Consider the following 55,730-nt stretch of genomic DNA (forward strand, 5'->3'; position numbering starts at 1 on the left):
CGTGTGGGAGCGGCTGGCGTTCGTGCTGTCGGCTCGGCTGCAGGATCCGCAGTTCGCCGGCCAGACGAAAGAGCGGCTGTCGTCGCGCCAGACTGCCGGCATGATCGAAAACGTCGTCCACGATGCTTTCAGCCTGTGGCTCAACCAGCATGTCGACATCGGCGAGCGGATCGCGCAGCTGGCGATCGAACGCGCCAGCGCGCGCCTGAAAGCGGCCAAGCAGATCGTTCGCAAGAAGATTACCCAGGGCCCGCAGCTGCCCGGCAAGCTGGCCGACTGCACCGCGACCGACCTCACCCGGACCGAACTGTTTCTGGTCGAGGGCGACTCTGCCGGCGGCAGCGCCAAGCAGGCGCGCGACAAGGAGTTCCAGGCGATCCTGCCGCTGCGCGGCAAGATCCTCAACACGTGGGAAGTCGAGTCCGGTTCCGTGCTGGCGTCGGAAGAAGTGCACAACCTCGCCATCGCCATCGGCTGCGATCCGGGCAAGAACGATCTCTCCAGTCTGCGCTACGGCAAGGTGATCATTCTGGCCGACGCCGATTCGGACGGCCTGCATATCGCCACGCTGCTGACCGCGCTGTTCCTCAAGCACTTCCCCACCCTGGTCAGCGAAGGCCACGTCTTCGTGGCAATGCCGCCGCTGTTCCGCGTCGACGTGGGCAAGCAGGTTTTTTACTGCCTCGACGAGAGCGAAAAGGCGGCGATGCTGCAGCGGATCGAGCGCGAAAAAATGAAGGGCGCGGTCAGCACCACGCGCTTCAAAGGCCTGGGCGAGATGAACCCCCCGCAGCTACGCGAATCGACCATCCATCCCGATACGCGCCGGCTGGTGCAGCTGACCATCGGCGATGAGGACGGCACCTCAAAACTGATGGACATGCTGCTGGCGAAAAAGCGCGCCGGCGATCGCAAGGCGTGGCTGGAAGAGAAAGGCGATCTGGCTACGCTGGAGGTCTGAGGCAGCAGGACTTGCGGGCTGCGTTTTCAATGCAGTCCGCCGTGTATCGAATCACTTTGTTGTTCATACGACGCCATGCGTCCACGCCACCATCGGTCGCGCTGCACTTTTTCGTTGGATATGCGCCTGCGGCGTTTACGCACACCTCGCCACTTCCTCGGTTTCCCCAAGCAGTCTCCTGCATCCGGCCCGCCGCTCGCGCCGTATCTCCACACGCTTCCAATCCGCGAAGCGGAAAATCTGGAGTTACACATGAACAAGAATCAGCGTCTGCGTGGCATCGCCCTGGGACTCTCGCTGGCTTTTGCCACAGTCGCCGTGGCGCCGATGGCGATGGCCGACTCGATGAGCAGCATGAGCATGGGCAAGACCATCGAAGTGGGCGGTGCACCGATGTACCCGAACAAGAACATTATCGAGAACGCGGTGAATTCGAAGGACCACACCACCCTGGTTGCCGCCGTCAAGGCTGCCGGTCTGGTCGATACGCTTTCGGGTGCCGGCCCGTTCACCGTGTTTGCGCCGACCAATGAAGCGTTTGCCGCGCTGCCTGCCGGCACCGTCGACACGCTGCTGAAGCCGGAAAACAAGGCCGACCTGACCAAGATCCTGACCTACCACGTCGTGCCCGGCAATGTGACCTCGGCCGATCTGCTCAAGCTGATCAAGAAAGGCGGCGGCAAGGCTTCGGTGAAGACCGTCGAAGGCGACTCGCTGACTTTCAGCAAGGATTCCCAGGGCGTGGCCATTACCGATGACAAGGGCAATGTCGCCCACGTCACCATCGCCAACGTGAAGCAGTCCAACGGCGAGATCCACGTCATCGACAAGGTTCTGATGCCGTAATCCGCATCGCTTATTGTTTCGAAACGCGATTGTTGTACCGCCGCCCCGATTCCCTCATCGGGGCGGCTTTTTTTGTGCGCTCGACGCGGCTAAGGTGGCGGCTGGTTACTACCGAGCGACACCCATGTCATTGCTGCCACCCCTCGATCTGCAGCGCTGGATCGACGACAACCGCCATCTGCTGAAACCGCCGGTGGGCAACAAGTGCATCGTCGATGGCGACTTCATCATCATGATCGTCGGTGGCCCCAATGCGCGCAGCGACTACCACTACGACGAAGGCCCGGAGTTTTTCTATCAGCTCGAAGGCGAGATGGTGCTGAAAGTGCAGGACGACGGCCGCGCCCGCGACATTCCGATTCGCGCCGGCGAGCTTTTTTATCTGCCGCCGCGCACGCCGCATTCGCCGCAGCGCATGGCCGCATCCATCGGCCTGGTGATCGAACGCAAGCGCCTGACGCACGAGAAAGACGGGCTGCTGTGGTTCTGCGAAAACTGCAATCACAAGCTCTACGAAGAATTTTTTGTACTCGACGACATCGAGCAGGATTTTCCGCCGGTGTTCGATCGTTTCTACCGTTCGCGCGACGCGCGCACCTGCGGCCAGTGCGGCCATCTGAATCCGGCACCAGCCAAATACGGCTGAGCATCAATCGCTGCAGTCATTCGCGGCCAACCTGGCGCGGATGACTCTACTTACTGCGCGCAAGCCACTTGCCCGCCATGCGCCTCAGCGACACATCGGCCGACGCATTGTTGGCGATCTCGCGGATCGATTTCCACGCCAGCGCCAGCGACTCATCGCTGATCGCAAACTGTTCACTACCGGTCGCACGCACCACGTAGCGCACGTCGTAATGCCAGTGTTCCGGCTCATCGCCGCGCGCGGGAATGCGGTGGCGATCGAGGTCGAAAATATCCGGTTCGACCGCCAGGTCGATCAATCCGGATTCTTCTTCAGCTTCGCGCAAGGCCACGTTGGCCAGGTCGCGATCACCGTCGGCATGCCCGCCAAGCTGCAGCCAGCGACCCAGCTTGCGGTGATGGGTCAGAAGCACGCGCTCGCCGTCCGCGCTGACCAGCCAGGCCGAGCCGGTGAAGTGGCCGACCGGATGACTGCGCATGAAGACTTCGTCATCGGAATCGAGAAACTGCCCGAACAGAAACGCCGTGTCGGCTTCCTGTCCGTCGGACGCAGCGTAATGGCACAGCGCCGTCTCAAGCGTCACGGTAGTCATCGGCAAAAAATTTCCAGCGCCAAGCCCAAACCCCATTCTATGCCGCAAAGCGTCTTGTACGCTCACCGAGGCTCCGCTATGGTTGTTGGATAAGTTTATGTATTAAAACAATACGTCGCACACAACCGACTACCGGCGTCTGTCATTACGGGGAACACCACATGCTTTTCAAGCGAGTCAAGCCGCTCGACCAAATTCTTGCCACCGCTGAAAAGAAAAGCCTCAAACGACAGTTGGGCCCCATCCAGCTCACCCTGCTCGGCGTGGGCGCGATCATCGGCACGGGTATCTTCGTATTGACCGCGGAAGCAGGCCAGAAAGCCGGCCCCGGCATGATGATTGCCTTCGTCATCGCAGCCACAGTCTGCGCACTCGCGGCTTTGGCCTACGCCGAACTGGCGTCGATGATTCCGGTTTCGGGCTCTGCTTATACCTACACCTACGGCGTGCTTGGCGAAGGTCCGGCCTGGGTCGTCGGCTGGGCGCTCGTACTCGAATATGCGATCGCCGCGGCCACGGTGTCGGTTGGCTGGTCCGGCTATATGAATGGTTTGCTGGCTCGCGCGGGGTATTCGATACCCGCGTTCTTGCGCACGGGTCCAATGGACGGCGGCAGCTTCAACCTGCTGGCGTTTTTGATTGCCCTGGTGATCACCGTGCTGCTGGTCGTCGGCACGTCGAAGTCGGCCAAGGTCAATGCGGTGCTCGTCGCCATCAAGATCATCGCGCTGACCGCCTTCATCATCGTCGCCGTGCCCGCAGTGAAGTCCTCGAACTTCGTACCGTTTGTACCAAACGGCTGGGGCACACCGTTCGGCGGCGTAGGCGTGCTCGGCGCAGCGGCCTCGATCTTCTTCGCCTATGTCGGCTTCGACGCCGTTTCGACCGCGGCGGAAGAAACCAAGAACCCGAACCGGAATATACCTATCGGCCTGCTCGGCTCGCTGATCGTCTGCACCATTTTCTATCTGCTGGTGAGCTACGGCGCCGTCGGTTCGGTCGGTTCGCAGCCGATGCTTGGACCCGGCGGCGCCTCGCTGCAGCCAGGCACGCCTGCGATGGCGGCGGCCTGCGTAGGCTCCGAAGCGCTGGTCTGCAGCAAAGATGCGCTGGCGCACGTCATGGTGCTGATCGGCCACAACACGATGGGATCGCTGATCGGCCTCGCCGCTGCACTGGCGCTGCCTTCGGTGATTCTGATGATGATTTACGGCCAGTCGCGCATCTTCTTCACCATGTCGCGCGACGGCCTGCTGCCGAACTTCCTTTCCACCGTGCATCCGCGCTTCCACACCCCGCATATCCTCACGATCATCACGGGTGTATTCGTTTCGCTTTTCGCGGCGCTGTTCCCCGTGGGAATACTGGCCGACATTACCAACTCCGGAACGCTATTCGCCTTCATCATGGTCGCCATCGGCGTAATGGTCTTGCGCGTGAAACAGCCCGAGCGTCCGCGGCCGTTTCGCACGCCGCTGGTCTGGCTGATCTGTCCGCTTGCGGTGGCAGGCTGCCTGCTGCTGTTCTTCAACCTCAGCGGTTACACGTTGACCTTGTTCTTCAGCTGGGCAGCCATCGGTCTGGTCGTGTACTACCTCTACGGTTACCGCAAGAGCCATCTGGCCAACGGTACCGAAGCGAGCTGAAAATAGAACGCTGAACTCTGATGCATCGACCGGCACGGTACCCACCGTGCCGGTTTTATTTCTGGAACGCACATGCTCAAACAGCTACTCGCGCGCAAGACCGATTTTTCGCAAACCGACGACGGCCACCACGGCCCGGCGCTGAAACGCACGCTGGGACCCTGGGGGCTCACGGCGCTCGGTATCGGCGCAGTCATCGGCGGCGGCATCTTCGTGATTACCGGCCAGGCCGCGGCCGAGCATGCGGGCCCGGCCATCATCCTGGCCTTCGTTATCGCGGCGATCTGCTGCAGCTTTACCGCGCTGTGCTACGCCGAGTTCGCCACGCTGATTCCGATGTCGGGCAGCTCGTATTCCTACGCCTACGCCACATTGGGCGAGCTGGTGGCGTGGTTCATCGGCTGGAACATGGTGCTGGAATACGGCGTGTCGGCATCCGCCGTGGCGGTGAGCTGGACCGGCTATTTCGTGAGCCTGCTCGATCACGTCGGCATCCATCTGCCTGCCGTCTTGACCAATGCCCCGCTCGCCTACACCGACGGTCACCTGGTGACGACCGGCGCGCTGTTCAATCTTCCCGCCGTCGCCATCGTGATGGCGCTGACCTGGCTTTGTTACGTCGGCATCCGGGAGTCCAGCGGCGCGAATCTGGTGATGGTGATTTTCAAGGTTGCGCTGATCGTGCTGGTGATTGCTGTCGGCTGGCATTACGTGAACCCCGCCCTGTGGCATCCGTTCATTCCAGCCAGCCAGGGGCCGGAAAAATACGGCTGGGCCGGCATCATGCGCGCGGCGACGCTGGTCTTCTTTGCCTATATCGGTTTCGAGGCAACGTCCACCGCGGCGCAGGAGGCGAAGAACCCGCAGCGCGATCTGCCGATCGCTACGCTGGCCTCGCTGGCGATCTGCACGATTCTGTATATCGGCATCGCTGCCGTGATCACCGGCCTGCTGCGCTTCGATCAGCTCGATACTGCCGAGCCCGTGGTTACCGCCGTGCGTGCGCATCCGCAGTTGTTCATGCTGCGCTGGGCGGTGGAGATCGGCGCCTTGATCGGCCTGTCGTCGGTGATTCTGGTGATGATCATCGCGCAGCCGCGCATCTTCATGATCATGGCGCGCGACGGACTTCTGCCGCCGGTGTTCGCCAAGATCCATCCGAAATATCACACGCCGCACATCAACACGGTCATCACCGGCGTAGGCATCGCGGCGCTGGCCGCGGTATTCCCGCTCGACGTGCTCGGCGACCTGGTATCCATGGGCACCCTGATCGCGTTCGTCGCGGTCTGTGCCGGCGTGCTGATTCTGCGCAAGACGCGGCCTGATCTACCGCGCACCTTCCGCGTGCCGTGGGCACCGGTGACCTGCGTGCTCGGCGTGCTCAGCTGCCTGGCGCTGCTGTATTGGGAGAACTGGTACCAATGGCTTTTGCTGGGCATCTGGACGGTCGTCGGCATGGCCATCTACTTCGGCTACGGTCGCCGGCACAGCCATTTGCGCCAGGAGCAGGCGCTGAGCGCGAAATCCTGAATTTCGTCGAATGCCGGGGAAAATATCGGAATGCCGCGGATAACCGCGCTTCTGGCTGCGTATCCTTCCTCGCGCCGAGCCAACGAAAGTCTCAAGGCTGACTGAGAATTTTCGCACAAGCCATTGTTTTAAAAGGATTTAACGAGAATTTTTCGAGAGAAATTTTCATACCAGCCGCCCATTCGCGCTGCTCGGGAGTATCATCCCGAGTCCGGGGATATCACTTGGCAGTGGGCCTTCGGATCGCCGCCCGGCACATCAAGTGGGGTCAGCTCCTCAGCTTGGTGCGTCGGGCGGCACTTTATGGGAATGACCGAATTGTATCGGCGAGGTTGGCGAATCTCTGCTCTGCGCAACCCGCCATGCAAAAAGGCCGGCAAGATGCCGGCCTTTTTATTTCACGATCTACCCCGTGCGCATCGAAGACGCGTTGCGAAGATCAGCCCGCTTTCGGGTTATGCGAAACGCACCAGCCCTTCGAGTTGACCGACTTGCCCGGGAACAGCTGACACGGTCCACGACCCGTCGCGCCGCCGGAGTAGAACTGGCAGTTGGAGCAGTTGTCGCCCGCCTTGTGTTTCGGGTCGGTCGCCTTGCTGGCATCTTCCACATAGCCCAGCGCCTTGGCCGTGGGATCATCCACGCTGACCGCCGGCAGGTCGGCAGCGCGCGCGAAGCGCGGCAGGCCACCCATGATCGCCACTGCGGCCGTGGTACCGGCAGCGACCTTCAGAAAACGACGCCGTGATTCGATGTTCTTCTCATTTGACATGGGCAAGCCTCCGTCATGTATCCCACGCCCTGTGCGGTGGATTGCGGCGATAGTACGCCTGTTTCGTCAATCGTTCATGACTGGCGAGAATGGCTCTCATTCAAGCCTTGGCGCGCATTTGCGCGTGGTATGATCACACTCCATTTGGACGTCCAAACCCTATGCGCCAGCTGCTGCCCACCACGATATCCACGAGCCTGTTCGAGGCGCGCGCAGACTCGATCGCGAACACCGCGCGCGAGCTCGCAGCGCTCGGCTGGACGCCCGCGACCAGCAGCAATTTCTCGGCTCGCATCGACGCCGACCACGCGGCGATCACCATCTCCGGCCGCGACAAGGGCAAACTCGGTCGCGACGACATCATGCTGATCGACATGCAAGGCAAGGCCGTCGGCACCGACGCGAAACCCAGCGCGGAAACCGCCCTGCATACGCAGATCTATCGGCGCTGGCCCGAGATGGGTGCGGTGCTGCACACCCACTCGCGCACGCAAAGCGTCGCCTCGCGCCTGTATGCCAACGATGGCGTCATCCGCCTGCAGGGCTGGGAGCTGCAGAAGGCGATTACCGGCTACACCACGCACGAAAGTCTGCTGGAGATACCGGTCTTCCCCAACACCCAGCACATGCCCGAGCTGGTCGATCAAGTCGACGCTTGGATCGACAGCGGCAAACCGCTGCACGCCTATTTGATCGACGGCCACGGCATCTATACTTGGGGCCGCGACATGAAGGAAACGCACCGCCATCTGGAAGCACTCGAATTCCTGCTGGGCTGCGAACTGGATCTGAAAAGGTTGAGGGCATCATGAGCCAACTACGCATCTTCGACGAAAGTCATCCCGACGCCGAGCTCGCGCTGCACCGCGATTACGCCGCCATCGCCCGCGAGCTGGGCAAGGTCGGCATCCGCTTCAAACAGTGGGAGGCCAGCCAGCCGATTTCGCCCGGCGCCAGCCAGGACGAGGTCATTGCCGCCTATAAAACGGATATCGATCGGCTGATGGCGGAAACCGGCTACCAGGCCGTCGATGTGATCAGCCTCACGCCCGATCATCCCGATCGCGCCATGCTGCGGCAGAAGTTTCTCAGCGAGCACACCCACAGCGAGGACGAAGTGCGCTTCTTCGTCGCCGGCGCCGGCCAGTTCACCCTGCACATCGACGGCAAGATCTACGACGTGCTGTGCGAATCCGGCGACCTGATCGGCGTCCCCGACGGCACGCGCCACTGGTTCGATATGAGTGAAGCGCCCTACTTCGTGGCCATTCGCTTCTTCACCAACAAGGAAGGCTGGGTCGCCAACTTCACCGGCGATGGTATTGCCGAGCGTTTCCCGCGGATGCAGCCCTACTCGCCAGCAACTCGCTGAATAGAACCCGCCGTCGCTGACACGGCCAAGCCGAACGTTGACCGGCCAGATAGCCCGGTCGTTTATGCTGGGCGCCTTTTGCAGGCAACGCCAAACCATGACCGATATCCGCGCCATCGTCACCGACATCGAGGGCACCACCAGCTCGATCAGCTTCGTTCGTGATGTGCTGTTTCCCTATGCCCGCGAGCGCCTGCCCGCCTTCATCGAAACGCACGGCGACACGCCCGAGGTGCAGCACTGGCTGCACGAGGCGGCGAAAGAGGCCGGCCTGGTCGAGGCCAGCCGGCAGGAGATCATCGAACTGCTGATCCATTGGATCGACGAGGACCGCAAGTCGACCGCGCTCAAGGCGCTGCAGGGCATGATCTGGAAAGACGGCTACGAGGCCGGCGATTACCGGTCCCACATGTATCCCGAAGTTGCCGCTCGTTTGCGCGCGTGGCAGGCCAGTGGCCTCTCGCTGTACGTTTATTCGTCCGGCTCCGTGCCGGCGCAGAAGCTGCTGTTCGGTTTCAGCGAAGCGGGCGATCTGACGCCGCTCTTTTCCGGCTACTTCGACACCGAGACCGGGCACAAGCGCGAGGAGGACTCTTATACGAAGATCGCTGAGGCCATCGGCCTGCCGCCGGGCCAGATCCTTTTCCTGTCGGATATCGTGGAAGAGCTCGACGCCGCGCAGGCCGCCGGCTTCCGCACCGCGTGGCTGATCCGCGAACCGCTGGCCTGGCCAGACGCGCCGCGCCATGCGGCATACCGCGATTTCGACGCCATCCAACCCTGACGCCACCGCGTACGAGACCCGCCATGCGAACTGCCCTGATCACCGTACTCGCGTTCGCTGCCGGCGTCCTGGTGATGCTGTGGCTGCCGCGTCACTCCGCTCTTAACCTAGCCACGGGCCAGCCTGGTTCGACGACGGCTACGGCGACCGGCTCCAGCAGCGGCGAACCGGCGTCATCCTCGTCGGCCGACGACGATCCGGATGAAAACAACGACGCCGACTGGCCGAGCACCGGCCCATCGCCCGAGCAGGTGATGTATGCGCAGCCGAAGATGGTCGCCGATGCGCTGGCCAAACTCACCCCGCGCGTGGCAGGCAAAACGAATCTCTACCTGGTGACCTTTGCCGGCGACGGTGGCGAAGACGTGTTTCGCAACGAGGCCGAATACGCCGTACAGCTTTTCCCGCAGCGCTTCGGCCCCACCGCGCACACGCTGGTGCTGGAGAACAATCCCGATACCTTGTCCAGCCACCCGCTGGCCAGCTGGAGCAACCTGGAGGCGGCGCTCGACGGCGTGGCCAAGGTGATGAAGCCCGATCAGGACGTGCTGATGCTCTACATCACCAGCCACGGCGACGAGGATCACAACCTGCTGGTGGATATGGACCCGCTGGCGCTGGACCAGATCGGCGCACCGGACCTTGCCGGCATCCTGGCCAAACGCCCCTTCAAATGGAAAGTGCTGGTGGTCAGCGCCTGCTATTCGGGCGGCTTCGTGCCGCCCCTGCACGGCGCCGGCACGCTGGTGATCACTGCAGCTCGCACCGACCGCAGCTCGTTCGGCTGCGGCAGCGATTCGGACGCGACTTATTTCGGCAAGGCCTGGCTGGTGGATGCGCTGAACCAGACGCCCGATTTCATCGCTGCCTTCAAACAGGCCAGCGGTGAAATCAGCCAGTGGGAACAGCGCGACAAACTCACGCCGTCCGAGCCTCAAATCGATGTCGGCAGCGGCATCGCCGAACAGCTCGCGCTGTGGCGCAAAGGTTTCACGCCGGGTACTGCCGTGCCGTTCGAGCCGGCGCCGCCCGCGCCAGCCAGTACGACGGCGCTGGCGCAATAGCCCGAGTCCCGCTTGGCTGGCTTCACTCAGGGCGACCGCGGGGTTTTAGCGCGCGTTCGCTTTGTAGTATCCGCCGTTCGCGCCCCGTCCTTGGGTGAACCATCGCTCATCTGTTCCATCCACGACAGCGTGTCAATGTAGGACAGGAAATGCTGCAGATAGCCTGGCGAAAGCTCGTGCATGAGGGTGAGCGATCGATGCACCAGGCTGCCCGAGTTGAGCGGTCCGGCGTCGGCAGGCACCTGCTCCAGCGACTGGCGGATCTGGCTCTCGATGCGCACCTCGGACCAGATGCTTCTGAACTCGTCCAGCGCCTCCAGCGTTGGCAGTGCGGCGGTCCCTGGCGTCGCGTCAGTCGTGGCGAGATCGTCAACACGGGTCGCTGCACGGTTGGCGATGTCATCGAGCAATGTGCCTAACGCGCCGCGAGCCGGCGCCGATGACGCGGACACGCCGTTGGCATCGCCGGCACGGGATGCCGCATTATCGAGATCCGCCGCATACGCCTCGACAAGCTTGGACAGCCGCTCATCCAGCAGCTGCCGCGTCGCACCGTCATGGCCTGCCGCACGACGCTCCAGCACTTCGATGAAATGAAATCGCCACGGACTCAGGCGATCGGCGTTCTGCTGCCGCCACGCGTCGAGTAACTTGCGGATGCGTGCCCCGCTATCGCTCATCATGAGCCGCCGCCACGGCTGCCGTCGGCTGCTTCGGGATCGGCGAAATTTCCACGCGCCGGTTCTTCGCCCGTCCCTCGTCGTCGGCATTCGAGCCTACCGGCTGCTCGGCGCCGAACGCGGCCGCAAATACCGAGGAGGCCGGCAAGCCGTCGGCGATCAAAGCTCGCGTCACGGTCAGCGCGCGCTCGGCGGACAGCTCCCAGTTGTCGGCGAATTGCCGGTTGCCGTCGCGCACCTGCCGGTCGTCGGTGAAACCGCTCACCATCAGGATCTCGTCGCGCGACTTGAGGTAGTCGGCCAGCGGGGCCGCCAGGCTCTTCAACACCTCATGACCCTCTGGCTGCAGCTGATCGGAGTTCAGCGCAAACAACACGCTGCCGCGAATGCCGATGCGACCGTTGACGAGAGTCACGCGGCCAGCCGCCAGCGGAACCGCCAGCGCCTGCTCCAGGGTCATGCGGCGCTTCGCCTCGGCCTGCTGCTGTTTGACCGCTTCATCAAGCTTGCTCGACAGCTGCATCTGCACGCCGATCACGCCCACCAGGATCAGCACGAACACACCCAGCAGCACCGACATCAGGTCGCCGAAGGCAGCCCAGATCGGCGCCGTCGACTCCTCGACGCCATCCACTTCGTCGCTCATGTCGCATCGGCCCCGGCGAGCACCCGCTGGCCGGCGAGCTGCTGCATTTCCTCGATGATCTGCTTCTGCGACAGCATGCTCAGGTCGATCACTTCCCTCGCCTGCGCGACGTAATAGGCCAGTTGCTCGTCGCTGCGTGCGAGCGACTTGTCCAGCGCCGCTTCGATGCGCTGCAGGTGGTCCATCAGCAGCCCGTTCGATTCGCCGAACGCCTGCACGGCCGCGCCGAAGACTTCACCCAGGCTGGCCACCTCGATGGCGCTGCCCGTGACCTGTGCAGCCACGGCGCCGAGCTTGCCGGTTTCCGCCTCGATATGGTCGGTGAAGCGCGTGCCGACGCGATCCAGCAGATCCGCCGACGTGGCCACCAGCGCATCGACGGCCATGCGTTGCTCGGTGGACGCGTGGTTCACCGCATCGAGCAGGGTATCGAGCGTGGCCATCAGGCGGCTGCGTTCCTCCAGCATGGCGGTATCGCGAACCATGCTGTCGGAGAGTTTCTGGCGCATCTCGGCGACGACGTCGGCGGCAGCCCTGGGCGCTTCGGACGCGGCTTGCACGAGCCGGGAAATCTCGGCGATCGTGTCGCTGGCATGTGCCTGGGTTTGGGCCGAGATGTCGTGCGCGGTCTTCGCCAGCGTGTCGCAAATTGCCTGCTGCCGGGTCGCGGCCTGCTCGCCCGCCTGCTCCCACTGACTGCTCAGCGCCGCGGTTGTCGCAGCGAACGCATCCGTCCAGGTCGTCAAACGGTTCTGGTCCCGCGATTCCAGCAACGTCTGCAGGTCCGCATGCGACTGATGCACGCGGTGGACCAGCGACGTGGCGTGCTCATCGAACGTCGCCGCCGCCGCGCTCAACGCCTGCTGATGGCGGGTCGCCAGATCGGCGTTGACGGCATCCTGCCGCGACAGCGCATCGCTCCACGCACTCGCCGCGCCGCTCGCCGTGGCGTCGAGGCGTGCAGCGACGCCGTCGATCAGGCCAGCCGAGCGCTGCTCGAAGGTGTCGCTAAATTGCTGCAGCGAGCGGCGCAGCTCCTCGGCCAGCGCCTCGTTCAACCGCTGCTGCTGCACCAGAGCTTCGCTCCAGGTCGCCGCCATCGTCGTGGTGGTCGTCTCCAGGCCGGTCGACAAACCTTCCAACTGACGCCCCACAGCCTGCGTTACCGTGTCGTGCAGCGATGCCGTTTCGCGTGCGAGACCGGCCATGGTCGCTTCCACCGCCGGCTGCAGCGCCGCGCCGACCGCCGCAGCACTCGCAGCGACGCTCTCCTGCAACGACGCCTGCACGGCGCTGGCAAGGCGCGTATAGGTAGCCTCGGAACTTGCGTGGAAGGCTTCATGGCTGGCCACCTGCCGCTCGCCGGCCGCCATGCTCTGCTGTTCGATGGTCGCCATCATCGTCTGCAGACGATCGACAAGGACCGGCATCAGTTCGGTCTGCTGCTGCAGCAGCTTGAAGGACTCCTCGCGCTGATGGCTCTGCGAATGGATGCGCAGGGTCGTGGCGATTTTTGCATCCAGCAGTTGGACTGCCTGCAGTCGCTCGCGTCGGCACAGCGCCGACAGCAGCCCGAGCATCGCCGAGGTGGCCACGCCCGCGATCGACGTGCCAAACGCAAAACCCAGCCCCTTGACCGGCGCGGCGAGCGAGCCGCGGATCGCCTGCAGATCCGTCGCGCTCTCCAGCGCCATGCCGGTGCCTCGCAGCGTCGCCATCATGCCCAGCAGCGTGCCCAGCATGCCGAGCAGCACGAGCAAGCCCACCAGATACGAGGTCAGCACCGGCACCGGCAGGGCCACGCGCTCACCGTCGATACGCAGGCGCGTCGCGTTGCGCAGGCTCGGATGCAAACGGCCGAGCCAGTCGCTGAGGTTCGCCGGCGCAGTGGACAGATCCGTCACCGCGCGCGTCAGCGTGAGTGTGGCCTGCCGATAACGGTGCAGCTCCAGCGCGCCCGCCAGATAGCACGCGCCAATCACTATAGTGACAGCCGTCGCCAGCGGATTGGTTCCAACGTAGCCGGCGCCGATCCAGCACACCGCGGCCAGACCGACGAAAAACACCGCAAGATAAAGCAGATTTCTGACCATGACGCCTCAATAATTAGGTGCGAAGCGCTGCAAGCAGGCCTTCGACCGGATGAAAACGAACATCCAGTTCGGCGAGCAACACGCTCTGCACGTCCTGACGGAACACGTCCAGCCATGCGCCAGGCGTAATCGCCGTAGCGACCTCAGCCGCATGTGCATCGGCCAACGCCTTCTGCTCCGCCTGACGCAAGCGTTCAAAACGATCGCCGAGCAGCACGGGCACGCGAGCCAGCAACGCCTGCTCGCGCGGACTCAGCACACGCTCCATGACCGCATCGACGTCAGCCAGCCGCGCCATGTCGACCGACCTCTGCGCAAGCATGTCGCGCAAACGGCCGCGCAGATTACCAGTAGCCGCCTGCATCGACCGGTGAATGGCCAGATAGCGCTGACGAAACACCGAGTAATCGACCGCTTCAGTCGCGCCCTCTTCCTCGGTCGACACGTGCGCGACCGCGCGCAGGCGCGACGTGGCAAATGTGCTATCGCTGGCAATGGCGCTGACCAGCGAGCGACGCACGCGGGCGCACTCCTCTTCCTCTGCGCTGCCAAAGGTCGGCAAATCCATGTCCACCTCGGACGGCGTACCATCAAGCGTCGTCGACAGCGCCACCGCGTGCGTCCAGTCAAGCCACTGACCCAACCGATCCGACAACGATTGCCTGGACGGTCGAACGTCAACGTCCATCAGGCGGGCAAGCAAGCGAATAAACGTCGGGCCACGGACACTGGTCCGGTGAGTAGCTTGCGGCATATTTCAGGCTGAAAAACCACCATTTTACACGCTAAGCGGTTGGAGGCGGCTCGGGTCGATTGGCCGCCACCCAAAGCCGACCTCAGGTCATTCGCTCGTGATGCGAGAGCGTGGACTGCGACTAACGATCGCAGCGATGGAAGCCAGCTTATGCACATGGATGCGAACAGGCCCTACTGCGCCGATGTACCGCCGAAAGCGCACTGAAAGCCATTTCGGCAGAAGCTCGCCGCACCGTGCAAAGCTCGATCAACCTCAGCTCTAGCGAAAACAACAAGGAAGACTTATGTCCCGCTGGCTATGGCTGTGCATGCTCCTGTTCTGCTCAGGTGTTTGCGCGCAGGGGCAATTGCAATTCAGTGCACCTTGGGGTCCGCATGCCATCGGCTTCAAGGTGGTGCATCTAGTCGATAGCAGCCGCAGCTGGAACGACGGTCTCGATCCACTCACCGGCGCGCCCGTCCCCGCCATCCCCGAACGGCCATTGCAGGTACTGGTGTGGTATCCCGCCAGTTCAGGCGGCAAGCCGATGGTTTACAGCGATTACTTGGCATTGCTCGCAAGCGAAGACGGTGCGGTGAATGATCAAGCCCTGATCCAGCGTGTTGTCGATGGTCAGATTCAGGCGTGGGCCGGCGCCGATCCGCTGAGCGGCTATCAGGCCATCGCAAGTCAGTCCGTCCATGCCACCACAGCGGCAACGCCAGCCGCTGGACTCTTCCCGCTGGTCATCTATGCCCCCAGCGACAGCAACGCTTCCTTCGAGGACGACGTGCTGTGCGAATACCTCGCGAGCCACGGTTATATCGTGATCTCTACCAGCTCGCGCGGCGCGCATCTGCCGTACATGACCAATGCGCAGATGCCGGTGGATATGGCCAATACGCGTGCGCAAGCTGCCGATATCGGCGTATTGATCGGGCAGGCCGCAAAGCTGGCTGCGGTGGATACGAGCAAAATCACCGTGCTTGGCTACAGCTGGGGTGGCATGGCGAGCACCTTCGCGGCAGCCACCGATGATCGAATCAAGCTACTGGTGGATCTCGACGGCTCGGTGCGTTATTACCCAAAACTGCTGGCGATGGCGCCCGACATCACGCCAGATCGTATCCAGGTACCGCTGCTGTTTTTTGCCGACCAGGAAGATCCGCTGACCCCTAACAAAAATAATAAGCCGGGCAGTTTCATCGATCGCATCCACCATGCCGATGTCACCACCATCTGGCTGCGTGACATGCAACACGATGACCTCACCAGCGACAGCCTGCGCTTCGGCAACAATCACCCCCACGGGCCCGCGACGGCGCAGCAGCGAAGCGAAAGCTATTCCTGGATAGCGCGCTATACGCTCGCCTTTCTCGACGCGCATTTCAAAAACGACCCGTCGGCAAAAGATTTTCTTGGCACGACACCCGAAACGCAGGGCGTTCCGGCGGGCATGTTCGTCAAGATGCATCGCCCTTCGCGCGGCCCTGCTCCGTCACTGCAAGACTTCGCGCAGCATCTAGACAAAGTCGGCTTCGATCACAGCGTCACGGTATATGCCGATTACCATCACGAGCATCCGGATTTCCGCCTTACCCAAGACCAGCTTGAACCCTGGCTTTCCGCTCTGGTTCACCTGCACGATTTCCAGCGTGCCCTTGGGCTTGCGGAGCTAGGAACCTTTATGGCACCCAAGCGCAGCAATGCATGGATGGATCTTGCATATGTCGAAGATATGCTGCACCAGCCTGCTCAGGCACTGCACGCGTTTCAACAAGCGCTGCGCTTCAATCCCGGCAACGCTTATGCGCGTGCGCAGATACGACGCCTCAGTAAAACCAACTGAATCAGCAAGAACATCACAGCGCAGAAATGCCCGATGGGGGAAATCATTCGCCGACTTACGGAGACTACCGATGCACTTATACCGCCCCATCTTTGTATTCATGCTGCTTCTCAGCTCGATGCAACTTTTTGCGCAAGCTGCGACGCCGAGCGCTCCCATTGAATCGGCGGATCGGAAGGCCGTCATCAAGTCGCTCGGCGAGCAATTGAAAGCCAACTACGTTTTTCCCGATATCGCAGAAAAAGTAGAAACAACATTATCCGCTAATGCCGCGAGCGGGGCTTACGATGGAACCAAGACCACAGATGTCTTTGCCGCAGCATTGACCAAGGATCTCCAAAGCGTCAGCAAGGATCTGCATTTTCGTGTGGACTATGACGCAACGTTCAAGCCAGAGCCCGACGATAACAAGCCAGCCACAAAAGAGGAGCTGGATGACGCAAGACAGTTTGCAGAGCACATGGGCTTTGGCATCGCAAAGGTAGAGCGTCTGCCGGGCAACGTCGGCTACCTGGATATTCGTGGCTTTTTACCAACGGATTTTGTGACCGGTGCATATGGCGCCGCAATGAATCTTCTTTCGGGCACCGACGCCATGATTCTTGATCTTCGGCAAAACGATGGTGGTGATCCCTCTGCAGTCGCGGCCCTTCTTAGCTACTTTTTTGCGGCAGGTGACAGCCGGCACCTCAACGATCTCTACTGGCGTTCCGGCAATCGCACCCAGGAATTCTGGACGATGCCAGTGGCGGGTTCTCGTTACGCAAAACCGGTCTATGTACTGACATCACCCGATACCTTTTCGGGTGGCGAAGAGTGCGCTTATGATTTTCAAACCCAGAAGCGCGGCATTCTCGTGGGGCAGACCACCGGTGGTGGCGCAAACCCCGGGGCAGAATTTTCCGTTGGGCATAACTTCGTCGTATTTATTCCAACGGGACGCGCGATCAACCCCATCACCAAGACAAACTGGGAGCACGTGGGCGTAAAGCCAGATGTCGCTGTCCACGCTGCAGACGCACTGAAAACTGCTTACGCAACGATCCTGAAAACGCTGATCCCGAAGACCAAAGATCCTGATCAGCTAAGTGAACTGAAGAGCACGCTCGTCAGGCTCGAAAAGGGTGAGGATGAAAAGTCCGACTACGCACCGCAAAAATAGCTGACTTTGCGCTTTGGATGCCACGAACCCTGCACCAGGGCACGCTTCGATTCGCCGTATATAGACCGCCAAAAAGGGGCGTATGTTCGGTGCTAAGTCGACGCGGTGCGGGCTTTTCAATAGTGAGGTGGTGCCATGAAAGGTTGTTTTGGGATGTGCGTTGGTCGCTTTATCACCGCCATATTGATCAGCGTTTCTGGTTCGTCGTTGTCGGCGGTTACGCCTGTCGAGCAAATGCCGTTAGCAGCATACGAACATGCGCAAACTTTGGTGCGACTGACTGATGGTCGACGCGTAAATTTACTGTGCATCGGACAGGGTTCGCCTACCGTAGTCCTTGAAGCTGGGGGTGGCGACGACAGCCTTACCTATCGCATCCTGCAGGCGCACGTCGCTCACTTCACTCGCGTGTGTAGCTATGACCGCGCGGGCATGGGCTTCAGCGATCCTTCGTCTCATCGTAGTAGCGCGGAGTACGTGCTTCAGGATTTGCATGAACTATTGCGCCAAGCCGGCATTCCACTGCCTATCGTGCTGGTTGGCCACTCCGATGGTGGTCTTTACGCCAGCATGTACGCATCGCGCTGGCCGGATGACGTCGCCGGGATGGTGCTGATTGATCCCTTTCAAGTTGGCGCAGAAAAAAATGCCGAACGCGTTCTTACGCCCGCTCAGCTCAAAGCCTGGCTGGCCGATGATCAAAAGGACATCGCCCAAGCGAGGAGATGTCTTGCGTTAGCTCAGTCCGGAGAATTGAGCCGAAACTCCCAAAAACATCGGGACTGCTTGGACGAACCGGCCAATCCTGATCCCGCATTACATCGCTTGCTCGACGAGCAAATGGCGCGACCGGGCGAAGCGGCCGCCAATCTGACCCAGCTGCTGGATACCTATCCACCCGCTGAGGGCGGCATGTCACCGGCAGAAAAGCTGGCGATACAAACGCCACTGAAGATGGGCAACAAGCCACTGATCATTCTGGATGCTACGCATGAACAGTTTGACTACGGGCAAGATCTGCAAGATCGCCTTCTGCTTGCGATGTGGCACGCCCAAGACGCTGCTATCGCCTCCTCTACCCGCGGTCGCCGAATCATTGTTGACGGCAGTACCCATTACATCCACCAAGAAAGGCCGGAGCTGGTAGCGCAGGCCATTCATGACGTTATCGACGAGGCGCGTTGCAGTCCACATATTGACTGTGCGGCTACACACTGAGATTGGACAACCCTGTATGTCGCGTGCCAATTGGTGGAAACAGCCTGCTTCCGACCCGAAGCTGCCACTTGAGGCGCGAGACTTTTAAAGACAATAAATCGTCGCCTAAAAGCCGCCCAAAGCCACCAGCTCTGCCATCGAGTTGCTCACCGAGCTACGCCTGCCTCCTCAATGAAAGGATTCACAATGGACAGTCGATGTGGCGGCACGCCCGCTGCAACCCAGATGCCTTCGGCTACGGGCTCTTCATCGTGGCTTTGAGCAACCTCAAGGACGATCGGAGCACCCTTTCGCTCGCCTACGGCCATGGCCTCCTCGGCAACATTAGTCAAATGGACCATGCGCCGCTGCATTGGCTTCAGGCCGTCCTCAACGATCGCGTCCAGCGCAGACCAGCTAGAACCATGATAAAGAGAGGTTGGTGCGCCTACCTTGACGCCAGCGTCGATGATCACGTCTAGGGAGTGACCGTAAAGAGCTCTGATGCGACCGTCTTGAACTTCGAATCTTGGCTCGCCAGGATGCTCAGCGACAGCCAGCAAGTGGCTCGAATCTACCTTAAGCGCGAGCGCCAAGTCTTCCATGGACGCGAATCCGGCTTTATCGATAGGAATGCCGCTGTTGGGGCCGTTGTGGCGAAGCTGGTACGCCATTGCCTTGCTTAGCCGCCGATGGTCATGGCTCGGGACAGCCTCCATGGTGTCCTTCTGTTCGATGCGCGAGAGCGCCTGAAGTAGTTCTCGCGCCAATCCCTGCGTTGCAGCATCTCCGCAATCTACGAGCAGCCCGCAGAGCTCCCGCGCGTGGCGCCGCAAATGCTTCCCAGCCTCCTTTTCGGTCCCTAGGCGGAGAGCGCGGGTGAGGGCGAACCATCCGTATGCGGCGGTCAAGGCGGATTTGCCAAGTGAACTCCCCATGCGATTTAGATATCGCTCCATGATTGCTAACCGCCTGTGCCAGCCGTCTAGGTTTGCCGTTACTAGGGCATTATCTTCAATTAGTTGAGCGATGTCGTACCCAATGGGGACGAAGTCGCTGGACTCAAAGTCAATGGCTACGATTCGTCCTGCTGGGTCCACGATCCAGTTGGACGCGTGACCGTCGCGCTTCCGCACCAGCGGGAGATCACCAGGAAAAAGGATGCGCAGAGAATCGACAAAGCGCTCAGCCTGTTGCGGTTCAAAGAGGGTTCTGGACCACATCTTCAGGTAGTTCTTCAGCGGCCGCCATGCTGATTTTCCTGGCGGGGGACTACCAGCGACGCGATGGAAGATTGCTAGGAGATCCGCAATCGAGTCGAGTACATTTGATGCCTCTTCCGAAGACAGTTCGCTCACCAATCGTCCAGCGGCTCGTTGAGAGACGTGAACCCACCGCCGTTCATCGTCAGATGCGACCTCAACGATCGCAAGCGAGCGAGGCACGGTGAACAGGGTTGCATCGCCCTGATTAGTGATCTCTTTTCTCAGTGCACTCAGCATTGATGCTTCGTGTTCGGCGTTGGCTTTGGTCGTTTGCTTAAAGACAAACGTCTCAGACAGAAATCCCCTCGCGTCTGCAACAACGAACACTTCGTTACGTCCACCTAAATTAGAACGTGCGTAGTTCGGCGAACTCAGTGCAAGTGTTGCGGCCTCACGCCAATTTTCAGAAGTAGAAGAATCTTCCCCGCCAGAGCGAGTGGCAAGATAGTCCCGTACTCGTGCAATCCCGATTCGCGGAAGCGACCAGGTGGGATAGGTAACAGTAAGCGCATCGAACACATCTTGGGCAAGGCGCGCCAGATTCAGATTTCCGGTTCGCTTCGCGGTCGACAGCGCCGCCGCCCCGGCCTCCCATTGCGCGTGCCTATTATACGAGGCGTTATCAGAGAGCCAACCCGTGATCTCTACGTACCGAGAAAGGTCGCTCGGCTCAAGAAAATCAGCCGGACCGTCGACCATCACTCGTAGAAACTGCGCACTCAGCGCCGCTGCAGGCACGGAATTTCGGCTGGTTCGAAGCCGCTCAAGTCCATTGATCACGCGCCTTATCGCCGCCCAAAGTTCGGAGGATGGCCTTGTAGTCATTAAAGCAAGCAATCCCTTCGGGATGGCCATTGATCTAGCGGGCATTGCTAGCCGCCCCTCTTCGGCCTCAGCAATCAGGGTGGAGAGAACACTGCAGCGAGTCTCTTCAACACTGCCTCTGAGGTAAGAACGAGTGAGCTTCTGCTTCGCGACTTCCAGATGAAATTTAGCGCTACTGGCTTCAGACTCGGAGAGCAGTGCCAGCCGGTATCGAGCCTCCGCCTCGGCGGGTTCCGATCCCCTCAAAATTCGCGGATTCTCCGAAAGAAGATCCAGCGCATCCTGCAATAGCTGGGTGTCGCCAGTTTGATCGAATTGCAGAACAAGAAGTTCAAGTCGATAGGTAAGCGTCTCTGGCTTCAAGTTCCCGAGAGCCATCGATTCTTTGGAGTACGACAGGGCTCTTGAAACCGCCTCAGGCGATACGTTGACCCAGCGCCCGATCATTGCAACTGCTGTTGCATATTTGCCAGTGGCTATCCGCCTCGTTGAGTCCGTAAGTAGCGGACTTTCGATGGAGAACCGAAACTCCGAGAGGGCTGCTCGGAATCGCGCAATGGCTACATCGATCTCGTGACCCGCAAAACTATGCTTAGCGTCTTCGTACAACGCACCAGCTGCTCGATGCGCAATGTTCGCCAATGATTTTGAGAACCCAAGCTTGATAGCATCCAATGAAGCCTTCATGTTGGCAGGCTTTCGGCGCACGTGCTCAAGTATCAGCAGCAATACCGGCGCGGGGAGGTCTACACGCTCCTTGAGTACCTTCCACCACATCTCTGCTGCGGCCGCATGACCGTCAGCGTCAATGAGTGTGCGCAACTTCGACAGCCATGGAGAGTTGGTGAACCAACTGGTTGAGGGCGCTGAGCCGAGGTAGGCAAGTGTAGTGAAGCTTTCTCCCAGATTCGGTGCCCACGCGTTCAGCGCACTAGAGATCTCATCAGTTGGCGTCATGGCCATCTCTCTTCCCACGAACCGGGGCAATTCTATGAGCATGAATCATAGCGTAACGGGGCGGGTTTCTAGATGTAGCCGACGCTCTCACAAGGGCATCTGGCTAACAGAATTCGATCCCGTTAACGCGGACGCTTTAAAGAAGAACGTGGGTCAAATACATGTCTTCTCGAATGACTGTTCCTGGCCGATTTCGGACACTGAAAAACGTATCTTACTCAGACTAATCGAATCGCAGCCGCTACCTTGCGATGTTTCCCTCAATCCCCGACACGCACGGCGTGCCGCTCGGCCAGCAACGCCGCCACATCGGCCAGCGATAATCCGCGCGCCCGTAACACCACCGTGAGATGAAAGATCAGATCCGCCGACTCGCCCAGCAGTTCGGCATCGTCTTGCACGACAGCAGCCAGCGCTGTCTCGACGCCTTCTTCGCCGACTTTCTGAGCCATACGGCGAATGCCGCCTTCGAACAGGCTGGTCGTATAACTACCTTCGGGACGTTCGGCGTGGCGTTGTGCGACGAGCGCGTCGAGTTCGGCCAGGAAGCCGATCGGGGGGCGCACGTCGGCGCTGTCGCCGAAACAGCTGGACGTGCCTTCGTGACAGGTCGGGCCATGCGGCTCGGCCTGGATCAACAACGTGTCGGCGTCGCAGTCGATGCGTATGGATTTGAGGGTGAGCATATGGCCGGAGCTTTCGCCCTTGGTCCACAGGCGCTGCTTGCTGCGACTGAAGAACGTGACGTGGCCGCTGGCTTGCGTGTGCGCCAGCGCTTCGGCATTCATATAGCCGAGCATCAGCACTTCGCCGCTGTGCCAGTGCTGCACGATGGCGGGAAGCAGACCGTCGCCCTTGGCCCAGTCGAGGCGGCTCAGGTCGGTGTTGGGATCGTTGGTCATTGATATTCCTGTTCGAGCGTGTGGCATCGGTCGGGCCTTGGCCGTGAGTGCGGGTTGCGCCGGCGTGCACTTCGACTCCACTCGCCATGCGAGTTACGCTCAGTGAGAACGGGGTTTTGAGGACGGAGTTCGAGGTTGACGCTTCATCGCTCTTCCCAGCTCAGTACTTACAGCCGTACCGCCACGCCTTCGGCGCGCAGATACTGTTTGAGTTCGGGAATGGCGATGGCGCCGGAGTGAAACACGCTGGCGGCCAGGGCGCCGTCGACATCGGCTTCGATAAAGGCATCGCAGAAATGCTCGGGCGTACCCGCGCCGCCGGAAGCCACCAGCGGCACGTGGCATACCGCCCGCGCCACGGAAAGCTGCTCGAGGTCGTAACCCTTGCGCACGCCGTCGCTGCCCATGCAGTTGAGAACGATCTCGCCCGCGCCGCGCTGCTGCGCTTCGATCATCCAGTCCAGCGTTCGGCGCGCCAGCGCCTGGGTCTTGTTGGGGTCACCCGTATATTGCCGCACGTGCCATTCGCCGTCGGCGTCGCGCAGCGAATCGATGCCGACCACCACGCACTGCACGCCGAACGCGGCGGCCAGTTCGTCGATCAACGCCGGGCGCTCCAGCGCGGGCGAGTTCACCGAAATCTTGTCGGCACCGGCGTGCAGCACCGCGCGCGCTTCATCGACCGAGCGTATGCCGCCGGCGACGCAGAACGGGATGTCGATCACGCGCGCCACCCGCTCGACCCAGCCGCGATCGACAGTACGGCCCTCCGGGCTGGCGGTGATGTCGTAAAACACCAGCTCGTCCGCCCCCTCGTCGCGATAGCGCAGCGCCAGATCGACGATTTCGCCCATCACGACGTGGTCACGAAACTGCACGCCCTTGACCACTTGCCCATCGCGCACGTCGAGGCAGGGAATGAGGCGACGACTCAGCATGCCAACGCCTCTTCCATGGTGAAGCGCGCTTCGAGCAGCGCGCGGCCGAGTATCACACCCTTGGCGCCCGCTTCGCGCGCCGCGCGAATGTCGTCCAGCGAGCGCACGCCGCCAGACGCCTGGACGGCCAAATCCGAAACCGTTGCTGCCAGGTGGCGATACAAATCGAGATTGAAGCCGGCCAGCATGCCGTCGCGGTCGATATCCGTACACAGCAGATGCCGCGCACCCTTGCCCGCGTACCACGGCGCCAGCTCGTCCAGCGTGCGCGTTTCCATCTCGGTCCAGCCGGCGCTGGGCAGCGCCCAGCGGCCATCGACCTGACGCGTGTCGAGCGCGATAGTCAGCTGTTCGGCGCCGTAGCGGGTCAGCCAGTCGGCGACGAGTTCGGGGTCGCGAATGGCCACGCTGCCGAGCACCACGCGACTCACGCCTGCGCTGAACAAGCGCGCGAGATCGTCCTCGCTGCGCACGCCGCCGCCGGCCTGAATCCGCATGCCGTCTGCGGCGATCGATTCGATCACGGCGAGGTTATCGAGATTGCCGGAGCGCGCACCGTCCAGGTCGACCAGATGCAGCCACTGGGCACCCGCCGACGCGTAGCGCTGAGCCAGCTCGCGCGGGTCGGCTTCGTACTTGGTCTGCTGCGCGTAGTCGCCCTGCTTCAGGCGCACCACCTTGCCGCCGCGCAGGTCGATGGCGGGAATCACGTTCAAACTCACGGCATGCGTACTCACAGGCTGAGGAAATTCTTGAGCAGCTTGGCACCCACAGCGGCGGAGCGCTCGGGATGAAACTGCATGCCATGGAAATTATCGTTAGCAATGACTGACGAAAACTCGCCGCCGAAGTCGGTCGTCGCCAGAGAGTAATTGCCGGGTGGCACCGCGTAGCTGTGCACGAAATAGGCACTGTCATCGTCGCCGAGCCCTGCCAGCAGCGCGTGAGGCTGGCGACCGACCAGGCGGTTCCAGCCCATGTGCGGCACGCGCAGTCCGGGCATATCGTCGAACTGGCGCACGACGGCGGGAACGACGCCGAGGCACTCGGTATCGCCCTCTTCCGAATGGGTGCAAAGCAGCTGCATGCCCAGACAGACGCCGAGCACGGGCTGAGTCAGGTTGCGCATCACCTCGACCAGATCCAGCTCGCGCAAGCGCGCCATGCCCGGACCTGCCGCGCCAACGCCGGGAAGAATCACCTTGTCGGCCGCACGAATCGTTGCCGCGTCCGAGGTCAGCTGGGCATCCACGCCCAGGCGCTGCAGCGCGTAGCGCACTGAACCGATATTGGTACCACCGGCATCGACCAGCACCACGCTCATTACAGGGTGCCCTTGGTGCTGGGCAGTTCGCTGCCCTCGCGGCGAATGGCCTGACGCAGGGTGCGCGCAAAAACTTTGAAGCAGCCTTCGACCATGTGGTGCGCGTTGTCGCCGTGCACGCTCAAATGGAGATTCGCACCCAGCGTCTCGCAGACGGAGCGGAAAAAATGCGGCACCAGCTCGGTCGGCACATCGCCCACGCGCTCGCGCGGAAAGCTGCCGTCGAAGACGAAGTATGGACGTCCAGACAGATCCAGTGCCGCGACCGCAAGCGACTCGTCCATGGGCAGTGTGAAGCCGTAGCGACCGATACCGCGCTTGTCGCCCAGCGCCTGCTTCAGCGCCTGACCCAGCGCGAGCGCGGAATCTTCCATCGTGTGGTGCTCGTCGATATGCGTGTCGCCTTCGCAGCGAAGCTCCAGCGCAAAGCCGCCATGCTTGCCGATCTGCTCCAACATGTGATCGAAAAAGCCCAGACCGGTGTGCACCTGCGGATCGGCCACGCGATCCAGGTCGACATTGACGGTGATGCGCGTTTCCTTGGTGTTGCGCACCACGCTCGCCGTGCGCGGCGCGTCGAGCAGCTGATGCGCCACCGCATCCCAGCTAATGCCCGCAGGCCCCACGCGAAACCCGCGGACGCCCAGATTCTCGGCAAACTGCAGATCGGTTTCGCGGTCGCCCACCATCGCCGATGCCGCGCGGCTCCAGTCGTCGCTGGCGAGGTAGTGGCGCATCATGCCGACCCCGGGCTTGCGGGTGTCGAGATGCTGATACGGAAAGCTGCGGTCGATCAGGATTTCCTGAAAGCGAACGCCCTGCGAGGCAAGGATGCGCAGCAGCAGTTCCTGCGGTCCGGCAAAGGCGGCTTCGGGAAAGCTGTCCGTGCCGAGTCCGTCCTGGTTGGTCACCATCACCGGCTGATAACCGGCGGCGACGAAGCGCTGCAGCGCGGCGATCACGCCGGGCAACAGCGCAAGTTTCTCGAAGCTGTCGATCTGCTCATCGGCAGGCTCTTCGATCAGGCAACCGTCGCGATCGACAAAAAGAATCTTGCGGCTCATCGTGGTTTTCCTACAGCCAATGCGTCGGCGACATCCCGGCTATCCATCGCCGGACTCGTCAGTACAGCCAGCACATTCTCGTTCTCCTGCGGCGTGCCGATGGTGATGCGCAGCGCGTCGCCCAGATTCGGATAGCGGCGGACGTCTCGCACCACGATGCCCGCGGCCAGCAAGCGCGCGTAGACAGCGTGCGGATCATCGAAACGCACGGCCAGAAAATTCGCCTGCGACGGCAGCACCTCGCGCACGCCAGCGAGCTGAGACAGCGCCGCCTTCATGACGTCGCGCTGCTCTCTCACGGTAGTCAGATGCTCGCGCGCGCTCTGCTGACCCGACGCAGACAAGGCAGACAACGCCGCCACCACGCACGGCGACGGCAGCGGATACGGCGCCATGATCTTGCGCAGCAAGGCAATGATGCCCGGCGAGGCCAGCAGGCTGCCGATACGCGCGCCGGCCAGCGCCCAGGCTTTGGACAGCGTGCGCAGCACGGCAAGGTTTTCGTGGCGATCGAGCAGCGCGATCGCGCTGTCGGCGTCGGCAAATTCGATATAGGCCTCGTCGACGACAAGCAGTGCGCGATCGGACAAGGCCTGCGCCAAACGTTCGATGTCGGCGCGCGGCACGATCTGTCCTGTCGGATTGTTCGGCGTGCAGACAAACACCAGCTTTACGGCCGGCGTTACCGCCGCCAGCAGGGCATCGACGTCCAGGGTGAAGTCGTCTCTTAAGCCCACCTCGATCACCGCGGCATTCTGCGTGCGCGCGCAGACCGAATACATGCCGAAGGTCGGCGGCTGGATAAGGATCGCGTCCTCGCCGGCGCGGCAGAACGCGCGCACCAGCAGGTCGATCGCTTCGTCGCTGCCGCGACCGACCAGCAGCTGTTCGCGACGCACGCCATAAAGCGTCGCCAAGGCGTCGACCAAGGCGGCCGGCTGCGGTTCCGGGTAGCGGTTGCAACCGACTCCCGCATCGCCCTCGGGCAGCCACGACGATTCGTTGGCGTTGAGCCATATCCGGCCGCCGCTGGCCTCCATGCGCGCCGACGAGTAAGGCTGCATTGCGCGGATTTCCGCCCGCGCGAGATCGAGCACGCTCATGACGTTCGCCCTGCGGCATCGCCGCCCAGCACGGCCAGACGCATCGTCACCGCGCGGCGATGGGCCTCCAGCTGTTCGGCGGCGGCCAGCGTCGCGGCGCAGGGGCCGATTGCGCGCAGGCCGTCGGGCGTCACTTCCTGCACCGTGATCTGTTTCTGGAAACTCGCCACCGATACGCCGCTGTAGCTGCGCGCGTAGCCGTAGGTCGGCAGCACGTGGTTGCTGCCGCTGCAGTAGTCGCCGACCGACTCGGGCGTCCACGCGCCGAGGAAGATCGAGCCGGCGCTGTCGATGCTTTCCAGCAGATCGCGCGGCTGCTGCACCTGCAGAATCAGATGCTCCGGCGCATAACGATTGCTGACCTCGATGGCCTGCGCCAGCGAATCGACCTTGATCAGCCGGCTCTGCGCCAGCGCCTGTGCGGCGATGGCGTTGCGCGGCAGCGCCGCACACTGGCGATCCACTTCACCAGCGACCATGTCGAGCATGTCGGCGGATGGGCTGAGCAGAATCACCTGCGAATCCGGCCCATGCTCGGCCTGCGACAGCAAATCGGCGGCGACGAAGGCCGGATCGGCTTCCGCGTCGGCGATGACCAGCACTTCGGAGGGGCCGGCCGGCATGTCGATGGCCGCGCCGTCCGGATCGCCGGACACCTGCAGCTTGGCCTCGGTGACCCAGGAGTTGCCCGGGCCAAACAGCTTGTCGCACTTGGGCACACTGGCCGTGCCGTACGCCATGGCGGCAATGGCCTGCGCGCCGCCAAGCTTGAATACCTTGTGCACGCCGGTGAGGCGCGCCACGTACAGCACCGCCTCGTCGCAGCGGCCGTCCGCGCGCGCCGGCGAGCACAGAACGATCTCGCGACAAGCGGCGATGCGCGCCGGCACGCCCAGCATCAGCGCGGTCGAGGGCAGCGGCGCGCTGCCCGCCGGCACATACAGCCCGACGCGGCTGATCGGGCGCAGCACCCGCTCCACCCGCACGCCGGGGGCCGTATCCACGCTCACCGGCTGCGGCGCGGCGGCGCGATGGAACGCCTCGATGCGACCGGCCGCTTCCTGAATCGCCTGTTTCAACGCCGGATCGAGCGCGGCCTCGGCCTGATCGAATTCGGCTTCGGTGACTTGGATGGCATCCAGCGTGCAGCGGTCGTACTTCTGACTCAGCTCGAGCAGGGCCGCGTCGCCGCCGGCGCGTACGCTGGCGATGATCTGCTCGACGCCACGGCGCAGATCGTCCGCGCGGGATTGCGCAGGCCGCGCAAGGGCGTCGCGACGCCCTGCCTCGTTCAGCGCGCTCCAGTCGAGCCGCTTCATCGGCGTCGGTTCGATGGCGATGGGATTTGCGAAAGCCTTGTTCATGACAACCTTGCTCATTACGACGTGATGATGGATAGCTTACGCAGACCGCAAACGCGGGTCAGGCGAGCATTTTCTCGACCGGCAGCACATACATTTCGCGCGCGCCGGCCTTCTTGATTTCTTCCAGCTGACGCCAGCTCACTTCGCCGGCGCACAGCGCCTGCAGCATCAGCTGATCGGGCTGGCCAGCGACAGCAAGCAGCGTGGGCTGCGGGCCGCCGGGCAATAGACGGGTGATCGCCTCCAGCGAGCTGCGCGAGGTCTGCAGCAGCAGCAGGCGCGATTCGCGCACCTGGATCACGCCGTCCAGACGCTTCAGCAGCAGCTCCAGCATGTCGCCGCGCTCGTCGATCGGCAGCGTCAGCGGGCCGGCCAGCACGGCCTCGCTTTCCAGCAGCACCTCGGCCTCGCGCAGCTGGTTGGCGACCAGGGTGCCGCCGCTCTGCACCAGATCGCAGATCGCATCGGCGGTGCCGAGCTTCGGCGCAATCTCGACAGAACCCGACAGCATGATCACGCTGGCGTTGACGGCATGCGTACGCAGCCATTCGCCGAGCAGACCCGGGTATGACGTGGCGATGCGCTCGCCCTCCAGCGTCTGCGGGCCCTGGTAATCCAGCTCCTGCGGCACGGCGATCGACAGGCGGCAGCGGCCGAAGCCGAGCGGGCGCAGTTCATTCAGCGGCGCGGCGTCACGCCCAGTTGTAAGGCGGAACTCGTCCAGCACGTTGCGGCCGACGATGCCGAGGTCGCACACGCCCTGCGCGATCAGCCCGGGAATATCGTCATCGCGCACCAGCAGCAGATCCACCGGCTCGCCTTCGCCGAAGCAGAACAGCTTGTCGCGGCTCTGCCGGAAACTGAGGCCGCAGCGGTTGAGCAGCTCCAGCGCCGGCTCGGTTAGCCGTCCGGATTTCTGCATTGCTATACGAAGTCGATCACGCTGTTTCATGCCCTGGCCTTTTTTGCTGTCTGCGATTGACGCCGCGCCGCCCGCGCTGCCGCCGCCAGGTAACCGCCGTTGCCTTGATTGAGATAGCGCGCCACCCGTCCGATGGTGGTGATGCTGACGGCGGTGCGCTCGTGGATTTCACGGTACGAAAGACTTTCCAGCAGGTACGGCACCACGCGCCAGCGATCCACCAGCACCTCGAGCTCTGCCGGCGTGCACAAATCGGTGAGGAAAGCGCCCATCTCGTCGGCGTTCTTCAACGACAGCAGCGCCTCGCACAGGCTCAGCTTGGCGGATGCGTCAGGTGTCTCTGGATCAAGCGAGCGGCGCTTCATAACGTACTAATGCGTTAATACAATAGTTGGATGATACATGCCGGAATAGTCTGCCGCAAACCGCGTGATTGATTTGCGCAGGGCAGCGTCCAGGCTTTACGGACCCGCTGCTCGCCAAACAAAAACCCCCGCAAAGGCGGGGGCTTTCGTCAAAGCTGGCCGGGGAAACTCAGGCCGACTTTTTCTTCGGCGCGGCCTTCTTGGCGGCAACCGGCTTGGTCACGGTCTCTTTGGTACCGACCACAGCAGGCGCTGCACCGTGAGCACGGGAATTGCCGTAGCTGCCGCGGTAGGTCTTGCCACGACGGGTCTTGCGATCGCCCTTACCCATGGGAACTCCTTACGAATGATTGAATGGCTGGCCGAACATCATAGCAGCGCGGGCGCAAAGCGCCAAAGTCAGAGATGGCCGTGACCCACGCAGCCCGCGGCCCGATCGAAACATTCACCGTCAGGATCGACCTGCACTGTCACGTGCTGGATATTGAAACGCTGCAGCAGCAGCTGGTTGATGGCCAGCAGCGCCTGGGCGCTCTGCGCGGGCTCATGCAACTCGGCGTGCAGGGTCGCCATGCGGGAGCCCGAGGCCAGCTGCCACACGTGCAGGTGGTGGATATTGCGGATCGACGGGTGCGCGCCGCGCAGCGAGGTTTCCACTTCAGCGCAGTCCATGCCGTCGGGCACGCCTTCGAGCAGGATATGCGCCGACAGTCGCAGCAGTCGCCACGCGCTGTTGAGGATCAGCAGCGACACCAGCAGCGACAGCACCGGGTCGGCCCACAGCCAGCCCTTCCAGCGGATCGCCAGCGCCGCCAGCACCGCCGCCACCGAGCCCAGCAGATCGCCCAGCACGTGCAGGCTGGCGCCGGCCAGGTTGACGTCGTCATGCGCGTGGCCGTGCAGCATGCGCAGCACCACCACGTTGATCAGCAGGCCGAAAATCGCCACCACGAACATCACGCCGGAAAGAATCTCGCCCGGATGCATCAGCCGGGTAATCGCCTCATAGATGATCCAGCCGACCAGCACGAACTGGCTCAGCGCGTTGACGAAGCCGATGAGCACTTCCATCCGCCCGTAACCATAACTGCGCCGCGCGTCGGCGGGCTTGGTCGCCATCCACGCGCCAACGAATGCCAACAGCAGCGCCAGCGAGTCGACCATCATGTGGCCGGCATCGGCCAGCAAGGCGAGCGAACCGGACCACAGGCCGCCGAAGACCTCGGCGATCATCATCACGGTGGTCAGCGCAAAGGCGAACAGCAGCTTGCCGCGGCGACGGCTGCCCGGATCGCCAATATCGCTGACGCCATGCTCGTGGTGATCGTGCGAATGCGCGTGGCCCGAAGCGTGGGCGTGCGCGTGATCGTGGGAATGAACGTGGGTTGTACTCATGCGCACATGCTAGGAACGGCTGGCGCCGTTACACAATTACTTTGACCGCGCATGAGGCAAATCAGTGCGCGCATTGCGGGCCATGCACATGGCCCGCGTGGCTGCGCCGGCGATCGCTGCGCAGGTTGATGAAATGCGAGCTGGCCACCAGCAGACCGCCAATCGTCACCAGCACGCTGTGCACGATAATCGATATGCCTTCGGCCCAGGTCACGCCGAAAATCAAAAGCAGCAGACCGGGCACGGCCAGCATCAGCGGCAGCGCACGGTGGTGGCGGCGATAGCCGATGATCAATGCAACCAGGGCGAGTGCGCAGGCGAAGAAGACAAAACCACGTTCGAATCGATGATCGGCGAGAAACTGCAGGCCGATCAACGGCAGCAGCGCCAGCACGAAGGGCAGCGCGGCGCAGTGGATGGCACAAAGGAACGACGCCGTCGCGCCAACACGATCGGCCAGATGCCACCAGCGGGATTTAGTTGCCTGATCGGAATTCATAGGCCTGGACCAAGCGTCACCCGGGGGGCGGCTTGTGCTCGGTCACTCAATGTTACTTTATAACATTGGCGAAATCCACACCCTATGGCAACCCTGCCAACGTGCGCATCAGGCGGTGCGGCAGGCCTTGCAGGTGCCGTGGACTTCGAGCGTCTGCGCCTGCGGCTTGAAGCCCATGGCCTTGGCCTGCGCCTCGATCAGGTCCGCCACGCGATCGTCGCAGACCTCCTGCGCACTGTCACAGCTGTCGCAGATGAGAAACGGCACCTGGTGCGCCTCCGCCGGGTGATGGCAGGAAACGAAGGCATTGATCGACTCGAGCTTGTGGATGAAGCCGTTTTCGAGCAGGAAATCGAGCGCGCGATACACCGTGGGTGGCGCCGCGTTGCCGTGCCGCTCGCGCAGTTGGTCGAGCAGATCGTAGGCCTTGACCGGCTTGTTGGCCGCGGCAACCAGCTCCAGCACTTCTTTTCGCAGCGGCGTCAGGCGCAGGCCGCGCTCTTCGCTGGCGTGTTCCACCGCGCGCACGAAGTTCTCCGCATCGTGCGGATGCGGATGATGGGCGTGCGGGTTGGCGTCATGGCTCACGGGCTTACCTCGTTGGCGGATCATACATCCCCGGCGATTACGCCAACGGGATGCTTCTACAGCGGCGGCGGCTCCGCGCGCGGCTTGGATTTGGGCCGAATCAGGATCACGATCCAGCCGATCGGGCCCAGCGCCGCAGCCCATACGATGCCTTCAACCGTGCGACCGCGAAACCAGCCGAGCACGGCACCGACCACGACAAAGGCCACGCTCCACCAGAACATGGCTGCCCACGGCATCAGATTCAACAGGTTAAGAACTATCTGGAAAAACGCGTCGGGCGCATCGGGGTCGACGCCCTGAGAGGCTTTGGCGAGCAGCTCATCCATGCCGATACAAACAAGTCATCGACATGAATGTGACTTAACCCTGCGCCCGGCTGATAGCCGCATCGATGCGCTTGAGCGCCTCGGCGCGACCGGCCAGATACAGCGTGTGGTCGATCGATGGCGATACCTGCGTGCCGGTCAGCGCCACGCGCAGCGGCTGCGCGATTTTGCCCATGCCCAGTTCGAGCGTGGCGGCAATCTGCTCGATCACCTGGTGAATCGGCTCGGGCTTCCACTCGCATTCGGCCAGCAGCGTTTTCGCCTGCTGCAGCACCGATACCGCGGTGTCGTTTTTCAGATGCTTGGCGACCGCCTTGTCGTCCCACGCGACGATCGGGCCGTACCAGATCATCGCCTTGTCGACCATTTCCTTGAAGGTGTGCACACGATCGCGCAGCGCCACGATCACATCGGCCGGCGCCGGACCGTTCGACGTGTCCACGCCGGCGCGTGCCAGATGCCAGGCGAATTCCGGCGCCAGGGTCTGCGGATCGTCGGTCTTGAGGTAATGCTGGTTGAGCCAGGCCAGCTTTTCGGTATCGAAGCGCGAGGCCGCCTTGTTGACGTCGGCGATATCGAACAGCGCGATCATTTCGTCGGTGGAAAAAATCTCCTGATCGCCGTGCGACCAGCCCAGACGCACCAGATAGTTGAGCAGGGCGTGCGGCAGGAAGCCGTCGTCGCGATACTCCATCACGCTGACCGCGCTGGTGCGCTTGGAGAGCTTTTTACCCTCCTTGTCCAGAATCATCGGCAGGTGCGCGAACTCCGGCACCTTGGCGCCCAGCGCGTGATAGATGTTGATCTGGCGCGGCGTGTTGTTGACGTGGTCGTCGCCACGAATCACCTCGGTGATGCCCATGTCGATATCGTCGACCACCACGGCAAAGTTGTAGGTCGGCCAGCCGTCGGAGCGGAAGATCACCAGGTCGTCCAGCTCGGCGTTCGCCCACTCGATGCGACCTTTGACCTTGTCGTCGAACACGACCGAACCCTCGGTCGGATTCTTGAAGCGGATCACGCGGTTCGGATCGTCGCGCAGAGGTTCATTGCGCTCGCGGTAATAGCCGTTGTAGCGCGGCTTCTCGCCCTTGGCCATCGCGGCCTCGCGCATCGCTTCGATCTCGTCCTTGCTCTCGTAGGCGTAGTAGGCCTTGCCGGCCTTCACGAGGTCGTCAGCGACCTGCCGGTATCTCTCCAGCCGCTGGGTCTGGTAGAACGGGCCCTCGTCGTGATTCAGGCCCAGCCACTGCATCGCATCGAGAATGGCCTGCACGGCGGCGTCCGTTGAGCGCTCGCGATCGGTATCCTCGATGCGCAGCACAAACTCGCCGCCGCGGCGGCGAGATTCCAGCCAGCAGTAAAGTGCAGTGCGTGCCCCGCCGATATGTAAAAAGCCGGTCGGGCTGGGGGCAAAGCGGGTGCGTACGGTCATCGTATTCAAACTATGGGGAAATCAGAGCGTGGATTTTAGCCGATACCGGAGCGATAACCGGCGAAAAGAGCGTGGCATGCGTCGGTTGCGCCATCGAAGCGGCGTGGTGTCTGTGGCCTTGCTGGCAGGATGGATGTTCGTGGTCGCGCCCGCGCATGCAGACAATCCCGGCTATGACCGGCCCGGCTACGGCTTCACCCCGGTCGTGCTGGGCGCGGGCGACTTCACGCTGGAACAGGGTTTTCCGGACTGGAGTCGCGATCACCAGAGCGGCGTGAGCAGCTCGCAGTACACCACCGACACCCTGCTCAGGCTGGGCATCGGCGGCCCGTTCGAGCTACAGCTGGGCGGATCGGCTTACGACTACCTGCACGAAAGTGGCCCCGGCCTCAACGACAGCAGCCACGGCCACGGCGACACCAACCTCGCGGTGAAATTTGCGCTGCCCACCTCGAGCAAGATTTTCAGCTGGGGTCTGCTCGCCAGCGTCGAATTCACCGATGGCTCGAAAGCGTTTCGCAACGACCAGAATCAATACCTTCTGGGCGCGCAGTTCAACCTGCAGGCCGATGAAAAAAATTCGCTCGGCGCATATCTCGAAGACGTTCGCGCCGCAGGCCGCGACAGCACCACGGTGGCGTTCAGCGACAACTACAGCGTGAGCAAGACGCTGACGGTTTATGCCGAAACCGCCTTTCTGCATGCGCCTGACGAGGGCAGCGGCGCGGTGGCGGGTGCTGGTCTGGCGTGGCTGGTCACGCCGCGCGTGCAGCTCGACGCCGGCTTCGACCATCGCGTTTCCGGCAGCGCCTCCGAGTGGCAGACCAACCTCGGCGTGTCGATCTACTTCGGCCGCTGATCGAACGCGGTGCATGCGGACATAGCATGCACCGCGTCGTGATCACTTGACGTGGATGGTGATCTTTTTCGACACCAACGGCGGATCGAACGGAATATGGTTTTCATCGCCCATTTCGAGCTGCAGCGTGTGCGTGCCGGGCGTCAACTTCAACGTCGTCTCGGTCTGACCACCGCCGAAGTGCAGATGCGTTTCGTCCTTGGGAATCGGCTGGCCGGCGGTCGGCAGGTCCTTCACGTCGACCAGCAGGTGGTGATGGCCGGTTTTCTCCTTATCGACGCCGGCCGGCGCCACGCCCATGCCCTTCAGGCCGAACTCGACGGTCACGTTCTGACCCACGGTGGCGCCATTTTTCGGCGAGATGATGTAGACCTCGGCACCGCTGGGCGCCTTGGTGGTGGGCAGACCGGGCGCATCGGCGGCGATCGAGGCACCGGCAAAGCCGGCGACGGAGAGAGCGAGAGCGAGCAGTACGCGTTTCATCGGTGCACTCCACATGGGCGGGCAGCCAGTGTAGCCACGACCACCGCTTAAACGCATGCCGGCGAATTGACGCTTGCGCAGCTGCAGTCACCACAACGTCATGCGGCCGCCACGTTGACGCAACGCGACCGGGCCAAAGTGCGCCAACACCATAGGGAAACGCTCATGCGCATCGGCATCGTCAGCGAAACCTATCCGCCCGAGATCAACGGCGTGGCGCTCACCGTGCACAGCCTCGCCGCCGGACTCGCCGCGCGGGGCCACAGCGTCGACCTCATCCGCCCGCGCCAGCAGCAGCCGCATCCGGACGAGCCCGGCATCGACGTGCTGAGCGTGCGCGGCGGCGCCCTGCCCCGTTATCCAGGCCTGCGTTTCGGACTGCCGGCGGCGCGCACCTTGCGCCAGCACTGGACGCAGCAGCGGCCCGACGCCGTCTATGTCGCCACCGAAGGCCCGCTCGGCTGGTCGGCGATGCGCACAGCCAAGTCCATGGGCATTGCGCTGAGCAGCGGTTTCCACACGCGTTTCGACAGCTACGCCGATCATTACGGCGTGGGCCTGCTCACGCCACTGGTACGCAGCTACCTGCGTCGCTTTCATCAGCGCGCGGCGGCCACGCTGGTGCCCACCGAGGCGCTGGCCGGCGAACTGCACGCGATGGGCGTCGACAACGCGCGCCTGCTGCGCCGGGCAGTCGATACGCAGCTGTTCCACCCACGCTATCGCGATGAGACGCTGCGCACGTCGTGGAGCGTCGACGCCGGCACACCGGTGGTGCTTTACGTCGGGCGCATTGCGGCGGAAAAAAATCTCGCGGTCGCCGTGCAGGCGTTTCGCGCGATCCAGCAGCGCGTGCCGCAGGCGCGTTACGTGTGGGTCGGCGACGGCCCCGAGCGCGCGTCGCTGCAGGCGGCCAACCCGGACTTCATTTTCACCGGCGTGCAGCGCGGTGAGGCGCTGGCGCGGCATTACGCCAGCGCCGACCTGTTTCCGTTTTCCAGCCTTAGCGAAACCTTCGGCAACGTGATTCTTGAAGCGCTGGCCGCGGGCCTGCCGGTCGTCGCGTTTGCCGAAGGCGCCGCGCGCGAGCATCTGATCGACGGCATCAACGGCTACTGCATCGAGTCCGGCAACAGCGCCGCCTTTATCGATGCGGCCGCCAGGCTCGGCAGCAACCCGGCGCTTATCCGGCACATGGGCCGCGCCGCGCATCTGGGCATGGCCGGCCTTTCGCCGGATGCCGTCATCCGCGATTTCGAAAACCTGCTGCGTGATCTGGCCGAGGAGAACGCTGATGCGTCTGTTGCCGCTGTTTCGCACGCCTGAACTCAATTCAGCGCTGACGCCGGAACTCACCCTCGGCCCGCGCTTCCCGCTCGATGGTCGCGTCTGCGTCGCGGCCAATCGCTGGGGTGCACGACGCGCGGTCGGATTATTCTTCGGCGCCGTCAGCCGGCTTGGTGACGGCGTGTTCTGGTATGCGCTGATGGCGGTGCTTGCCGTGATCGGCGGCAGGCATGGTGCATTCGCTGCCATCCATATGGCCTTAACCGGACTCACCGCGCTGCTGCTGTACCGACTGCTGAAACGCTGGACCCGTCGACCGCGTCCCTATCGCGTGTGCCCTGGCGTGATCGCGCACGTGCCGCCGCTGGACGAATTCAGTTTCCCCTCCGGCCATACGCTGCAAGCGGTGAGCTTCAGCGTCGTGGCGATCAGCTGGTTTCCCGCGCTGGCGCCGCTGCTGATCGGCTTCACCTCGCTGATCGCCGCGTCGCGGGTGATTCTTGGCCTGCACTACCCCAGTGACGTGCTGGCGGCGATCGGCATCGGCTGCGGTTTGGGCGCGGCGTCGCTGTATCTCGCGCCGTGGCTGTTCGCTATCGCGTGAGCCGACCGACGTTGCGTCCTGGTCAATCCATCGACACGCTGTGACAAGTCTCTTTGAAGTCAGGCAGATAGCTAAGTTGTCCACAGGCTTTAAGCCGCTCGCTCCACAATCGCTGTGGAAAACTTCGTCCTCGCCGCCTGTTGGAAGCTGATCAAATGCTGAGCAGTACGTAGCAAGTGCTTGATCCATAAACGACAAAGCCTGCTTGTCCACAGGCTTTGCCGCAAGCCTTCCACATTCGCTGTGGAAAACTAAATCTTCGAAAGCATCAGGCCGCGCGCGCCTGGCTCGACAGAATGCCCAGCAGATCGGCCAGCTTGTCGCGCATCTCGCGACGGTCGACGATCAGGTCGATGGCGCCGTGGTCGACCAGAAATTCCGAGCGCTGAAAACCTTCCGGCAGTGTCTCGCGCACGGTTTGCTCGATCACACGCGGACCGGCGAAACCGATCAGCGCCTTCGGCTCGCCGATGTTGATGTCGCCGAGCATCGCCAGGCTGGCCGACACGCCGCCAGTGGTGGGATTGGTCAGCACGCTGATGTAGGGCACGCCGGCGTCGCGCAGGCGGGCCAGCGCGGCCGAGGTCTTGGCCATCTGCATCAGCGAGAACAACGCCTCCTGCATGCGCGCACCGCCGGTGGCGGAGAAGCACACCAGCGCGCTGCGGTCGGCCAGCGCACGCTCGGCGGCGCGGGTGAATTTTTCGCCGACCACCGAGCCCATCGAGCCGCCCATATAGGCGAACTCGAAGGCCACCGCCATCAGCGGCCGACCTTTCAGCAGGCCGCTCATCGCGATCATGGCGTCTTTCTCGCCGGTCTTTTTCTGCGTGGCGATGATGCGATCGCGATACTTTTTGGAATCGCGGAATTTCAGCGGATCGGTGGCCTCCATGCTGGCCCACAGCTCCTGGCCGGAACCTTCATCGAGAAACGCATTGAGGCGCGTGCGCGCCTCGATGTAACCGTGGTGACCGCACTTGGGGCAGACCATCAGGTTCTGCTCCAGCTCGGGCCGGTAAAGCACGCTGCCGCAGCCGCCGCATTTTTCCCACACGCCCTCGGGCACCGAGCCCTTGCCGGGATTCGGCTGGGGCTTGTTGCGCGTGCGCGGGTTCATGATTTTTTGCAGCCAGTTCATCGCATCACCGCTTGTTCAGGGATCGGTTCATTATCGCCTAGTCGTCAAGCCAGGTCTGCATGACGCCGGTCCGGCGCGCGACCGGCAGGCGTCAGCGCTCGTCCAGCGCGGCGCGGATCGGCGCGAGAAAGGCGTTCACGCGTTCGGCGATCGCCGCCGCATCGCCAGCACCCTCAAGCTTCTCCACCAGCGCGCTGCCGATCACCACCGCATCGGCGAAGCCGGCGATCGCCTTGGCGCTGGACGGGTCGCGGATGCCAAAGCCCACAGCCACCGGCGCCTTGGCCCGGGCGCGGATATCGGCCACGCGGACGGCAATGTCATCGGTGCTCAGATGCCCGGCGCCGGTGATGCCGGCAAACGATACGTAATACAGAAAGCCGGTAGCCGCCTCGCACAGCTGGGCCAGCCGCTCGGGCGCCGTAGTCGGCGCAGCGAGGCGTATCTGGTGCAGGCCTGCATCGATCAGCGGCTTCAGCACGGCCGCCTCTTCCAGCGGGCAATCGACCACCAGCACGCCATCGACGCCGGACTCGACCGCTTCCTTGGCAAAGCGCGCGTAGCCGTGGATTTCGATCGGATTGAGGTAACCCATCAACACGACCGGCGTGTCCGTATCGCGCGTACGGAACTCGCTGACCCATTGCAGCACATGCGCCAGGCCGATGCCTTTGGCAATCGAGCGCTCGCTGGCGTGCTGGATCACCGGGCCGTCGGCCATCGGATCGGAAAACGGCACGCCTAGCTCGATCAGGTCCGCGCCCGCGTCGACCAGGGCGTGCATCAGCGACACCGCCTGCTCGGGCGAGGGATCGCCGGCGGTGACGAACGGAATCAGGCCGGTGCGCTTGGCCGCCTTGAGCTCGGCGAAGCGCCGATCGATGCGGCTCATATCGTGACTCCTTCGCGCTCGGCAATCGTCTGCACGTCCTTGTCGCCGCGGCCGGACAGGTTGCATAGAATCAGCGCGTCTTTCGGATACTCGCGCGCCAGCTTGATCGCCTGCGCCACCGCGTGGGCCGACTCGAGCGCGGCGAGAATGCCTTCGGTACGCGCCAGCAGGTGGAACGCCTCCATCGCTTCGTCATCGGTCACGCCGACGTATTCGGCGCGGCCGGCGTCCTTGAGAAACGCGTGCTCGGGACCGACGCCCGGATAGTCGAGGCCGGCCGAAACCGAATGCGTCTCGGTGATCTGGCCATTGTCGTCGCACAGCACGTAGGTGCGATTGCCGTGCAGCACGCCAGGACGTCCGGCCACCAGCGACGCCGCGTGATGGCCGCTGGCAATGCTCTCGCCCGCCGCTTCGGCGCCGATGATGCGCACGTCGGCATCGTTGAGAAACGCGTGGAACAGGCCAATCGCATTCGAGCCACCGCCGACGCAGGCGGTCAGCGCATCGGGCAGACGGCCGTACTGCTCCAGCATCTGCTCGCGCGCCTCGCGCCCGACGATGGCGTTGAAGTCGCGCACCATCATCGGGTACGGGTGTGGACCGGCCACGGTGCCGATGATGTAGAACGTGTCGGCGACATTGGTCACCCAGTCGCGCATCGCTTCGTTGAGCGCGTCCTTCAGCGTTCTGGAACCCGAGGTCACCGGGACCACTTCGGCGCCGAGCAACTTCATGCGGAAGACGTTGATCTTCTGCCGCTCGATGTCGGTCTCGCCCATGTAGACAACGCACTTCAGGCCCAGCCGCGCGGCCACCGTGGCGCTGGCCACGCCGTGCTGGCCGGCGCCGGTCTCGGCGATGATGCGCGGCTTGCCCATGCGCTTAGCGACCAGGCCCTGGCCAACCGTGTTGTTGATCTTGTGCGCGCCGGTATGGTTCAGATCCTCGCGCTTGAGCAGGATGCGCGCGCCGCCGACGTGCTGCGACAGCCGCTCGGCGTGGTAGATCGGGCTGGGCCGGCCGACGTAATACTTCAGATCGCGGTCGAGCTCGGCGATGAACTCCGGATCGTGACGCAGGCGCTCGTAGGCCTCGGCCAGCTCGGCCAGCGGCGCCATCAGCGTTTCGGCCACATAGCTGCCGCCGTAGTCGCCAAATCGGCCGTGGGCGTCGGGATAGGCGTTGAAATCCGCGATCTTGCTCATGCACTCACTCAATCAAGACAAAAAAACATCATCCCAGCAGCAGCTGAAGCCACACAGGGGCACAACGTCGCGGATGCGCCGCCCGATGCAACGCTCGGGTTGCCATCAGGCGGAGATAACGACGGATCGAACCGCGTCGATCAAAACGGCCATCTTAGCGGCATCCTTGATACCGGGCGAAGTCTCGATGCCGCTGGCCACGTCCACCGCCCACGGTCGGGCAGTGCGAATGGCCTGCACCACGTTGTCGGCGGTGAGCCCGCCGGCGAGGATCAGTGGCTGGGTCAGGTCGCGCGGCATCTGCGACCAGTCGAACGTGCGCCCGCTGCCGCCGACCTCGCCGAGCCCGTGCCCGTCCAGCAGCAGACCGACGGCGCCCGGGTAATCGTGCAGCCGGGGCAGTGCGGCAGCACCCTCGCCCATCGCGATGGCCTTGAGATAACGCTGGCCGAACTGCACGCACCACGCGTCGCTCTCCTGCCCATGAAACTGCAGCAGATCCGGCTGCACTGCGTCGATGACGTCACGCACCAGCGTTTCGTCATCGTCCATGAACAGCGCCACCGCGCTCACGAACGGCGGCAGCGCGCGGCGAATCTGCACAGCCTGTTCGATGCTGACCCGACGGGCGCTGCGCGCGGTAAACACCAGGCCGATCGCATCCGCGCCCAGCCGCGCCGCCAGTAGCGCATCCTCGACTCGGGTCATGCCACAGCACTTGATTCGCGTCACGAGGCAATCTCCGACCCTGATGATTCGATGAGCAGCACTTCGGGCAGCGATGGTTCGAGCTGGCTGACCTCGGCCGGCAAACCCCAGTGGGTCGGGTAGCGCGGCCCCAGAAAGGTAAGCCCCGATGCCGGCGCGGTCGGGCCGGCCACCTGGCGATCGCACCCCGCCAGCAGTTCGCCCATCCATGTCGTCGGTTTCTCGCCGCGACCGACCAGCAGCAGCGAGCCGACAATGTTGCGCACCATGTGATGCAAAAAGGCATTCGCCTCGATCTCGACAAACACGTGCTCGCCCTCGCGCCGCACGCTCACATTCAGCACCGTGCGGCGCGGATGCGCGGCCTGGCAGGACAGCGCCCGAAACGCGCTGAAGTCGTGCTCGCCGCACAGTGCCTGCGCCGCCTCGTGCATCCGATCGGCGTCGAGCGGCAGGCGCTCCCAGGTGACGTAGCGAGCGTCCAGCGCCGCTCGGACCGGCCGATTGAGGATGTGGTAGCGATAACGGCGACTGCGCGCGGCGTAGCGTGCATGAAACTCCACCGCCACCGGCTGCGCCCACAGCACCGCCACGCTGCCGGGCAGATTGGACGAGACGCCGAGCACCCAGGCGCGCATGTCGCGCTGCGCCTCGCTGTCGAAATGCACGACCTGGCAGCGTCCATGCACGCCCGCATCGGTGCGGCCCGCACAGCTGATTTCCACCGGATGCGCGGCCACCGTCGATAACGCACGCTCCACGCTCGCCTGCACGCTGGCTCCGGTTTTCAGCCGCTGCCAGCCGGAAAAATCGGTGCCGTCGTATTCGATACCCAGGGCGATGCGCATGACGTTCGGTAAAAGCTCGGTCGAAGACGCACAAGATTAGCAGGTCGGTCCTGCGCATCCTTTGCCCGCTCTTTGGGCATTTCTTTTGAGGGCGCTTGCGGCACTGGACTAACTCTAGTCGGCGGCCCTAACGACGTCGGGCCGGCAAGGCCGGCCCGACAGTCAGGTACATCCGTCGCGGCAGAAGATCAGTGCAGCGTTTCCAGCAGGCGCTTGGCAACATCCTGCTGTATCTGCGTACCTTCCTTCAGCACCTCACCGAGCATGGCGCGTGCGCCGTCGGCGTCGCCCATGTCGACATAAGCGCGCGCCAGATCGAGCTTGGTATCCACCGGATCATCGTTGAAATCATCCAGGTTCAGCCCGTGGCTGTCGCCGTGGTCGCTGTCCTTGTGGAACGCTTCCGTCTGCAGCGACTGCGGCTCGGCGAAGCCAAAATTCGAAGCGGCCTTGATCGGGGCAGCATGCGAAAGCTCGTCGTGAGAGTCCGGCGGACTCAGTGGCGGCGCCACCGCGTGGTCTTCCGGCGTGGAGGCGGCAGCGCTGGGCACTTCCGGCTTGGCGCCGTCGAAATTGAAGTGGTACTCGCTGACCATCTTCGAGGGCGGCAACGGCGGCATGGCCGATGGCGTCTTCGGCGCAGGCGTTTCGAAGTCTGCAATCACGTCGTCCGACGCGTAATGGTCGATATCGAAAGCACGGCGCGCCTCGTGGATTTCGTGCGGCGGCAGCTCGACGTGGTGATCGAACAGAGGATGGCCTGGCGCGAGATCTTCGCCCATATGCAGCACGTCCTGCCATTCGTCCTGGTCGGTGTCGGTGATGTGGGCGTGCATCGCTTCGGCCGCCGCTTCGAAATGATCGACATCGCGGCGCGAGTAGTAGAGCGTGACCAGTTCCAGATGGAGGCCAATGTCGTCCGGATGTTCGGCCAGCTGATCGAGCAGCTCGTTCTGATCGATATCGCTGGGATCGTGACCGATCGACTCGGAACCAAAGCGATCGGCCAGCGACCCCGGCGACGACTCAACCGCGGCCGCGGCCTTGCGACGTCGGCCAAGCAAGGCCAGCAGCACCAATAAGACCACCGCACCGGCGCCCGCAGCCCATGCCCAGGTCTGCATGTACCAGGGATCCTCGGCAACCGGCGTTGGCGTCGGCACGATGACGGGCTTGGGCTTGACCGCGGCGGGCGCGGCAGCCGCGACGGGCGCCGTTTTCAGTGAACTGGACGCGACCGGAGCGGCGGCCGATGCAGACGCAGTTGCAGTCGCACCCGGTGCCACCGCGGTACCGGTAGCAGCGACCGTAACCGGCGGTTTTGCCACGGCCGGGGCGACGCTCGCCGGCGTCGCGGCAACGACTGGCGCCGGCTGTGCCGGCAGACCGGCGGCCTTGCGCGCCTCGGCGAGCTTGGCCTGCAGCTCGGCGATTTGATTGTCTTTGAGCGACAGCAGGCGTTCGTTCTTGCTGTTGATGTCGTTCAGATCCTGCAGCCGCGTCTTCAGATCGTTGCTCTGCTGCTGCACGCTGGCGAGGCTTTCCTTGGTGCGCTGCAGCTCCTGGCGCAAACCGGCGGACGACTGATCGCCTTTGCCACCGATCCTGCCACCCTGACCGCTAGCGCCCTGCTGGTCTGCCGGCGACACCAGCGCCAGACGATCCGTGGTGGTATTGGAGCCGGACGAGGCGGCGCCGGAGGCCGGCGAACGCGTCGCCGCATCGGCGACCGTGGTCGACTTGCCGACGCGGCCGGCACGCCAGTCGCTGTTCTGCTGCTGCACCTCGGCGACCGCCGCGGCAGCCGCCAGCGTCTGCGCTTCAGCCGCGGTGGGAATGCGCAGGATCGCGCCGCGCTTGAGCGCGTTGATATTGTCGCGATAGAACGCGTCGGGATTGGCCTGCTTCAACGCGATCAGCATCTGATTCATGCTGACGCCAACACCCGGTGCCGTGCTGCGCGCGATGGACGACAGCGTCTGCCCGCTCTCGACCGGGCCGTACTTGCCCTTGCTGGCGCCGGCGGCGGCTTCATCGGATTTCGGTTCTGCTGCCGGACGTCGCGGGCGCGGAGCCGGTGCTGGCGCCGCAGCGGTCGCCGTTGACGGCGTTGCTCGAGCCTGACGAACTGGAGGAGCCGAGCGCACAGGTACCTGCGGGGCAGCGACGACGCTGGCACCGGGCGTGGAATTGGGCGGATCGAGCAGGATGGCGAACTCGCGCACGCTTTTGCCCGCGTGGTCATTCACTTCGAGCAGCAGATCCAGATAAGGGTCGTTGACGGCAACCGTGCTGGTAATGCGGATCACCGGTCGCCCGCCGCTGTTCACCACGCTGAAACTCAGCGGCACGTTGGTTCGCCCGCCGACGATGCCGGCCCGAGCAAAGTCCTCGTTCGAGGCCAGCTGCACGGTCAGCCCTTTCAGGTCAGCCGGGGTCGCGGCGTTGATCGGGATCTCGGCCAGCAGCGGTTGCCACAGGGCCGACTTGACCTGAATCTGCCCCATATCCAGCGCCAGCACCTGGCTGCTGCCCAGTGCCAACGCGACAAGCATCGACAACTTCAACGAACGATTCATTGCGTTTTCCCCCGAACGACTCTTGACGCCATGGACGGCGCCACTGATGAAGTTGCCGACGCGGCAGCAAATGCTCCGGACGCAGGACCACTTTAGTTACATAAAGACCAATCAACAATAGCTGAAACGACCACTTGCAGTACATTCCTGTAGTTCGTTCTCGCTATTTGCACACTCTCACGGGTGTCCTGCCGCCTGTTTTGCCTGCAGCGCCTGTAATTCCTGCTGCATCTTGGCAATCGCCTGGTCCTGCTGCTGCAGGCGTTCGCTGGCCTGTTTGCTGCCGGACTCCTGCTTGGCGACCGAGTCCTGCAGCTGCTTCACCTGCGCCTGCTGCTGCTGCAGTTTCTGCTGGGCCTGGGCTAGCGAGGCCTGCGTCGCCGCGGTGGATCGAGCCTTGTGTGACGTCACCTGACCATCCGCCCAGACCGCCGAGGAAACGACCAGCAGCGCCAGAACGGCCGCTTTCAGCGCCAACGTCGTGTTTGCGCGCGCCATCACAGATAGTCCTCGATCAGCTTCTCGGCAATCTGCACGGCGTTGAGCGCGGCACCCTTGCGGATGTTGTCCGAGACGATCCACAGGTCCAGGCCGCGCTCGTGCGAAATATCCTCGCGGATGCGCCCCACGTACACCGCATCGTTGCCGGCCGCCTCCCCCACCGGGGTCGGATAGCCGCCGGGCTTGCGCTCGTCGACCAGGATCACCCCTTCCGCCTTTTCCAGCAGCTCGCGCGCCTGCTCGGCGGTGATCTTGTCGGTCGTCTCGATATGCACCGCCTCGGAATGCCCGTAGAACACTGGTACGCGCACCGCCGTCGGATTGACCTGGATCGACTCGTCCTCAAGGATCTTGCGCGTCTCCCACACCAGCTTCATTTCTTCCTTGGTGTAACCGTTGGGCTGAAAGTCGTCGATCTGCGGGATGACATTGAACGCGATCTGCACCGGGAATTTCTTGCCCGGATCGACGCTTTGGAAATTCAGCAGCGCCGCGGTCTGCCGGCCGAGCTCTTCCATGCCCGTGCGCCCCGCGCCGGATACCGACTGATACGTGGCCACATTGATCCGCTCGATCTGCACCGCGCGATGGATCGGCGCCAGCGCCACCAGCATCTGCATGGTCGAACAGTTGGGGTTGGCGATGATGCCGCGGCGCGTGTAGTCGGCGATGGCGTGCGGGTTGACCTCGCTGATCACCAGCGGCACGTCGTCGTCGTAGCGAAACTCGGAGGTGTTGTCGATCACCACGGCACCCGCCGCGGCGGCCCGCGGCGCGTGCGCGCGGCTGACCGACCCGCCGGCAGAAAAGAACGCGATATCGACGCCGGTAAAATCATAGGTATCGAGCAGCTGCACGGTCACGTCCTGCCCGGCGTATTTGACCTTGCCACCGGCCGATCGCTCGCTCGCCAGCGGTACCAGCTCGCTGACCGGAAAATCGCGCTCGGCCAGGATCGCCAGCAGCGTTTCGCCGACGGCGCCGGTGGCGCCGACCATGGCCACTTTGTAACTGCTCTTTTTACTCACTGATGGATTACCTGCAATTCCAGTTCTAGGGATGGCTCAAGGGAGAAAACATGGCGGAACAATCACGATACCGAAATCCCGCCGCGCCACAGAGTACAGGTGCAAACATTTGGACGGCCAGTTCAGCGCTCACTTTGTAAGCAACTGGGCATTGATCGGCGTGGGCGGACGCCCCGCGTGCGGACCGTGGCCCAGCGCCGCCATGACATTATCGGCCGCCAATGTGGCCATCACGCGGCGGGTTGCCTCGGTCGCGCTGCCGATATGCGGGCTAAGCACGGCGTTATCGAGCGCGAGCAGATCAGCATGCACGGCCGGCTCGCCTTCGAACACATCTAGCCCGGCGGCCGCCAGCCGCCCTTCGCGCAGGGCCGCCGCCAGGGCCGCATCGTCGACGAGACCTCCACGCGCAATATTCACCAGCACGGCGTGGGGTTTCATCATGGCCAGTTCGGCGGTGCCGATGGTGTGCCGGTTTTCTGGCGTATACGGCAGCACCAGGATCAGATGATCGGACTCCGCCAGCAGCGCATGTTTCTCGACGTAGCGCGCCCTGCAGTCCTGTTCGATATCCGCCGACAGCCGATGGCGGTTGTGATAGATCACCGGCATGCCGAAGCCCGCCGCGCGCCGCGCGATCGCCTGGCCGATGCGGCCCATGCCCAGAATACCCAGCGTCTTGCCGTGCACGTCGACACCGAGCCAGTCGTCGAAACGCATGGCGTGCCATCGTCCCGCACGCAGCCAGCGCTCGGCGGCGCCGACGCGGCGCGCGGCCGCCAGCATCAACGCCCAGGCGTAATCGGCCACGCTCTCGTCGAGCACCTCGGGCGTATTGCAGGCGAGCACGCCGGCCTTGGTCAGCGCCGGGATATCCAGATTGTTGTAGCCCACGCCAAGATTGGCGACCACCTTCAGTCGCGTATTGCCATCGAGCACCGCCGCATCGATATGATCGCCGCCGCCGAGGATCGCGCCATCGACGTCCATCAGCCTCGCTTTGAGCTGCTCGGCGGAAAGCTTCTGCTCCACGGTCTCGGCCACGACCTCGAAATACTGCCCCAGCGTCGTCAGGGTCTCGGGAAAAATGGGGCGCGATACCCATACGCGTTGTCGCTCGCTCACTTAAGCACTGTCCTTTTCAATGGAGCCTTCTGCCCTATCCGGCGTAGAACGCATCAGGGAATCCGCGGCTCGACAATACCGACGTCGCCGCATTGCGCGCGATGGCGCAGCGCATGATCGATCAGCACCAGCGCCATCATCGCCTCGGCGATGGGCGTGGCGCGAATGCCGACGCAGGGGTCGTGCCGGCCCTTGGTCACGACCTCGGTCACTTCACCGGCGGTGTTGACGCTCTGGCCAGGGATCAGGATGCTCGAGGTGGGCTTCAGCACCATCGACGCCGTCACCGGCTGTCCGCTGCTGATGCCGCCGAGAATGCCGCCGGCATGGTTGGACGTAAAGCCGTCCAGACGGATCTCGTCGCGATGCTGGCTGCCGCGCTGGCTAACCGCGGCGAAGCCATCGCCGATCTCCACGCCCTTGACCGCGTTGATCGACATCAGCGCGCTGGCCAGATCGCTGTCGAGCTTGCCGTAAATGGGCTCGCCCCAACCCGGCGGGACACCGTCAGCTACCACGTTGATACGCGCGCCGACCGAGTCGCCGGACTTGCGCAGCGCATTGATGAAGGCTTCCAGCTCGACTACCTGGCCGGCGTCGGGCCAGAAGAACGGATTCTGCTCGACCGCCTCCCAGTCGAAGGCGTTCGGCGTGATGTCGCCAATCTGCGCAAGATAACCGCGGATGCGCACGCCGTATCTCTCGGCCAGCCACTTCTTGGCAATGACGCCGGCCGCCACGCGCATGGTGGTCTCGCGCGCGGACGAGCGACCGCCGCCGCGCGGATCGCGAATGCCGTACTTCTGCCAGTAGGTGTAATCGGCGTGGCCCGGCCGGAAGGTCTGCGCGATGTCGCCGTAGTCCTTGCTGCGCTGATCGGTGTTGCGGATCAGCAGGCCGATCGGCGTGCCGGTGGTCTTGCCCTCGTACACGCCAGAGAGAATTTCCACGTCGTCCGCCTCGTGCCGCTGCGAGGTGTAGCGGCTGCGGCCGGTGGCGCGACGGTCGAGGTCAGCACGAAATTCTTCGACGCTGATCGACAGCCCGGGCGGGCAGCCGTCGATCACGCAGCCGATCGCCGGCCCGTGGCTCTCGCCAAAGGTGGTGACCGTAAAAAGCTTGCCGAAGGAATTGCTGGACATGGCGTCGATGCGTCGTGGATAACTGTTACAGCTTAACCGCGAAGCTGCTCGGCCGTGCAGCGCACCATGCTCGGTTCGATGCTTGAGACAGTGCGCATCAGGCCGCGCGTCGAGCGGCCGCCACGGTGCGAATGGCATCGGCATGCTCGATCAGATCGCGCCGCTCGAGCGCAAACACGCCCATCGCGCCGACCTTGAACTCGATCCAGATAAAAGGGACCTCCGGCAGCAGCGCCGCCAGCGCGTGCTCGCTTTCGCCCACCTCGACGATCAGCAGGCCCTCGTCGGTGAGATGCTCGGCGGCCTCGTCCAGCATGCGCAGACACAGGTCCAGACCGTCTTCGCCCGAGGTCAGCCCGAGCTTGGGCTCGTGCCGGTATTCGCCGGGCAGCGTGGTGTACTCGTTTTCGGTCACGTAGGGCGGATTGGAGACGATCAGGTCATACCGCTGGCCTTCAACGCCGGCGAACAGATCGGACTGGATCGCATGCACCCGGCCCTCCAGATGCTGGAACACGATGTTCTCGCGCGCCAGCGACAGCGCCTCTTCGCTGATATCGACGATGTCGACCTGCCAGTCCGGGTTGTACTCGGCCATGGCAATGCCGATGCAGCCCGAGCCGGTACAAAGATCGAGCGCTCGCTCGATCGGCCGATGGTCCAGCCACGGGGCAAAGCGCGACTCGATCAGTTCGGCAATCGGCGAGCGTGGCACCAGCGCGCGGCGATCGCTCTTGAACTTCAGGCCGGCGAACCAGGTTTCACCGACCAGATAGGCCACCGGCAGGCGCTCGTTGACACGGCGGTCGATTAGCGTCAGCACGGCGGCGCGCTCTTCGCTGGTCAAACGTCCCGCGCCGTAGGCTGGCGGAATATCCGGCGGCAGATGCAGGCTGGCCAGCACCAGATGGGTGGCCTCGTCGATCGGGTTGTCGTGACTGTGGCCAAAGGTCAGCCCGGCGGCCGAGAAGCGACTGGCGCCGTAGCGGATGAAGTCGATGATCGAGGCGAGTTCGGCAGTCACGGAAAATCCTGGGCAGACGCGTTCAAGGGCGGGCAGTATAAAGCCAGCGACCCAGATCGCCCGGCTTGCTTATACTGGAGGAATGACCTTCAAGATCATCTTCCAGTACGTGCTGCCCCACCGCGCCCTGTCGCGAGTGGTCTATTGGGCTACGCGCTGGACCTTCGCGCCGTGGAAAAACTGGCTGATCAGCACGATCGTGCGGAACTACCAGGTCAATATGGCCGAGGCCGCGCAGCCCGATCCGCTGGCCTATCAGCATTTCAACGCGTTCTTTACCCGCAAGCTGCGCGCCGAAGCTCGCGTTGCCGACGCCGATCCGGCCACCCTGCTCTGCCCGGCCGACGGGCGCGTCAGCCAGTCCGGCGATATCGTCGACGGGCGGATTTTCCAGGCCAAGGGCCACGACTACACGGCCGCCGAACTGCTCGGCGACGAGGCGGCGGCCGCGCCCTATCGCAACGGCCGCTTCGTCAACGTCTATCTGTCACCGCGCGACTACCACCGGGTGCACATGCCGATGGCCGGACGGCTGAAGGAAACCGTGCACGTGCCCGGCCGCATCTTCAGCGTGGCGCCGTTCGCGGTCGAGGCGATTCCGCGACTGTTCGCACGCAACGAGCGGCTGGTGTGTCACTTCGAGGGCGAGCATGGCCCGTTCGTGCTGGTGATGGTGGGCGCGATTCTGGTGTCGTCGGTCGCCACGGTGTGGGACGGCCTGGTGATCCCGCCGTATGCCTCCTCGATCAGGCGCAAGTCGTTCGAAGGCAAGAACATCACGCTGGAGCGGTTCGCCGAAATGGCTCGCTTCAATATGGGCTCCACCGTCATCCTGCTGATGCCCGCGGGCATGGCCACGCTGGATGCGCTGCAGCCGCAGCAGCCGGTGCTGGTCGGTCAGCGCATCGGCGTTTGCTGAAACCGAACCGCGAATATCGCTGGGCCGACGCGGTTGGCGGCAATTGTGATGACGCAACACGTCATTTTGTGACGTTCTAGGCGTAAGCCTAGGCAGTCCCCCACTACAGTCACCACTCAGCCAGCCAGCATGCTGGCTTGCCGTTGACCACCAAGGGGACACCATGAAACTACCCACGCGTCTCATCGTGATGCTGCGCGCGCGCCAGCTGGCCCGACAGCTTCGCGGCATCGAGCGCAGCATGCGAACCCTGCCGGAGCGCAGCCGGTCACGCCTGAGCTCACTCGCCTTGCGTGAAATTGAACAGGTCTCAAGCGGCGACATTCCTCGCATGTACGGCACCACGCCGGATGCGCGTCATCTGCCCTGGGGCCAGGGCACCGAAGCAAGTTACGAGCGCGCCTGTTCGAAAAATCCCGAAGTCGCGATGCGCGGCATCGCGCTGTGGATGGCGATGGCCTATCACGAGACCCGGCACACGACGGATCCACGCCTGCAGCCGCAGTACCGCCAGCTGATGCAACTGCTGCGGGAGATGAAGGACGTGCAGGCCACGCCCGACGCCGTCGACAACTGGATGCAGTCCGGCCGGTCCAGCCAGGCCGCATGACAAAACCGAGCCGGCTTCAGCGGCTCGGTGATTTACCCGACTAGCGGCAATCGGGAAGCTTCAGCGTCTGGCCAGGGCTGATCGAGTGATGCCTCAGGCCATTCAGCTCGGCCACTTCCTGCACGCTTGAACACTGCAACTTGTGCACGACGCTGGAAAGCGAATCGCCCCGACGAACCCTGTAAATCTTGTAGCGTCGCTCGGCCTTCGGCGCGGGTGGCGGCGGCGTATAGGCCACCACCGGAATCACCGCCGTATGCAGATCGTTGGCGAGAATCGGCCACGGGCCGTTGACGCAACGCGAGGCGTAGACCTTTTCCAGTGACCTGGGCAGCTGCAGCTCGCTGCCGGCTGGCTGCTCGGCCTGCGGATCCAGCCGGGGATTGAGGTTGCGCAAGGTGCGGAACCAGCCGTCATTCATACCGTTGGACGAACCGAGACAAACGGTGAGCTCAGACAACGAGGCCGCTCGCTTCAGCGTGACCTTACCCGGCGCGCCGTCGACCTTGGGGAACTTCAGGTTGTAACTGTCCGGATGCAGGAACAGCCACGCGGCCGCCAGCACCGACGGCACGTAGTCCCGCGTTTCCTGCGACAGCTGGTTGTAGACGCGCGGGTCGTAAAAGCTCACCGAGGTATCGTCGCCGACCACCCGGCGCAGGCGCCCTTCGCCGCCGTTGTAGGCAGCAATGGTCAACTCCAGATTGTTGTTGAACTGGCCGAGCTGCTCGTTGATGTATTCGGCGTTGGCGCGCGCCGACTCCGACGGGTCGTAGCGCAGGTCGAAGCCGCCGTCGCTGGTCAGCCCGAAGCGCGTGCCGGTGGCGTACATGAACTGCAGCGGCCCGGCCGCGCCCGAGCGCGACACCGCATGCACCTTGCCACCGGACTCCTTGGCCATGATGCCGAACAGCAGCGCCTCGGGCAGATCCGCCGCCTGATATTGCGGCCACATTTCGAAGCGCATGTACTGGTAATTGACGTACGCATCCATCAGCGCCGGGCGCCACTGGGTCAGCCACATTTCCAGCGCCGCCTTGACCGGCCCGTTCATGGCGATCAGCTCGGACAGCTTGTGCCCATGCAGCAGGGTCACGCTGCGCTGCGCCTCAGGCAGGCTGGCCGCGCCGGTCTTGCCGGTGGGCAGCGCGGCCTGGGTGGGGTCGATATCGCTGTCCAAGTCCTGATCGCCGCCGAAGTCGCCGTCTTTCAGCCGCAGCAGATGATCGAATACCGAGTAGAAGCGCTGCGAATCGCAGCCCGGCGTGCTGCCGCAGCGGGCTGCCGCCGCCTTGAGCTGGTCCAGCGACCGTGTCAGTGTGATCTGCGAAGCCTGCGTATCGCCCGAGCGCGACTGCTGCAATGCTGTTTCATAACCCTTGCTGGCCTGATCGAGCTGGCCGTAGAGCGCATCGACCTGGGCGCTCGGTTTCCCGGCCGTCGAAGGCGCCGTGGCGCAAGCGGCGAGCAGGGTAACGGCAGCAGCGAGCAGCGCGGCGCGAAGAAAGCGGAAAGGTACCGACATGGAAAGTTCGCTGGCAGCAAAGCGCTCACCATAGCCCGCACGTCGCCTCGACTCAACGACTGTCGATGCATGCACCGCTGATGCGCGCCAGCCACATCATCATCGCTACAATCCACCGGCCCCCTATGGACGCATCGCCATGACCGAAATCCTGATCGGCCGCAATGACAGCGCCAGCGTGAGCCTGGACCCGCGCTACGGCAATCGTCATGGCATGATTGCCGGCGCCACCGGCACCGGAAAATCGGTCTCGCTGATGGTGCTGGCCGAAGGATTTTCACGCCTGGGCGTGCCCTGCTTTCTGACCGATGCCAAAGGCGATCTGGCGGGCCTTTCCACGGCCGCGCCGGCGCCGAGCGACAAGCTCAAGGCGCGGCTGGCCAAGCTGAAACTCGACGACTGGAAGGCGCAGGCCAATCCGGTGATCTTCTGGGACATCTACGGCAAGCTCGGCCATCCGGTGCGCGCCACCGTCAGCGAGATGGGGCCGACCCTGCTGGGCCGCGTTCTGGAGTTGAACGACACCCAGGAAGGCGTGCTCGAAGTGGTGTTCAAGCTGGCTGACGAACAGGGTCTGCTGCTGCTCGATCTGGCCGACCTGCGCGCCCTGCTGTCGTTTGCCGCCGACAACGCCAAAGACATGTCCAAACGCTACGGTCTCATCAGCCCGACCAGCATCGCCGCGATCCAGCGCGCGCTGCTGAAGCTGGAAAGCGATGGCGCCGACCAATTTTTTGGCGAGCCGGCGCTGGAGCTAGCCGACCTGATGCGTCAGGACATGAGCGGCCGCGGCGTGATCAACGTGCTGGCCGCTGACCAGCTGATACTCAAGCCGCGGCTGTATTCAACTTTGCTGCTGTGGCTGCTGTCCGAACTGTTCGAGCAGCTGCCCGAAGTGGGCGACCTGGACCAGCCGAAGATGGTGTTTTTCTTTGACGAGGCGCACCTGCTGTTTGACGATGCGGCGCCGGCGCTGCTGCAGCGGGTTGAGCAGGTGGTGCGTTTGATCCGCTCCAAAGGTGTAGGTGTGTATTTCTGTTCGCAGAATCCGGATGATGTCCCGGGCGTGATTCTTGGCCAGCTCGGCAATCGCATTCAGCACGCGCTGCGCGCATTTACGCCGCGCGATCAGAAAGCGGTGAAGGCGGCAGCCGAGACCTTCGTTGCCAATCCGAAGCTTGACGTGGTCACTGCCATCGGCAAGCTGGCGGTCGGTGAAGCGCTGGCCTCCACGCTGGCCGACGGCGGCGTGCCGACGCCGGTGCAGCGGATCATGGTGACCACGCCGTGCTGCCGCATCGGGGCAATTACCGATGCCGAGCGAAGCGCCGTTCGGCAGCGCTCGCCGGTGGGTACGAAATACGACACGGCGATCAACCGCGATTCGGCGGAAGAAATGCTGGCGCGACGCGCCAACGAAAAAGCCGCCGGCAATGGAGCCGCAGGAAACTCGCCCCTCGCCGGCACGCACGACAAGCCGTCAGCGGCCGATGCCGCGACAGGCGCAAATTGGGGCGGTGCCGTGCGCGATGCCGTGTTCGGCACGTCGCGCCGCCAGGGCATGATCGAGACGATGGGCAAACAGGTCGTGCGCACCGTGGGCAGTCAGCTGGGTCGGCAGATCCTGCGCGGCGTGATGGGCGGCATCTTCGGCGGCAAGCGCTGACGACCGATGGCACGCATCGAGGTGGCATCCGCCAATACGCCTTTCCGCGATCGCCTGCGCAGCGGCTTTGGCTATCCGCTGCGTGGCTCCGGGCTGGCCACGTGTGTCGCGCTGGCGCTGATCCATTACCTTGGCCTGCTGCCGTCGTACATCGGCGTGCTGGCCAGCCTGTTTGTATGGGCCGCCACCTGGCGCTATGCCGCCACCTGCCTGCTGCACACCGCCAACGGCTACGCCGACCCGCCCGATGTGGGCGTGGACAGCAGCGACGACAGCGCCTGGGGACTCACCGCGATCCATCTGCTGGTGGTCGCGTTTTGCGTGCTGGCGATCGTGTTCTATCCGGATGCGCTGCTGCCGCTGCTGATCGTGTTTGCGCTGGTGCTGCCGGCGATCGACATGTCGCTGGCATTCGACGGCAACATGGCCCTGGCGATCAATCCGTTGAACTGGGCTCGTGTGATCGGCGCGTTCGGTCGTGCTTATCTGATCCCTGTGGCGATCAACCTGCTGCTGGGCATCACCATCGTGATCGCGTCGATCACCACCGCGTTTTTGCCGCAGCTGCTGGCGCTGCCGCTGTTCGCATTTGCCTACAGCTATCTCGCCGTGCTGGCCTTCCATCTGATGGGCGTGCTGATTCATCAGCGGCACGAACGTTTTGGCCTGGAGCCCGAGGCGCCGCGGCTGGCCAAAGCCATCGGACAGGATGCCGATGAGGAGCTGCTGGCCCAGGTCGAAGCGCTGGCGCCGGATGATCCGATGGCGGCCACGTCGCTGCTGGTGGCGCGCATGCAGAATCGCGTGGCGCCGACGCCGCTGCATCTGGCGTATCGCCGATTGCTTCAGCAGCAGGGATTTCGCGATGGCCTGCTGGTGCACGGCCAGATCTGGATGGCTTCGCTGATGGCTCAGGGCGAAGCCAAGCGCGCGCTCGGCGTGCTGCAGGAGTGCTGCGGCATCGACGCGCATTTCATTCCCGACGACCCGCGCACCTGCCGCGAACTGGCCGATCTGTCGGCGCGACTGGGCATGCGCCGACTGGCGCTTCACCTCGGCCGCGGATTTCTCAACACGTGGCCGCGCGACACCGATGCACCGCATGTCGGCCTGCTGGCCGCGCGCCTGCTGGCCGACGAGCCGGAGCACAAACGCGAAGCGGCACTGCTATTGGATAGTCTGCATTCCGCGTGGCCGGAACACCCGCTGCATGCGGAAATCGGCCGGCAGCGATCGCGACTGGCGCACATGCCATGAGCCGCTGGCGCCCGCCCTCACCCCGCTCCACCGCGATCATCACCCGCGAGGGTTTCGAGCGGTTGAAAGCCGAGCTCGATCACCTGTGGCACGTGCTGCGGCCGCAGGTGGTGAAGGCGCTGGCCGCCGCAGCCGCCGAAGGCGATCGCTCGGAAAACGCCGAATACATCTATCGCAAAAAGCAGCTGGGCGAGATCGACCGGCGAGCGCGCTATCTCAGCAAGCGCATTCCCGATCTGAAGGTCGCCGAAGGACGGCCGAGCGATCCTACCTTGGTGTTTTTCGGCGCGCGCATCGAACTGGAAAACGTCGATACCGGCGAGATCGTCCACTACCGGATCGTCGGGCCGGACGAGACCGACGCCAAGCGTGGCTGGATCAGCATCGACTCGCCGCTGGCGCGTGCCGCGCTGAAGCGACGTGTCGACGACGAGTTCAACGTGGAATTGCCGCAGGGTCCGGCAGCGTTC

55 protein-coding genes (2 of these 55 running past the window's edge) are annotated in these 55,730 nt (G+C 63.4%); 20 read left to right on the plus strand and 35 right to left on the minus strand.

Annotation, left to right across the window (positions count from 1 at the left end):
• The 3 genes from parE to ACDK93_RS12375 form a co-directional block, all read left to right on the plus strand.
• Positions 1-961: the 3' portion of a DNA topoisomerase IV subunit B gene (gene parE, locus ACDK93_RS12365; protein WP_458068978.1), read on the plus strand. 932 nt of this gene lie to the left of the window's left edge; the window shows 961 of its 1,893 coding nt (coding positions 933-1,893); its start codon lies off the left edge, out of view; it ends in the stop codon at positions 959-961.
• 252 nt (positions 962-1,213) lie between these two features.
• Positions 1,214-1,807 (plus strand): fasciclin domain-containing protein, encoded by a 594-nt coding sequence (locus ACDK93_RS12370; RefSeq protein WP_458068980.1) that lies wholly within the window; start codon positions 1,214-1,216, stop codon positions 1,805-1,807.
• Between the two features lie 124 nt (positions 1,808-1,931).
• Entirely contained in the window at positions 1,932-2,453 is a 522-nt protein-coding gene (locus tag ACDK93_RS12375) for a 3-hydroxyanthranilate 3,4-dioxygenase (RefSeq protein WP_458068982.1), read from the plus strand.
• 46 nt (positions 2,454-2,499) lie between these two features.
• On the opposite strand, the gene ACDK93_RS12380 is transcribed toward ACDK93_RS12375, so the two are convergent.
• Positions 2,500-3,045 carry an NUDIX hydrolase gene (locus ACDK93_RS12380; RefSeq protein ID WP_458068984.1) on the minus strand — a complete coding sequence of 182 codons (546 nt, stop codon included), beginning with the start codon at positions 3,043-3,045 and terminating at the stop codon, positions 2,500-2,502.
• 161 nt (positions 3,046-3,206) lie between these two features.
• On the opposite strand from ACDK93_RS12380, the gene ACDK93_RS12385 reads away from it, so the two are divergent.
• Positions 3,207-4,691: an amino acid permease gene (locus tag ACDK93_RS12385; protein WP_458068986.1), complete on the plus strand. Its 1,485-nt coding sequence runs from the start codon at positions 3,207-3,209 to the stop codon at positions 4,689-4,691.
• Positions 4,692-4,763: 72 nt separating this feature from the next.
• Positions 4,764-6,224 carry an amino acid permease gene (locus ACDK93_RS12390; RefSeq protein ID WP_458068987.1) on the plus strand — a complete coding sequence of 487 codons (1,461 nt, stop codon included), beginning with the start codon at positions 4,764-4,766 and terminating at the stop codon, positions 6,222-6,224.
• A gap of 439 nt (positions 6,225-6,663) precedes the next feature.
• Here the strand turns inward: ACDK93_RS12390 and ACDK93_RS12395 are convergent, their stop codons facing one another.
• Positions 6,664-6,996, minus strand: coding sequence for a high-potential iron-sulfur protein (locus ACDK93_RS12395; protein ID WP_458068988.1), 333 nt, complete (start codon positions 6,994-6,996; stop codon positions 6,664-6,666).
• A 161-nt stretch (positions 6,997-7,157) separates the two neighbouring features.
• On the opposite strand from ACDK93_RS12395, the gene ACDK93_RS12400 reads away from it, so the two are divergent.
• The 4 genes from ACDK93_RS12400 (at position 7,158) to ACDK93_RS12415 (ending at position 10,216) form a co-directional block, all read left to right on the plus strand.
• A complete protein-coding gene (locus tag ACDK93_RS12400; RefSeq protein ID WP_458068990.1) occupies positions 7,158-7,808 on the plus strand; it encodes a methylthioribulose 1-phosphate dehydratase in 651 nt (216 codons plus the stop codon).
• Entirely contained in the window at positions 7,805-8,368 is a 564-nt protein-coding gene (locus tag ACDK93_RS12405) for a 1,2-dihydroxy-3-keto-5-methylthiopentene dioxygenase (protein WP_458068992.1), read from the plus strand. The genes ACDK93_RS12400 and ACDK93_RS12405 overlap by 4 nt, the downstream gene beginning before the upstream one ends.
• A gap of 97 nt (positions 8,369-8,465) precedes the next feature.
• The gene (gene mtnC / locus ACDK93_RS12410; protein ID WP_458068994.1) at positions 8,466-9,152 is read left to right on the plus strand and encodes an acireductone synthase; all 687 of its coding nucleotides are present in this window, start codon (positions 8,466-8,468) and stop codon (positions 9,150-9,152) included.
• Positions 9,153-9,175: 23 nt separating this feature from the next.
• The gene (locus ACDK93_RS12415; protein ID WP_458068996.1) at positions 9,176-10,216 is read left to right on the plus strand and encodes a C13 family peptidase; all 1,041 of its coding nucleotides are present in this window, start codon (positions 9,176-9,178) and stop codon (positions 10,214-10,216) included.
• 26 nt (positions 10,217-10,242) lie between these two features.
• On the opposite strand, the gene ACDK93_RS12420 is transcribed toward ACDK93_RS12415, so the two are convergent.
• Genes ACDK93_RS12420 through ACDK93_RS12435 form a run of 4 tightly spaced genes read right to left on the minus strand, consistent with a single transcriptional unit; the run spans position 10,243 to position 14,389 of the window.
• A complete protein-coding gene (locus tag ACDK93_RS12420) occupies positions 10,243-10,896 on the minus strand; it encodes a DUF2894 domain-containing protein (protein ID WP_458068998.1) in 654 nt (217 codons plus the stop codon).
• Positions 10,886-11,542, minus strand: a complete 657-nt coding sequence (locus tag ACDK93_RS12425; protein WP_458069000.1) for an OmpA family protein — start codon at positions 11,540-11,542, stop codon at positions 10,886-10,888. The genes ACDK93_RS12420 and ACDK93_RS12425 overlap by 11 nt, the downstream gene beginning before the upstream one ends.
• Positions 11,539-13,635: a DUF802 domain-containing protein gene (locus tag ACDK93_RS12430; protein ID WP_458069002.1), complete on the minus strand. Its 2,097-nt coding sequence runs from the start codon at positions 13,633-13,635 to the stop codon at positions 11,539-11,541. Before ACDK93_RS12430 ends, ACDK93_RS12425 begins: the two co-directional genes overlap by 4 nt.
• Before the next feature lie 13 nt (positions 13,636-13,648).
• Positions 13,649-14,389, minus strand: a complete 741-nt coding sequence (locus ACDK93_RS12435) for a DUF3348 domain-containing protein (RefSeq protein ID WP_458069003.1) — start codon at positions 14,387-14,389, stop codon at positions 13,649-13,651.
• 286 nt (positions 14,390-14,675) lie between these two features.
• Between ACDK93_RS12435 and ACDK93_RS12440 the strand changes: the two genes are divergently transcribed.
• The 3 genes from ACDK93_RS12440 to ACDK93_RS12450 all read left to right on the plus strand — a co-directional run bounded on the left by ACDK93_RS12440 (position 14,676) and on the right by ACDK93_RS12450 (position 18,600).
• The gene (locus ACDK93_RS12440) at positions 14,676-16,220 is read left to right on the plus strand and encodes a dienelactone hydrolase family protein (protein WP_458069004.1); all 1,545 of its coding nucleotides are present in this window, start codon (positions 14,676-14,678) and stop codon (positions 16,218-16,220) included.
• Positions 16,221-16,290: 70 nt separating this feature from the next.
• Positions 16,291-17,382, plus strand: a complete 1,092-nt coding sequence (locus ACDK93_RS12445) for a S41 family peptidase (protein WP_458069006.1) — start codon at positions 16,291-16,293, stop codon at positions 17,380-17,382.
• 135 nt (positions 17,383-17,517) lie between these two features.
• Entirely contained in the window at positions 17,518-18,600 is a 1,083-nt protein-coding gene (locus tag ACDK93_RS12450) for an alpha/beta fold hydrolase (RefSeq protein WP_458069008.1), read from the plus strand.
• A 146-nt stretch (positions 18,601-18,746) separates the two neighbouring features.
• On the opposite strand, the gene ACDK93_RS12455 is transcribed toward ACDK93_RS12450, so the two are convergent.
• The 16 genes from ACDK93_RS12455 to gltX form a co-directional block, all read right to left on the minus strand.
• A complete protein-coding gene (locus tag ACDK93_RS12455) occupies positions 18,747-21,626 on the minus strand; it encodes an RNA 2'-phosphotransferase (RefSeq protein WP_458069010.1) in 2,880 nt (959 codons plus the stop codon).
• Positions 21,627-21,886: 260 nt separating this feature from the next.
• Positions 21,887-22,528, minus strand: coding sequence for a bifunctional phosphoribosyl-AMP cyclohydrolase/phosphoribosyl-ATP diphosphatase HisIE (gene hisIE, locus ACDK93_RS12460; RefSeq protein WP_458069012.1), 642 nt, complete (start codon positions 22,526-22,528; stop codon positions 21,887-21,889).
• A 167-nt stretch (positions 22,529-22,695) separates the two neighbouring features.
• Complete coding sequence (gene hisF / locus ACDK93_RS12465) at positions 22,696-23,466, minus strand: imidazole glycerol phosphate synthase subunit HisF (protein ID WP_458069014.1); 771 nt, start codon at positions 23,464-23,466, stop codon at positions 22,696-22,698.
• A complete protein-coding gene (gene hisA, locus ACDK93_RS12470; RefSeq protein ID WP_458072450.1) occupies positions 23,460-24,188 on the minus strand; it encodes a 1-(5-phosphoribosyl)-5-[(5-phosphoribosylamino)methylideneamino]imidazole-4-carboxamide isomerase in 729 nt (242 codons plus the stop codon). Before hisA ends, hisF begins: the two co-directional genes overlap by 7 nt.
• A gap of 11 nt (positions 24,189-24,199) precedes the next feature.
• Positions 24,200-24,790 carry an imidazole glycerol phosphate synthase subunit HisH gene (gene hisH / locus ACDK93_RS12475; RefSeq protein ID WP_458069016.1) on the minus strand — a complete coding sequence of 197 codons (591 nt, stop codon included), beginning with the start codon at positions 24,788-24,790 and terminating at the stop codon, positions 24,200-24,202.
• A complete protein-coding gene (hisB, locus tag ACDK93_RS12480) occupies positions 24,790-25,854 on the minus strand; it encodes a bifunctional histidinol-phosphatase/imidazoleglycerol-phosphate dehydratase HisB (protein ID WP_458069017.1) in 1,065 nt (354 codons plus the stop codon). The genes hisH and hisB overlap by 1 nt, the downstream gene beginning before the upstream one ends.
• Positions 25,851-26,957, minus strand: a complete 1,107-nt coding sequence (hisC, locus tag ACDK93_RS12485) for a histidinol-phosphate transaminase (protein WP_458069019.1) — start codon at positions 26,955-26,957, stop codon at positions 25,851-25,853. Before hisC ends, hisB begins: the two co-directional genes overlap by 4 nt.
• Positions 26,954-28,276, minus strand: coding sequence for a histidinol dehydrogenase (gene hisD, locus ACDK93_RS12490; protein WP_458072451.1), 1,323 nt, complete (start codon positions 28,274-28,276; stop codon positions 26,954-26,956). Before hisD ends, hisC begins: the two co-directional genes overlap by 4 nt.
• 103 nt (positions 28,277-28,379) lie before the next feature.
• Positions 28,380-29,273 (minus strand): ATP phosphoribosyltransferase, encoded by an 894-nt coding sequence (gene hisG / locus ACDK93_RS12495; protein WP_184505886.1) that lies wholly within the window; start codon positions 29,271-29,273, stop codon positions 28,380-28,382.
• Complete coding sequence (locus tag ACDK93_RS12500; RefSeq protein ID WP_179480323.1) at positions 29,270-29,608, minus strand: YerC/YecD family TrpR-related protein; 339 nt, start codon at positions 29,606-29,608, stop codon at positions 29,270-29,272. The genes hisG and ACDK93_RS12500 overlap by 4 nt, the downstream gene beginning before the upstream one ends.
• A gap of 169 nt (positions 29,609-29,777) precedes the next feature.
• Positions 29,778-29,939, minus strand: coding sequence for a 30S ribosomal protein THX (locus ACDK93_RS12505; RefSeq protein ID WP_458069021.1), 162 nt, complete (start codon positions 29,937-29,939; stop codon positions 29,778-29,780).
• Between the two features lie 68 nt (positions 29,940-30,007).
• Positions 30,008-31,003, minus strand: coding sequence for a cation diffusion facilitator family transporter (locus tag ACDK93_RS12510; protein ID WP_458069022.1), 996 nt, complete (start codon positions 31,001-31,003; stop codon positions 30,008-30,010).
• A gap of 61 nt (positions 31,004-31,064) precedes the next feature.
• Positions 31,065-31,502 carry a MerC domain-containing protein gene (locus ACDK93_RS12515; protein ID WP_458069023.1) on the minus strand — a complete coding sequence of 146 codons (438 nt, stop codon included), beginning with the start codon at positions 31,500-31,502 and terminating at the stop codon, positions 31,065-31,067.
• A 108-nt stretch (positions 31,503-31,610) separates the two neighbouring features.
• The gene (locus tag ACDK93_RS12520) at positions 31,611-32,114 is read right to left on the minus strand and encodes a transcriptional repressor (protein WP_458069024.1); all 504 of its coding nucleotides are present in this window, start codon (positions 32,112-32,114) and stop codon (positions 31,611-31,613) included.
• Between the two features lie 32 nt (positions 32,115-32,146).
• Entirely contained in the window at positions 32,147-32,419 is a 273-nt protein-coding gene (locus ACDK93_RS12525; RefSeq protein ID WP_458069025.1) for a hypothetical protein, read from the minus strand.
• A 34-nt stretch (positions 32,420-32,453) separates the two neighbouring features.
• Complete coding sequence (gene gltX, locus ACDK93_RS12530) at positions 32,454-33,854, minus strand: glutamate--tRNA ligase (protein ID WP_458069027.1); 1,401 nt, start codon at positions 33,852-33,854, stop codon at positions 32,454-32,456.
• A 76-nt stretch (positions 33,855-33,930) separates the two neighbouring features.
• On the opposite strand from gltX, the gene ACDK93_RS12535 reads away from it, so the two are divergent.
• On the plus strand, positions 33,931-34,713 hold the full coding sequence (locus ACDK93_RS12535) for a transporter (protein WP_458069028.1): 783 nt from the start codon (positions 33,931-33,933) through the stop codon (positions 34,711-34,713).
• A 42-nt stretch (positions 34,714-34,755) separates the two neighbouring features.
• On the opposite strand, the gene ACDK93_RS12540 is transcribed toward ACDK93_RS12535, so the two are convergent.
• Complete coding sequence (locus ACDK93_RS12540) at positions 34,756-35,196, minus strand: DUF4399 domain-containing protein (RefSeq protein WP_458069029.1); 441 nt, start codon at positions 35,194-35,196, stop codon at positions 34,756-34,758.
• 165 nt (positions 35,197-35,361) lie between these two features.
• Here ACDK93_RS12540 and ACDK93_RS12545 point away from each other — a divergent pair, with 165 nt between their 5' ends.
• Together ACDK93_RS12545 and ACDK93_RS12550 are read left to right on the plus strand one after the other, a co-directional pair.
• Complete coding sequence (locus ACDK93_RS12545; protein WP_458069030.1) at positions 35,362-36,522, plus strand: glycosyltransferase family 4 protein; 1,161 nt, start codon at positions 35,362-35,364, stop codon at positions 36,520-36,522.
• Positions 36,491-37,087, plus strand: a complete 597-nt coding sequence (locus ACDK93_RS12550) for a phosphatase PAP2 family protein (protein WP_458069032.1) — start codon at positions 36,491-36,493, stop codon at positions 37,085-37,087. Before ACDK93_RS12545 ends, ACDK93_RS12550 begins: the two co-directional genes overlap by 32 nt.
• 268 nt (positions 37,088-37,355) lie before the next feature.
• Here the strand turns inward: ACDK93_RS12550 and accD are convergent, their stop codons facing one another.
• From accD to prmB, 11 genes are all read right to left on the minus strand, one after another.
• Positions 37,356-38,228: an acetyl-CoA carboxylase, carboxyltransferase subunit beta gene (gene accD, locus ACDK93_RS12555; RefSeq protein ID WP_458069034.1), complete on the minus strand. Its 873-nt coding sequence runs from the start codon at positions 38,226-38,228 to the stop codon at positions 37,356-37,358.
• A 91-nt stretch (positions 38,229-38,319) separates the two neighbouring features.
• Positions 38,320-39,120 (minus strand): tryptophan synthase subunit alpha, encoded by an 801-nt coding sequence (gene trpA, locus ACDK93_RS12560; protein WP_458069035.1) that lies wholly within the window; start codon positions 39,118-39,120, stop codon positions 38,320-38,322.
• Positions 39,117-40,328: a tryptophan synthase subunit beta gene (gene trpB, locus ACDK93_RS12565; protein ID WP_458069036.1), complete on the minus strand. Its 1,212-nt coding sequence runs from the start codon at positions 40,326-40,328 to the stop codon at positions 39,117-39,119. Before trpB ends, trpA begins: the two co-directional genes overlap by 4 nt.
• A gap of 105 nt (positions 40,329-40,433) precedes the next feature.
• Positions 40,434-41,060 carry a phosphoribosylanthranilate isomerase gene (locus ACDK93_RS12570; RefSeq protein ID WP_458069037.1) on the minus strand — a complete coding sequence of 209 codons (627 nt, stop codon included), beginning with the start codon at positions 41,058-41,060 and terminating at the stop codon, positions 40,434-40,436.
• Complete coding sequence (gene truA / locus ACDK93_RS12575; protein WP_458069039.1) at positions 41,057-41,884, minus strand: tRNA pseudouridine(38-40) synthase TruA; 828 nt, start codon at positions 41,882-41,884, stop codon at positions 41,057-41,059. The genes ACDK93_RS12570 and truA overlap by 4 nt, the downstream gene beginning before the upstream one ends.
• A 188-nt stretch (positions 41,885-42,072) precedes the next feature.
• A complete protein-coding gene (locus tag ACDK93_RS12580) occupies positions 42,073-44,463 on the minus strand; it encodes a FimV/HubP family polar landmark protein (RefSeq protein WP_458069040.1) in 2,391 nt (796 codons plus the stop codon).
• 177 nt (positions 44,464-44,640) lie between these two features.
• Positions 44,641-44,961, minus strand: a complete 321-nt coding sequence (locus ACDK93_RS12585) for a hypothetical protein (protein WP_458069042.1) — start codon at positions 44,959-44,961, stop codon at positions 44,641-44,643.
• The gene (locus ACDK93_RS12590; RefSeq protein ID WP_458069043.1) at positions 44,961-45,992 is read right to left on the minus strand and encodes an aspartate-semialdehyde dehydrogenase; all 1,032 of its coding nucleotides are present in this window, start codon (positions 45,990-45,992) and stop codon (positions 44,961-44,963) included. Before ACDK93_RS12590 ends, ACDK93_RS12585 begins: the two co-directional genes overlap by 1 nt.
• A 129-nt stretch (positions 45,993-46,121) precedes the next feature.
• A complete protein-coding gene (locus tag ACDK93_RS12595) occupies positions 46,122-47,117 on the minus strand; it encodes a 2-hydroxyacid dehydrogenase (protein WP_458069045.1) in 996 nt (331 codons plus the stop codon).
• 53 nt (positions 47,118-47,170) lie between these two features.
• Complete coding sequence (gene aroC, locus ACDK93_RS12600; protein WP_458069047.1) at positions 47,171-48,259, minus strand: chorismate synthase; 1,089 nt, start codon at positions 48,257-48,259, stop codon at positions 47,171-47,173.
• Positions 48,260-48,356: 97 nt separating this feature from the next.
• Complete coding sequence (prmB, locus tag ACDK93_RS12605; protein ID WP_458069048.1) at positions 48,357-49,283, minus strand: 50S ribosomal protein L3 N(5)-glutamine methyltransferase; 927 nt, start codon at positions 49,281-49,283, stop codon at positions 48,357-48,359.
• Between the two features lie 82 nt (positions 49,284-49,365).
• On the opposite strand from prmB, the gene asd reads away from it, so the two are divergent.
• Both asd and ACDK93_RS12615 read left to right on the plus strand, forming a co-directional pair.
• Positions 49,366-50,202 (plus strand): archaetidylserine decarboxylase, encoded by an 837-nt coding sequence (gene asd / locus ACDK93_RS12610; RefSeq protein ID WP_458072452.1) that lies wholly within the window; start codon positions 49,366-49,368, stop codon positions 50,200-50,202.
• A gap of 163 nt (positions 50,203-50,365) precedes the next feature.
• On the plus strand, positions 50,366-50,812 hold the full coding sequence (locus tag ACDK93_RS12615; RefSeq protein WP_458069050.1) for a hypothetical protein: 447 nt from the start codon (positions 50,366-50,368) through the stop codon (positions 50,810-50,812).
• A gap of 40 nt (positions 50,813-50,852) precedes the next feature.
• Here the strand turns inward: ACDK93_RS12615 and ACDK93_RS12620 are convergent, their stop codons facing one another.
• Positions 50,853-52,337 (minus strand): transglycosylase SLT domain-containing protein, encoded by a 1,485-nt coding sequence (locus ACDK93_RS12620; RefSeq protein WP_458069052.1) that lies wholly within the window; start codon positions 52,335-52,337, stop codon positions 50,853-50,855.
• Positions 52,338-52,476: 139 nt separating this feature from the next.
• Here ACDK93_RS12620 and ACDK93_RS12625 point away from each other — a divergent pair, with 139 nt between their 5' ends.
• The 3 genes in view from ACDK93_RS12625 to greB are tightly spaced (at most 6 nt apart) and all read left to right on the plus strand, a layout consistent with a single transcriptional unit that may run on beyond the window.
• Positions 52,477-54,003, plus strand: a complete 1,527-nt coding sequence (locus ACDK93_RS12625) for a helicase HerA-like domain-containing protein (protein WP_458069053.1) — start codon at positions 52,477-52,479, stop codon at positions 54,001-54,003.
• A 6-nt stretch (positions 54,004-54,009) separates the two neighbouring features.
• A complete protein-coding gene (locus ACDK93_RS12630; protein ID WP_458069055.1) occupies positions 54,010-55,260 on the plus strand; it encodes a hypothetical protein in 1,251 nt (416 codons plus the stop codon).
• Positions 55,257-55,730: the 5' portion of a transcription elongation factor GreB gene (greB, locus tag ACDK93_RS12635; RefSeq protein ID WP_458069057.1), read on the plus strand. Its footprint extends 27 nt past the window's final position; 474 of the gene's 501 nt are visible here — the first part of the coding sequence; its start codon is at positions 55,257-55,259; its stop codon lies beyond the right edge, outside the window. Before ACDK93_RS12630 ends, greB begins: the two co-directional genes overlap by 4 nt.

Source organism: Rhodanobacter sp. BL-MT-08, from assembly GCF_054161255.1.

Bases quoted from the DNA above. Each gene is read 5' to 3' on its own strand.
- ACDK93_RS12370 (WP_458068980.1), top strand. From the start codon at position 1,214: ATGAACAAGAATCAGCGTCTGCGTGGCATCGCCCTGGGACTCTCGCTG.
- ACDK93_RS12375 (WP_458068982.1), top strand. From the start codon at position 1,932: ATGTCATTGCTGCCACCCCTCGATCTGCAGCGCTGGATCGACGACAAC.
- ACDK93_RS12380 (WP_458068984.1), bottom strand. From the start codon at position 3,045: ATGACTACCGTGACGCTTGAGACGGCGCTGTGCCATTACGCTGCGTCC.
- ACDK93_RS12385 (WP_458068986.1), top strand. From the start codon at position 3,207: ATGCTTTTCAAGCGAGTCAAGCCGCTCGACCAAATTCTTGCCACCGCT.
- ACDK93_RS12390 (WP_458068987.1), top strand. From the start codon at position 4,764: ATGCTCAAACAGCTACTCGCGCGCAAGACCGATTTTTCGCAAACCGAC.
- ACDK93_RS12395 (WP_458068988.1), bottom strand. From the start codon at position 6,996: ATGTCAAATGAGAAGAACATCGAATCACGGCGTCGTTTTCTGAAGGTC.
- ACDK93_RS12400 (WP_458068990.1), top strand. From the start codon at position 7,158: ATGCGCCAGCTGCTGCCCACCACGATATCCACGAGCCTGTTCGAGGCG.
- ACDK93_RS12405 (WP_458068992.1), top strand. From the start codon at position 7,805: ATGAGCCAACTACGCATCTTCGACGAAAGTCATCCCGACGCCGAGCTC.
- mtnC (WP_458068994.1), top strand. From the start codon at position 8,466: ATGACCGATATCCGCGCCATCGTCACCGACATCGAGGGCACCACCAGC.
- ACDK93_RS12415 (WP_458068996.1), top strand. From the start codon at position 9,176: ATGCGAACTGCCCTGATCACCGTACTCGCGTTCGCTGCCGGCGTCCTG.
- ACDK93_RS12420 (WP_458068998.1), bottom strand. From the start codon at position 10,896: ATGAGCGATAGCGGGGCACGCATCCGCAAGTTACTCGACGCGTGGCGG.
- ACDK93_RS12425 (WP_458069000.1), bottom strand. From the start codon at position 11,542: ATGAGCGACGAAGTGGATGGCGTCGAGGAGTCGACGGCGCCGATCTGG.
- ACDK93_RS12430 (WP_458069002.1), bottom strand. From the start codon at position 13,635: ATGGTCAGAAATCTGCTTTATCTTGCGGTGTTTTTCGTCGGTCTGGCC.
- ACDK93_RS12435 (WP_458069003.1), bottom strand. From the start codon at position 14,389: ATGCCGCAAGCTACTCACCGGACCAGTGTCCGTGGCCCGACGTTTATT.
- ACDK93_RS12440 (WP_458069004.1), top strand. From the start codon at position 14,676: ATGTCCCGCTGGCTATGGCTGTGCATGCTCCTGTTCTGCTCAGGTGTT.
- ACDK93_RS12445 (WP_458069006.1), top strand. From the start codon at position 16,291: ATGCACTTATACCGCCCCATCTTTGTATTCATGCTGCTTCTCAGCTCG.
- ACDK93_RS12450 (WP_458069008.1), top strand. From the start codon at position 17,518: ATGAAAGGTTGTTTTGGGATGTGCGTTGGTCGCTTTATCACCGCCATA.
- ACDK93_RS12455 (WP_458069010.1), bottom strand. From the start codon at position 21,626: ATGACGCCAACTGATGAGATCTCTAGTGCGCTGAACGCGTGGGCACCG.
- hisIE (WP_458069012.1), bottom strand. From the start codon at position 22,528: ATGACCAACGATCCCAACACCGACCTGAGCCGCCTCGACTGGGCCAAG.
- hisF (WP_458069014.1), bottom strand. From the start codon at position 23,466: ATGCTGAGTCGTCGCCTCATTCCCTGCCTCGACGTGCGCGATGGGCAA.
- hisH (WP_458069016.1), bottom strand. From the start codon at position 24,790: ATGAGCGTGGTGCTGGTCGATGCCGGTGGTACCAATATCGGTTCAGTG.
- hisB (WP_458069017.1), bottom strand. From the start codon at position 25,854: ATGAGCCGCAAGATTCTTTTTGTCGATCGCGACGGTTGCCTGATCGAA.
- hisC (WP_458069019.1), bottom strand. From the start codon at position 26,957: ATGAGCGTGCTCGATCTCGCGCGGGCGGAAATCCGCGCAATGCAGCCT.
- hisD (WP_458072451.1), bottom strand. From the start codon at position 28,276: ATGAAGCGGCTCGACTGGAGCGCGCTGAACGAGGCAGGGCGTCGCGAC.
- hisG (WP_184505886.1), bottom strand. From the start codon at position 29,273: ATGAAACAGCGTGATCGACTTCGTATAGCAATGCAGAAATCCGGACGG.
- ACDK93_RS12500 (WP_179480323.1), bottom strand. From the start codon at position 29,608: ATGAAGCGCCGCTCGCTTGATCCAGAGACACCTGACGCATCCGCCAAG.
- ACDK93_RS12505 (WP_458069021.1), bottom strand. From the start codon at position 29,939: ATGGGTAAGGGCGATCGCAAGACCCGTCGTGGCAAGACCTACCGCGGC.
- ACDK93_RS12510 (WP_458069022.1), bottom strand. From the start codon at position 31,003: ATGAGTACAACCCACGTTCATTCCCACGATCACGCGCACGCCCACGCT.
- ACDK93_RS12515 (WP_458069023.1), bottom strand. From the start codon at position 31,502: ATGAATTCCGATCAGGCAACTAAATCCCGCTGGTGGCATCTGGCCGAT.
- ACDK93_RS12520 (WP_458069024.1), bottom strand. From the start codon at position 32,114: ATGATCCGCCAACGAGGTAAGCCCGTGAGCCATGACGCCAACCCGCAC.
- ACDK93_RS12525 (WP_458069025.1), bottom strand. From the start codon at position 32,419: ATGGATGAGCTGCTCGCCAAAGCCTCTCAGGGCGTCGACCCCGATGCG.
- gltX (WP_458069027.1), bottom strand. From the start codon at position 33,854: ATGACCGTACGCACCCGCTTTGCCCCCAGCCCGACCGGCTTTTTACAT.
- ACDK93_RS12535 (WP_458069028.1), top strand. From the start codon at position 33,931: ATGCGTCGGTTGCGCCATCGAAGCGGCGTGGTGTCTGTGGCCTTGCTG.
- ACDK93_RS12540 (WP_458069029.1), bottom strand. From the start codon at position 35,196: ATGAAACGCGTACTGCTCGCTCTCGCTCTCTCCGTCGCCGGCTTTGCC.
- ACDK93_RS12545 (WP_458069030.1), top strand. From the start codon at position 35,362: ATGCGCATCGGCATCGTCAGCGAAACCTATCCGCCCGAGATCAACGGC.
- ACDK93_RS12550 (WP_458069032.1), top strand. From the start codon at position 36,491: ATGCGTCTGTTGCCGCTGTTTCGCACGCCTGAACTCAATTCAGCGCTG.
- accD (WP_458069034.1), bottom strand. From the start codon at position 38,228: ATGAACTGGCTGCAAAAAATCATGAACCCGCGCACGCGCAACAAGCCC.
- trpA (WP_458069035.1), bottom strand. From the start codon at position 39,120: ATGAGCCGCATCGATCGGCGCTTCGCCGAGCTCAAGGCGGCCAAGCGC.
- trpB (WP_458069036.1), bottom strand. From the start codon at position 40,328: ATGAGCAAGATCGCGGATTTCAACGCCTATCCCGACGCCCACGGCCGA.
- truA (WP_458069039.1), bottom strand. From the start codon at position 41,884: ATGCGCATCGCCCTGGGTATCGAATACGACGGCACCGATTTTTCCGGC.
- ACDK93_RS12580 (WP_458069040.1), bottom strand. From the start codon at position 44,463: ATGAATCGTTCGTTGAAGTTGTCGATGCTTGTCGCGTTGGCACTGGGC.
- ACDK93_RS12585 (WP_458069042.1), bottom strand. From the start codon at position 44,961: ATGGCGCGCGCAAACACGACGTTGGCGCTGAAAGCGGCCGTTCTGGCG.
- aroC (WP_458069047.1), bottom strand. From the start codon at position 48,259: ATGTCCAGCAATTCCTTCGGCAAGCTTTTTACGGTCACCACCTTTGGC.
- asd (WP_458072452.1), top strand. From the start codon at position 49,366: ATGACCTTCAAGATCATCTTCCAGTACGTGCTGCCCCACCGCGCCCTG.
- ACDK93_RS12615 (WP_458069050.1), top strand. From the start codon at position 50,366: ATGAAACTACCCACGCGTCTCATCGTGATGCTGCGCGCGCGCCAGCTG.
- ACDK93_RS12620 (WP_458069052.1), bottom strand. From the start codon at position 52,337: ATGTCGGTACCTTTCCGCTTTCTTCGCGCCGCGCTGCTCGCTGCTGCC.
- ACDK93_RS12625 (WP_458069053.1), top strand. From the start codon at position 52,477: ATGACCGAAATCCTGATCGGCCGCAATGACAGCGCCAGCGTGAGCCTG.
- ACDK93_RS12630 (WP_458069055.1), top strand. From the start codon at position 54,010: ATGGCACGCATCGAGGTGGCATCCGCCAATACGCCTTTCCGCGATCGC.